Annotated in this window: 48 protein-coding genes (2 of these 48 cut by a window edge); 20 read left to right on the top strand and 28 right to left on the bottom strand. The window is 71.4% G+C overall.

Features of this window, described 5'->3' with window-relative positions:
• A protein-coding gene (glgA, locus tag ABNF97_RS16690; protein WP_349339061.1) for a glycogen synthase crosses the window boundary here: on the bottom strand, window positions 1-653 show its 5' portion. 574 nt of this gene lie to the left of the window's left edge; the window shows 653 of its 1,227 coding nt (coding positions 1-653); its start codon is at window positions 651-653; its stop codon lies beyond the left edge, outside the window.
• Between the two features lie 33 nt (window positions 654-686).
• Window positions 687-1,406 carry a winged helix-turn-helix transcriptional regulator gene (locus ABNF97_RS16685; protein ID WP_130463767.1) on the bottom strand — a complete coding sequence of 240 codons (720 nt, stop codon included), beginning with the start codon at window positions 1,404-1,406 and terminating at the stop codon, window positions 687-689.
• 125 nt (window positions 1,407-1,531) lie between these two features.
• Here ABNF97_RS16685 and ABNF97_RS16680 point away from each other — a divergent pair, with 125 nt between their 5' ends.
• Window positions 1,532-2,152, top strand: coding sequence for a dihydrofolate reductase family protein (locus ABNF97_RS16680; RefSeq protein ID WP_130463766.1), 621 nt, complete (start codon window positions 1,532-1,534; stop codon window positions 2,150-2,152).
• A gap of 31 nt (window positions 2,153-2,183) precedes the next feature.
• Here ABNF97_RS16680 and ABNF97_RS16675 read toward each other — a convergent pair whose 3' ends face one another.
• Window positions 2,184-2,792 carry a LysE family transporter gene (locus tag ABNF97_RS16675; RefSeq protein WP_130466122.1) on the bottom strand — a complete coding sequence of 203 codons (609 nt, stop codon included), beginning with the start codon at window positions 2,790-2,792 and terminating at the stop codon, window positions 2,184-2,186.
• Window positions 2,793-2,896: 104 nt separating this feature from the next.
• Here ABNF97_RS16675 and ABNF97_RS16670 point away from each other — a divergent pair, with 104 nt between their 5' ends.
• From ABNF97_RS16670 to pgm, 3 genes are all read left to right on the top strand, one after another.
• Window positions 2,897-3,787, top strand: coding sequence for a LysR family transcriptional regulator ArgP (locus tag ABNF97_RS16670; RefSeq protein ID WP_349339060.1), 891 nt, complete (start codon window positions 2,897-2,899; stop codon window positions 3,785-3,787).
• A 116-nt stretch (window positions 3,788-3,903) separates the two neighbouring features.
• Window positions 3,904-5,136 carry a glucose-1-phosphate adenylyltransferase gene (gene glgC, locus ABNF97_RS16665; RefSeq protein WP_349339059.1) on the top strand — a complete coding sequence of 411 codons (1,233 nt, stop codon included), beginning with the start codon at window positions 3,904-3,906 and terminating at the stop codon, window positions 5,134-5,136.
• 81 nt (window positions 5,137-5,217) lie between these two features.
• Entirely contained in the window at window positions 5,218-6,864 is a 1,647-nt protein-coding gene (gene pgm, locus ABNF97_RS16660) for a phosphoglucomutase (alpha-D-glucose-1,6-bisphosphate-dependent) (protein WP_130463763.1), read from the top strand.
• Between the two features lie 81 nt (window positions 6,865-6,945).
• On the opposite strand, the gene ABNF97_RS16655 is transcribed toward pgm, so the two are convergent.
• The 10 genes from ABNF97_RS16655 to ABNF97_RS16610 all read right to left on the bottom strand — a co-directional run bounded on the left by ABNF97_RS16655 (window position 6,946) and on the right by ABNF97_RS16610 (window position 18,625).
• Window positions 6,946-7,407, bottom strand: a complete 462-nt coding sequence (locus tag ABNF97_RS16655; RefSeq protein ID WP_349339058.1) for a hypothetical protein — start codon at window positions 7,405-7,407, stop codon at window positions 6,946-6,948.
• Window positions 7,408-7,497: 90 nt separating this feature from the next.
• On the bottom strand, window positions 7,498-8,781 hold the full coding sequence (locus tag ABNF97_RS16650; protein ID WP_349339057.1) for a S8 family serine peptidase: 1,284 nt from the start codon (window positions 8,779-8,781) through the stop codon (window positions 7,498-7,500).
• A complete protein-coding gene (locus tag ABNF97_RS16645) occupies window positions 8,778-10,262 on the bottom strand; it encodes an MCP four helix bundle domain-containing protein (RefSeq protein WP_349339056.1) in 1,485 nt (494 codons plus the stop codon). Before ABNF97_RS16645 ends, ABNF97_RS16650 begins: the two co-directional genes overlap by 4 nt.
• Window positions 10,255-10,731, bottom strand: coding sequence for a hypothetical protein (locus tag ABNF97_RS16640; protein ID WP_349339055.1), 477 nt, complete (start codon window positions 10,729-10,731; stop codon window positions 10,255-10,257). Before ABNF97_RS16640 ends, ABNF97_RS16645 begins: the two co-directional genes overlap by 8 nt.
• A 109-nt stretch (window positions 10,732-10,840) precedes the next feature.
• Complete coding sequence (locus tag ABNF97_RS16635) at window positions 10,841-11,470, bottom strand: O-methyltransferase (protein ID WP_130463759.1); 630 nt, start codon at window positions 11,468-11,470, stop codon at window positions 10,841-10,843.
• A gap of 133 nt (window positions 11,471-11,603) precedes the next feature.
• Window positions 11,604-12,731: a DegT/DnrJ/EryC1/StrS family aminotransferase gene (locus ABNF97_RS16630; RefSeq protein ID WP_349339054.1), complete on the bottom strand. Its 1,128-nt coding sequence runs from the start codon at window positions 12,729-12,731 to the stop codon at window positions 11,604-11,606.
• Between the two features lie 87 nt (window positions 12,732-12,818).
• Window positions 12,819-13,883: a Gfo/Idh/MocA family oxidoreductase gene (locus ABNF97_RS16625; RefSeq protein ID WP_165436808.1), complete on the bottom strand. Its 1,065-nt coding sequence runs from the start codon at window positions 13,881-13,883 to the stop codon at window positions 12,819-12,821.
• Window positions 13,884-14,056: 173 nt separating this feature from the next.
• The gene (locus tag ABNF97_RS16620) at window positions 14,057-15,958 is read right to left on the bottom strand and encodes a polysaccharide biosynthesis protein (protein ID WP_130463756.1); all 1,902 of its coding nucleotides are present in this window, start codon (window positions 15,956-15,958) and stop codon (window positions 14,057-14,059) included.
• Between the two features lie 170 nt (window positions 15,959-16,128).
• Window positions 16,129-17,424 carry a hypothetical protein gene (locus tag ABNF97_RS16615; protein WP_349339053.1) on the bottom strand — a complete coding sequence of 432 codons (1,296 nt, stop codon included), beginning with the start codon at window positions 17,422-17,424 and terminating at the stop codon, window positions 16,129-16,131.
• 118 nt (window positions 17,425-17,542) lie between these two features.
• Window positions 17,543-18,625, bottom strand: coding sequence for a glycosyltransferase (locus ABNF97_RS16610; protein ID WP_130463754.1), 1,083 nt, complete (start codon window positions 18,623-18,625; stop codon window positions 17,543-17,545).
• Window positions 18,626-18,844: 219 nt separating this feature from the next.
• On the opposite strand from ABNF97_RS16610, the gene ABNF97_RS16605 reads away from it, so the two are divergent.
• Together ABNF97_RS16605 and ABNF97_RS16600 are read left to right on the top strand one after the other, a co-directional pair.
• The gene (locus tag ABNF97_RS16605) at window positions 18,845-20,251 is read left to right on the top strand and encodes an O-antigen polysaccharide polymerase Wzy (protein ID WP_130463753.1); all 1,407 of its coding nucleotides are present in this window, start codon (window positions 18,845-18,847) and stop codon (window positions 20,249-20,251) included.
• 86 nt (window positions 20,252-20,337) lie between these two features.
• Window positions 20,338-21,771 carry an oligosaccharide repeat unit polymerase gene (locus ABNF97_RS16600; RefSeq protein ID WP_130463752.1) on the top strand — a complete coding sequence of 478 codons (1,434 nt, stop codon included), beginning with the start codon at window positions 20,338-20,340 and terminating at the stop codon, window positions 21,769-21,771.
• 75 nt (window positions 21,772-21,846) lie between these two features.
• Here the strand turns inward: ABNF97_RS16600 and ABNF97_RS16595 are convergent, their stop codons facing one another.
• Entirely contained in the window at window positions 21,847-23,064 is a 1,218-nt protein-coding gene (locus tag ABNF97_RS16595; RefSeq protein ID WP_130463751.1) for a glycosyltransferase, read from the bottom strand.
• A 24-nt stretch (window positions 23,065-23,088) separates the two neighbouring features.
• Window positions 23,089-24,078 carry an NAD-dependent epimerase/dehydratase family protein gene (locus tag ABNF97_RS16590; protein ID WP_349339052.1) on the bottom strand — a complete coding sequence of 330 codons (990 nt, stop codon included), beginning with the start codon at window positions 24,076-24,078 and terminating at the stop codon, window positions 23,089-23,091.
• A 269-nt stretch (window positions 24,079-24,347) separates the two neighbouring features.
• Here ABNF97_RS16590 and ABNF97_RS16585 point away from each other — a divergent pair, with 269 nt between their 5' ends.
• From ABNF97_RS16585 to ABNF97_RS16565, 5 genes are all read left to right on the top strand, one after another.
• A complete protein-coding gene (locus tag ABNF97_RS16585) occupies window positions 24,348-25,388 on the top strand; it encodes a polysaccharide biosynthesis protein (protein ID WP_349339051.1) in 1,041 nt (346 codons plus the stop codon).
• On the top strand, window positions 25,385-26,515 hold the full coding sequence (locus ABNF97_RS16580) for a polysaccharide biosynthesis C-terminal domain-containing protein (protein ID WP_130463750.1): 1,131 nt from the start codon (window positions 25,385-25,387) through the stop codon (window positions 26,513-26,515). The genes ABNF97_RS16585 and ABNF97_RS16580 overlap by 4 nt, the downstream gene beginning before the upstream one ends.
• The gene (locus tag ABNF97_RS16575) at window positions 26,512-27,750 is read left to right on the top strand and encodes a glycosyltransferase family 4 protein (protein ID WP_349339050.1); all 1,239 of its coding nucleotides are present in this window, start codon (window positions 26,512-26,514) and stop codon (window positions 27,748-27,750) included. The genes ABNF97_RS16580 and ABNF97_RS16575 overlap by 4 nt, the downstream gene beginning before the upstream one ends.
• The gene (gene wecB / locus ABNF97_RS16570; protein WP_130463748.1) at window positions 27,747-28,871 is read left to right on the top strand and encodes a non-hydrolyzing UDP-N-acetylglucosamine 2-epimerase; all 1,125 of its coding nucleotides are present in this window, start codon (window positions 27,747-27,749) and stop codon (window positions 28,869-28,871) included. Before ABNF97_RS16575 ends, wecB begins: the two co-directional genes overlap by 4 nt.
• A 106-nt stretch (window positions 28,872-28,977) precedes the next feature.
• Window positions 28,978-29,718: a sugar transferase gene (locus tag ABNF97_RS16565; protein ID WP_349339049.1), complete on the top strand. Its 741-nt coding sequence runs from the start codon at window positions 28,978-28,980 to the stop codon at window positions 29,716-29,718.
• A 120-nt stretch (window positions 29,719-29,838) separates the two neighbouring features.
• Here the strand turns inward: ABNF97_RS16565 and ABNF97_RS16560 are convergent, their stop codons facing one another.
• On the bottom strand, window positions 29,839-32,244 hold the full coding sequence (locus ABNF97_RS16560; RefSeq protein WP_349339048.1) for a Tex family protein: 2,406 nt from the start codon (window positions 32,242-32,244) through the stop codon (window positions 29,839-29,841).
• A gap of 238 nt (window positions 32,245-32,482) precedes the next feature.
• Between ABNF97_RS16560 and ABNF97_RS16555 the strand changes: the two genes are divergently transcribed.
• The gene (locus tag ABNF97_RS16555; protein WP_349339047.1) at window positions 32,483-34,468 is read left to right on the top strand and encodes a primary-amine oxidase; all 1,986 of its coding nucleotides are present in this window, start codon (window positions 32,483-32,485) and stop codon (window positions 34,466-34,468) included.
• 174 nt (window positions 34,469-34,642) lie between these two features.
• On the opposite strand, the gene ABNF97_RS16550 is transcribed toward ABNF97_RS16555, so the two are convergent.
• Window positions 34,643-35,302 (bottom strand): GPP34 family phosphoprotein, encoded by a 660-nt coding sequence (locus ABNF97_RS16550; protein ID WP_165436807.1) that lies wholly within the window; start codon window positions 35,300-35,302, stop codon window positions 34,643-34,645.
• A 221-nt stretch (window positions 35,303-35,523) separates the two neighbouring features.
• On the opposite strand from ABNF97_RS16550, the gene ABNF97_RS16545 reads away from it, so the two are divergent.
• A complete protein-coding gene (locus ABNF97_RS16545) occupies window positions 35,524-37,008 on the top strand; it encodes an APC family permease (RefSeq protein WP_349339046.1) in 1,485 nt (494 codons plus the stop codon).
• Between the two features lie 52 nt (window positions 37,009-37,060).
• Here ABNF97_RS16545 and ABNF97_RS16540 read toward each other — a convergent pair whose 3' ends face one another.
• From ABNF97_RS16540 to ABNF97_RS16520, 5 genes are all read right to left on the bottom strand, one after another.
• Complete coding sequence (locus ABNF97_RS16540; RefSeq protein ID WP_130463742.1) at window positions 37,061-38,209, bottom strand: MBL fold metallo-hydrolase; 1,149 nt, start codon at window positions 38,207-38,209, stop codon at window positions 37,061-37,063.
• A gap of 128 nt (window positions 38,210-38,337) precedes the next feature.
• Complete coding sequence (locus tag ABNF97_RS16535; RefSeq protein ID WP_349339045.1) at window positions 38,338-39,354, bottom strand: serine hydrolase; 1,017 nt, start codon at window positions 39,352-39,354, stop codon at window positions 38,338-38,340.
• Window positions 39,355-39,719: 365 nt separating this feature from the next.
• Window positions 39,720-40,481, bottom strand: a complete 762-nt coding sequence (locus ABNF97_RS16530; RefSeq protein ID WP_130463740.1) for a succinate dehydrogenase/fumarate reductase iron-sulfur subunit — start codon at window positions 40,479-40,481, stop codon at window positions 39,720-39,722.
• On the bottom strand, window positions 40,478-42,415 hold the full coding sequence (locus tag ABNF97_RS16525) for a fumarate reductase/succinate dehydrogenase flavoprotein subunit (RefSeq protein ID WP_130466118.1): 1,938 nt from the start codon (window positions 42,413-42,415) through the stop codon (window positions 40,478-40,480). Before ABNF97_RS16525 ends, ABNF97_RS16530 begins: the two co-directional genes overlap by 4 nt.
• Window positions 42,416-42,456: 41 nt before the next feature.
• Window positions 42,457-43,188: a succinate dehydrogenase cytochrome b subunit gene (locus ABNF97_RS16520; protein ID WP_130463739.1), complete on the bottom strand. Its 732-nt coding sequence runs from the start codon at window positions 43,186-43,188 to the stop codon at window positions 42,457-42,459.
• A gap of 29 nt (window positions 43,189-43,217) precedes the next feature.
• Here ABNF97_RS16520 and ABNF97_RS16515 point away from each other — a divergent pair, with 29 nt between their 5' ends.
• Window positions 43,218-44,153, top strand: coding sequence for a LysR substrate-binding domain-containing protein (locus ABNF97_RS16515; protein WP_130463738.1), 936 nt, complete (start codon window positions 43,218-43,220; stop codon window positions 44,151-44,153).
• A gap of 31 nt (window positions 44,154-44,184) precedes the next feature.
• Here the strand turns inward: ABNF97_RS16515 and ABNF97_RS16510 are convergent, their stop codons facing one another.
• The 6 genes from ABNF97_RS16510 to ABNF97_RS16485 form a co-directional block, all read right to left on the bottom strand.
• Complete coding sequence (locus ABNF97_RS16510) at window positions 44,185-45,096, bottom strand: hypothetical protein (protein WP_349339043.1); 912 nt, start codon at window positions 45,094-45,096, stop codon at window positions 44,185-44,187.
• Window positions 45,093-45,608: a SigE family RNA polymerase sigma factor gene (locus ABNF97_RS16505; RefSeq protein ID WP_349339042.1), complete on the bottom strand. Its 516-nt coding sequence runs from the start codon at window positions 45,606-45,608 to the stop codon at window positions 45,093-45,095. Before ABNF97_RS16505 ends, ABNF97_RS16510 begins: the two co-directional genes overlap by 4 nt.
• A gap of 72 nt (window positions 45,609-45,680) precedes the next feature.
• Complete coding sequence (locus tag ABNF97_RS16500) at window positions 45,681-45,887, bottom strand: hypothetical protein (protein WP_349339041.1); 207 nt, start codon at window positions 45,885-45,887, stop codon at window positions 45,681-45,683.
• Between the two features lie 33 nt (window positions 45,888-45,920).
• Window positions 45,921-46,472: a DUF1707 domain-containing protein gene (locus ABNF97_RS16495; RefSeq protein ID WP_130463737.1), complete on the bottom strand. Its 552-nt coding sequence runs from the start codon at window positions 46,470-46,472 to the stop codon at window positions 45,921-45,923.
• A 145-nt stretch (window positions 46,473-46,617) separates the two neighbouring features.
• Window positions 46,618-49,590 (bottom strand): discoidin domain-containing protein, encoded by a 2,973-nt coding sequence (locus ABNF97_RS16490; RefSeq protein WP_349339040.1) that lies wholly within the window; start codon window positions 49,588-49,590, stop codon window positions 46,618-46,620.
• A 36-nt stretch (window positions 49,591-49,626) separates the two neighbouring features.
• Complete coding sequence (locus ABNF97_RS16485; RefSeq protein WP_130463735.1) at window positions 49,627-50,373, bottom strand: FCD domain-containing protein; 747 nt, start codon at window positions 50,371-50,373, stop codon at window positions 49,627-49,629.
• 232 nt (window positions 50,374-50,605) lie between these two features.
• On the opposite strand from ABNF97_RS16485, the gene ABNF97_RS16480 reads away from it, so the two are divergent.
• From ABNF97_RS16480 to ABNF97_RS16455, 6 genes are all read left to right on the top strand, one after another.
• On the top strand, window positions 50,606-51,943 hold the full coding sequence (locus tag ABNF97_RS16480) for an extracellular solute-binding protein (RefSeq protein WP_130463734.1): 1,338 nt from the start codon (window positions 50,606-50,608) through the stop codon (window positions 51,941-51,943).
• 86 nt (window positions 51,944-52,029) lie between these two features.
• Window positions 52,030-52,926: an ABC transporter permease subunit gene (locus ABNF97_RS16475; RefSeq protein WP_130463733.1), complete on the top strand. Its 897-nt coding sequence runs from the start codon at window positions 52,030-52,032 to the stop codon at window positions 52,924-52,926.
• Entirely contained in the window at window positions 52,923-53,843 is a 921-nt protein-coding gene (locus ABNF97_RS16470) for an ABC transporter permease subunit (RefSeq protein WP_130463732.1), read from the top strand. Before ABNF97_RS16475 ends, ABNF97_RS16470 begins: the two co-directional genes overlap by 4 nt.
• Entirely contained in the window at window positions 53,840-55,912 is a 2,073-nt protein-coding gene (locus tag ABNF97_RS16465; protein WP_207230573.1) for a glycoside hydrolase family 2 TIM barrel-domain containing protein, read from the top strand. Before ABNF97_RS16470 ends, ABNF97_RS16465 begins: the two co-directional genes overlap by 4 nt.
• Window positions 55,913-55,966: 54 nt before the next feature.
• Window positions 55,967-57,343 (top strand): cellulase-like family protein, encoded by a 1,377-nt coding sequence (locus ABNF97_RS16460; RefSeq protein ID WP_349339039.1) that lies wholly within the window; start codon window positions 55,967-55,969, stop codon window positions 57,341-57,343.
• 106 nt (window positions 57,344-57,449) lie between these two features.
• Window positions 57,450-57,671 carry the 5' portion of an SGNH/GDSL hydrolase family protein gene (locus tag ABNF97_RS16455; RefSeq protein ID WP_349339038.1) on the top strand. The gene runs 1,059 nt beyond the window's last position, so the window shows 222 of its 1,281 coding nt (coding positions 1-222); it begins with the start codon at window positions 57,450-57,452; its stop codon lies off the right edge, out of view.

Here is a 57,671-nt window from a genome sequence, read left to right as displayed (position 1 = left end):
ACGTAGGTCACGCTGGGCCGCTCGGGGTCGACACCGAGCCGCTCCAGCACCTCCGTGCCGGAGTCGGGGGAGTACTGGTGGGTGTCGATACCGTTGTGCACCACCCGGACCCGGTCAGGAGAGACGGCCGGATAGGCGGCCAGCAAGTCCCGCATCATCCCGGCGGAGACCGCGATCACCGCGTCGGCGGCCTCCAGCGCGGTCCGCTCGCACCAGGAGGAGAGCGCGTAACCGCCGCCGAGCTGCTCGGCCTTCCACGGTCGCAACGGCTCCAGACTGTGCACGGTCACCACGTGCGGCACCCCGTGGAGCAGCTTGGCGACGTGCCCGGCGAGGTTGGCGTACCAGGTGTGGCTGTGCAGCACGTCGGCGCCGGCGGTACCGGCCGCCATTGCCAGGTCCACCCCCATGGTCCGCAGTGCGGCGTTCGCGTGGGCCAGTTCGGTGGGTTCCGGGTACGCGGTGACACCAGGCTCGGCGTACGGGGGCTGACGCGGTGCGCCGAAGCAGTGCACCCGGGTGTCGGCGCGGGAACTCAGCTCGCGGGCGAGGTATTCGACGTGCACCCCCGCCCCGCCGTACACCTCCGGGGGATACTCCCGGGTCAGCAGGTCCACCCGGAGCCGCCGGTTGCCAGGCAGAGTTTCGGTCACAGCCGGCACCCTAGTGCAGCCCACTCGGGGCTATCACCCCTCGGCGAGATGATCACCGGGGGTGGTCGGGCCGGCGCGGTCACCGTTCGTGGCGGGATCCGCGTAGGGGACTCGGAACACCGCGACAAACTCGGCGAGCAGCTTGTCGTCGCCATGCAGCGCCACCGCCCCGGCATCCACCGCTGCGTCGGGCTCGAGCTCTCCGGCGAGCAGGTCCCGAAAGTTCGGGCCGGCGACGAGGACCAGATCCGGGTCGGGGCATTCACCCGGCTCGACCGTGATCGAGGCATTGCGCACGGTAACGTGTGCAATGGCCGTGCCGGACCGCACGACGTAGACGACCTTCCGGATCGTGGACGGAATCCCGCCGGGGTTTGCGGCGGCCCGTAGTGCGGCCACCAGGGAGGCGTCCGTGACGACCTCGCCGTCACGCGGCTTGCGCATCGTGGCGGCGCCCCAGCGGCCCAGCTCGTCGAGGGCGGGGGCCAGTTGCCGGGCTCGCGGGGTCGCCCGGTAAACGACCGAACGAGGCTGCCCGGCCTGCAGCTCTCGGGTCACCAGGCCGTCGCCCTCGAGTTCTCTCAGCCGGGTCGAGAGCAGGTTGGTCGGTATGCCGGGTAGTCCGGTCACCAGGTCGGAGAAGCGACGTGGCCCCACCAGCAGATCCCGCAGGATCAGAAGCGTCCAGCGTTGCCCGAGCACTTCCGCGGCGCGTGCCAGACCGCAGAACTGGCCGTACTCCCGACTGCGCATGCCGCAACGCTACCCCGGTTGACTTTACTTTTGCAAGCGTGCTTTAGTTTGTGAAGTAAGCTGGTCGGCCCGCTGGGCCTCTCGACCCGGGTGGGTCCGACCTCGGCCCAAGGAGGGAACTCTCGATGCAGGAACTGTTGGTGGACTTCATCGTCTCGCTGGACGGCTACGGAACTGCGGAAGGCTGGCCCGGGTGGTGGGGGCTGGAGGGGCCCGAGTATCTCGGCTGGCTCGACCAGCAGCCCGAAGGCGAGTACACCGTCTTGATGGGAGCGAACACCTACCGGCTGATGTCCGGGATGTCCGCCGAGGCCGCCGCGGCGGAGGCGGACCGGCCGGGCCAGCCGAGCGACGAGGAGGCCAGCCTGACCGGGCTGGCCGCCCTGCCCAAGGTGGTCTTCTCGTCGACCTTGCAGGCACCCCTGTCGTGGCCGAACACCGAGCTGGTGAGCGGGGATGCGGTCGAGGCGGTGGCCGCGATGAAGCGGGACGGCGCCAGCCCGATGCGCACCATCGGCAGCATCAGCCTGTGCCGGTCGCTCCTCACGGCGGGGCTGGTGGACCGGTTCCGGTTGGTCGTCTTCCCGGTGATCACCGGGAAGACCGGCCGCGACCGCATTCTCGACGGTTATCCCGACGTCGCCCTCGACCTGGTGGCCAGCCGGACGTTCGACGGCAGGCTCCAGTTGCTCGAGTATGTCCCGACCGTGCTCTCCGGCCCGCCGAGCGCGCGACCCGACCGCTGACCGTGCCGGGGGTTCCGGCGCGGGCGCCGGCTCAACCGGCCACGACCAGCGCGACGCCGATGGTGAGCATCGTGGCCGCGATCAGCGCGTCGAGGATCCGCCAGGCGACCGGGCGGGCGAGGGCGCGGCCGAGCAGTCGGGCGCCGTAACCGAGCGCGGCGAACCAGGCGGTACTGGCGAGCGTGGCTCCGGCGCCGAACGACCACCGGCCGGCCGGACCGTGGGTGTTGGCGATCGAGCCGAGCAGCAGCACGGTGTCCAGGTAGACGTGCGGATTGAGCCAGGTCAGCGCCAGCATTGTGAGTAGGGCCGTGCGCGGCGTCGAGGCGCCGGCACCGTTGCCGGGCTGGAGGCTCTGGGTGCGGAAGACCCGACGGGCGGCGAGCAGGCCGTAGCCGACCAGGAAGGCGGCACCGGCCCAGCGGGTCACGGTCAGTGCTGCCGGTGCGCGTTCGACCACCGCCCCGATCCCGGTGATGCCGGCCAGGATGAGTACCGCGTCCGAGACGGCGCAGATCGCCACGATCGGCAGTACGTGCTCGGCGCGTACGCCCTGGCGGAGCACGTACGCGTTCTGGGCGCCGATCGCCACGATCAGGGAGAGGCCGACACCGAACCCGGTGGCGAGTACCGGCAGCACCCCGGTCGGGGTGGCGGTGGAGGAGAGGATCACGGACCGACCCTAGGCAGGTCCGCCGGACCACTCCAGCTAATCTTTCTTATGATTCATTAGCCTTGCTTAGCATGGACCTCCAGTTCGAGCAGCTCCGCACCTTCGTCACAGTGGTCGACCACGGCTCCTTCGAGGCGGCGGCCCGGCGGTTGCACATCACCCCCTCGGCGGTCAGCCAGCGGATGAAGGCGCTGGAGAGCGCCGTCGGTCGGGTGCTGGTCGAGCGCGGCAAGCCGGCCCGGCCCACCCGCTCCGGGCAGGTCGTGCTCCGGCTGGCCCGCCAGGTCGAGCTGCTCGCCACGGACACCCTCCGGGAGTTGGGGCAGGACCCGGCCGAACCGGCGGAGTTCAGCCGGATTCCGATCGTGGTCAACGGCGACTCGCTGAACACCTGGGTGCTCCCGGCGATGGCGGCGGCCGCCCGCGAGCGGATCTGCGTTGACGTCTACCGCGAGGACCAGGACCACTCCGTCGAACTGCTCCGCCAGGGTACGGCGATGGCGGCGATCACCTCGCAGTCCCGGCCGGTGCAGGGCTGTGCGGTACGCCCGCTCGGCCGGATGCGCTACCACCCGATGGCCAGTCCCGAATTCGTCCGGACCTGGCTGCCGGACGGTCCGACGCCGGAGGCGCTGGCCCGCGCCCCGATGCTGGTCTTCGACCGCCGCGACGACCTCCAGGAGCGCTACCTGAGGCAGCGGTCCCGCCGAGTCTGGAACCCGCCCCGCCACTACGTCCCGTCCTCCGGGGACTTCCCGGAGGCGATCCGGCTCGGGCTCGGCTGGGGGATGCTGCCGCCGCAGCAGAGCGACCGCTATCCGGCTGGCAGCCTGGTGCCGATCGACCCGGCGGCGGTGGTCGAGGTCCCGCTCTACTGGCAGCAGTGGCGACTCGACTCCCGACTCCTCGGCGTACTGGCCGACCGGGTCGCCGAGGCGGCCGCCGAGGCACTCGGCCGGTAGCGGCCCGCAGGAAGGCCGGAACCACGGAGCCGGTCGGATCGGGCAGTTGAAGATCTTGGCGGAACGAAGCAGACGAGCCCCGTGCGGTGGGCTGCCGGCTCCGTTACGGTCGGGACATGTCAGCCAAGGTGCTCGCGATCGTCCTGGCCGGGGGAGAGGGCAAGCGCCTGATGCCCCTGACCGCCGACCGGGCGAAACCTGCCGTCCCGTTCGGCGGCATGTACCGCATGATCGATTTTGTGCTGTCCAACCTGGCCAATGGCGGGTTCCTGAAGATCGTCGTGCTGACCCAGTACAAGTCGCACTCGCTGGACCGGCACGTCACCAAGACCTGGCGGATGTCGAACCTGCTCGGCAACTACGTGACACCGGTGCCGGCCCAGCAGCGGCGCGGACCATGGTGGTTCGCCGGTTCCGCGGACGCGATCTACCAGAGCTTCAACCTGATCAACGACGAGCAGCCGGACTACGTCATCGTGTTCGGCGCCGACCACATCTACCGGATGGACCCCCGGCAGATGCTGGAGCAGCACATCTCCTCCGGTGCCGGGGTGACGGTCGCCGGCATCCGCCAGCCGCTCGCCGCCGCCGACCAGTTCGGCGTGATCGAGGTCGGCGCGGACGGCCGGCGGATCCAGGCGTTCCGCGAGAAGCCGACCGACGCGAGGGGCCTGCCGGACGCCCCCGACGAGGTCTATGCGTCGATGGGCAACTACGTCTTCACCACCGGGGTCCTCTGTGAGGCGGTGGAGACCGACGCGGCCGACCGGGCCAGCAAGCACGACATGGGCGGCAGCATCATCCCGATGCTGGTCGAGCGGGGCGAGGCGAACGTCTACGACTTCCGGGACAACGAGGTGCCGGGCAGCACCGACCGGGACCGGGCGTACTGGCGGGACGTGGGGACACTGGACTCGTTCTACGAGGCGCACATGGATCTGATCGCCGTACACCCGGTCTTCAACCTTTACAACTACGAGTGGCCGATCTACACCGACCACCCGCCGTGGCCGCCCGCCAAGTTCGTGCACGGCCTGGAGGAGCGGGTCGGTCGGGCGGTGGACTCGATGATCTCCCCGGGCGTGGTGATCTCCGGCGCGCTGGTGGAGAACTCGGTCGTCTCGCCGAATGTCCGGGTGCACTCCTGGGCCCACGTGGAAGGCTCGGTGGTGATGGAGGGAGTGGAGATCGGCCGGCACGCCGTCGTCCGCAACGCCATCCTCGACAAGAACGTGGTGGTGCCGGAGGGCGCGGAACTCGGCGTCGACCTGGACCGCGACCGTGAGCGGTACACGGTCTCCGACCGTGGGATCGTGGTCGTCGGCAAGGGAGAACGCGTCGAGCCCTGACCCGTCGGCCAGCGCACGGGCGGAGCCGACGGGTTCCGCCCGCCCGTGCCCGTGCCCGTGCCCGTGCCAGAAGGAGGTCACATGTCGGTCCACGCCCGCGCCGGCCAGCCTGCCGAGCCCGAGGACCTGGTGGACGTGCCCCGGCTCGTCACCGCGTACTACGCCGAGCAGCCGGACCCGGCCGACCCGGCGCAGCAGGTCGCGTTCGGCACCTCGGGGCACCGTGGTTCGAGCCTGCGGGCCGCGTTCAACGAGCGGCACATCCTGGCGATCACCCAGGCGACCTGTGAATACCGGCGGGACCGGGGTGTCGACGGGCCGCTCTTCCTGGCCCGCGACACGCACGCGCTCTCCGAGCCGGCCCTGGTCAGCGCGCTGGAGGTGCTGGCAGCCAACGAGGTGACGGTGCTGGTCGACAGCCGGGACGGCTACACCCCGACCCCGGCACTGTCGCACGCCGTGCTCCGGCACAACACCGGGCGCTCCAGCGGACTCGCCGACGGGATCGTGATCACCCCGTCGCACAACCCGCCGTCGGACGGTGGGTTCAAGTACAACCCGACGCACGGCGGCCCGGCCGACACCGACGCGACCAGGTGGATCCAGGACCGGGCGAACGCGCTGCTGGCCGAGGGAGTGCGCGGGGTCAGACGGATCCCGTACGCCCGGGCGCGGGCCGCCGACACCACCGGGCGGTACGACTTCCTCGCCGAGTACGTCGACGACCTGCCCTCGGCGCTCGACCTCGCGGCGGTACGGGCCGCCGGGGTGCGGATCGGCGCGGACCCACTCGGTGGGGCCAGCGTGGCCTACTGGGGCGAGATCGCCGACCGGCACGGCCTGGACCTGACCGTGGTGAACCCGCTGGTGGACCCGACCTGGCGGTTCATGACCCTGGACTGGGACGGCAAGATCCGAATGGACTGCTCGTCCCCGCACGCGATGGCCTCGCTGATCGCCCGGCGCGCCGACTACCAGGTCGCCACCGGTAACGACGCCGACGCCGACCGGCACGGCATCGTCACCCCGGACGGCGGCCTGATGAACCCGAACCACTACCTGACGGTGGCCATCTCCTACCTGTTCGGCAACCGGCCCGACTGGCCCGCCGACGCCGCGGTCGGCAAGACCCTGGTCTCCTCGTCCATGATCGACCGGGTCGCCGCCGACCTGGGCAGGAAACTGCTGGAGGTCCCGGTCGGCTTCAAGTGGTTCGTGCCGGGGCTGCTGGACGGCTCGGTCGGGTTCGGCGGCGAGGAGAGTGCGGGAGCCTCGTTCCTGGCCCGCGACGGCCGGACCTGGACCACCGACAAGGACGGCATCCTGCTCTGCCTGCTGGCCGCCGAGATCATCGCGGTGACCGGGCGGACGCCGAGCGAACACTACGCCGACCTGGTGTCCCGGTTCGGCGAGCCGGCCTACGCCCGGATCGACGCGCCGGCCGACCGGGACCAGAAGGCCGTGCTCGGGCGACTCTCCCCGGACCAGGTCACCGCCACCGAACTGGCCGGGGAGCCGATCACCGCCACCCTGACCGAGGCACCGGGCAACGGCGCGGCGATCGGCGGGCTGAAGGTCGTCACCCAGTCCGGCTGGTTCGCCGCCCGCCCGTCCGGTACGGAGGACGTCTACAAGATCTACGCGGAGTCCTTCCGGGGGCCGGAGCACCTCGGCCGGCTCCAGGAGGAGGCGGAGACGCTGATCAGCGAGGTGCTGAAGGCCGGCTGACCTGGATGGTCGCGCCCGGAGGGCGCTGCCGGGCCTGCCTCGGCGCTGCCGGACCGGGCAGGGGTGTTCCGTCGGCCGGGGTCAGCCCGGCTCCGGCGGTGCCCCGGTCCCGGGCCAGCCGTCACCGGCGTCGAGCCGTTTGCGCAACAGCGCCGCCAGCGGCATCGACTGCCCGTCCGGCCCGCCCTCACCGAGGATCAGCTTCGGCGGCTGCGGCCGGGGCGTCGCACCGGTGAACCGGGCGCGTACGCTGGCCGGCATCATCAGCAGGTAGTAGTTTCCGGCGTCGTCGACCGCGTGGATCCGGGCCAGGTCCAGGTACCAGCCGGTGAGGCCGGTGCGATATCGGGTACGGCCGTTGTAGGCGAGCGCGGTCAGCCTGGCCTGCCGCAGCCCGCGCTTCCGGGCCTGCGCGACGAACGCCGCGACGAGCCGCCGGGCCTCCTCGTGCTCCGTCTCCCGACGTCGCCGGTCGGCCAGTGCCCGGGCGGTGATCGCCTGCCGTCGCTGCTCCGCCCAGTCGCCGGCCCCGTCCTGTCGCATCTGCAGGACGGTACGCCCACCCCGGTCGGCGGCGCCGGCCGAGCCCCGGCCAGCCCGTCGCCCGAGGGTGGCCCCGCCGCTGCCGACCGGCTATCCGCCGTGCGGCGGCCCGCCGGGAATCCCCGGTGGGCGCGACTGCCCAGGCGGGCGATAGCCGCCCGGATATCCACCCGACGGCGGATAGGGATCCGGCGTCCCGCCGTGGGTCCGGGGACGGCGCCGGGCGCGCACCAGCAACCAGCCGAGTACGCCGGCACCGGCCAGGACCACCAGCAGGCATAGCCCGCCGATGGCGTACGCGGCGGGGCTGAGCCGGAGTCCGGTCGGGCCGTCGCCCGGCGGGGGTGCGGCCACGGCCGGTGACGTCCCGTCGGCAGTGGCCGTCGGTCCGGTGCCGGGGCTGGGCTGCGCACCGGCCGGCTCGACCTCGGCGGTCAGCGCGTCGACGAGGTCGAGCACTCCGTGGCCGTACTCGGGATCCCGTCCGGGAGCGCCCCGATCGGTGGCGGTCGCGGTGAGCCGGTGCACCACCTCGGCCGCGGAGAGGTCCGGATATCTCGCCCGGACCAGTGCGGCGGCCCCGGCGGCGATCGCCGTGGAATTGCTCGTCCCGTTGCTCGACTGGTAGGCCCCGGTCCGGCTGGTGGAGGCGATGTCCACCCCGGGTGCGACCAGGCCGACCGCGTCACCGGTGACGCTGATCGGGGCAAGCTTCCCGTCCCGCCCGGTGGCGCCGACGGCGAGTACTCCAGGGAACGCGGCCGGATAGCCGATGAAGGCGTCGTCCGGCCGGTTTCCGGCGGCGGCCACCAGCACGACGTCGGCGGCGAGGGCTTCCTGGACCGCCTGTCTCAGATCGTCGCCAGCGCCCCCGGAGAGCGACAGCGACACCACCCCGACCTTGCGCTGGACCGCCTCCCGGATGGCCCGGGGCAGGTCGGCGCCGGCACCGTACTTCGTACGCATAGCGCGGACTGGCAGGACCTTGGCCTTGGGGGCTATTCCGAGCACGCCGTCGGCCTGGCCCGGACCGCGCCCGTGCCCGGCGATCAGGCCTGCCATCGCCGTACCGTGCCCGTCGGTGTCCTGTCGGCCGTCGGTGTCCGCGCCGGTCACGTCTACCCCGGGCAGCACGTTGCCAATCAGGTCTCGGTGGTCACCGCGTACCCCGGTGTCGAGCACCGCCACCACCACCCCGGCACCCTCGGTGATCCGGTGCGCCTGTGCGACGTCGAGGGCCTTCAGGTGCCACTGCCGGTCCCGGGCGGCGTCCGCCGCTGCCGGCGGGGCGCCGACCAGTGTCACGAGCAGACCGCAGATGGCTGCCGCGCCAAGGCGCGGCAGCCGTGCGTGGAACCGGGCGCCTCGGCTCACCGGTCCTTCCCGAGCGTCGGGGCACCGGGCTCGTGCCGGCTGACCTCCCGGTTCGGCTCGATCTCCGGGGTGACGCCCTGCTCCACCTCCCACGGGTTGTCGGGATCCCAGTGCCGCTGCTCGGGTTCGTCCCGGTCGCCACGGCCGCGGGCGCCGCCGGTCGCGCCGGGCACGCTGGTCCCGCCGCCCGTGGCGGGCCGGCGGGTGCCCGCCTTCGCTCCCGCCGCGCCGGCCCCGAGCCCACCGGTCGGGCCCGGCCGCGCACCGCCGGCCACTCCGGGCCGAGCACCCTGCGGCCCGATGACGCCGCCGACGGGATTCACTCCCCGCGGTATGCCCGCGGGGCGGGCTGCGCCGCCGGGTACCCCGGCGCCACCGCCGGGGCGGGCACCGATCACCCCGCCGGGTGGTACGCCGGCCGGCCCGGAACCGAGGGGACCGATCTTGCCCGACCCGCCGGGGCCACTGCCGCGCGGTCCGCCACCGAGACCGGGACCCAGGCCCGGCCCCCTGCCGGGCGGCACACCGATGGTCGGCGGTGCGACCGGTGGAACCGGCGGCGGCGCACCGACCGGTGGTCCGGGCGGAACCGGAGCCACGGGTGGCGGCGGGGCGGTGATCGGCGGCGGCGCGATACCGGTCAGGCTCGGACCGTCGTCCACCGGGGCGGGCAGGGTGACCAGTTCCGGCGGCAGTTCGCCGTCCGGGGTCAACGGTGGAGCTCCGTCGACGAAGCCGGGGCGGGAAGGCTCCGGGGGCCGGCGGCGCGCGGGTGGGGGGACGATGGGCGGTCGCACCATCGAGTCCGCGTCGTCGTCATCGAACTGCCGGGCATCGTCACCCCGCGATACGGGCGGCGGAACGTACTCCGGTGGCGGTTGGATCCGGCCGCCGCCGTCCCGCGCCGCGCCGTCCAGCTCCGACTGCACCGCGCGGGCCCGGGCGACCAGCGCCGCCTGCTGGGCGTCGCTGACCGGCGGGTCGGTGAGCACCTTCATCGCGCCCTCGCCGAGGAAGTCCCCGGCCTTTTGGCCCAGGGCGGTCAGCCCGAAGCGCGACGCGGCGGCTCCGCCCGCCGTCCCGCCGATGTCGCCAGCCAGTTCCACCTGCCGCTGGTAGTCGGCCAGCTTCCGTTCGTTCTCCAGGTATTCCCGGTAGATCGGCTCCAGCTTGGTCCGCGCCTGTTCGATGGCGTCCGCCACGTGCCCGATGTGCGTGGCGTTGCTCTGGGCCGCAGTCGACGTCTGCCGGCTCGCCTCGATCAGCCGGTCCAGTTCGGCCATGTACGCCGCCGAGGCCGCGTTCTGCTCCGGCGGCCACAGCGTGGCGAGCTGGTTACGGCAGTTCTGCAACCTGGCGGCGTGTCCGGTCAGCATGCTGGACGCCCGCTCCCAGGCCGCTACCTGCTCCCGGCTCGGCTGGAGCCTCTGCCGCGCCGCCTCGACCAGTTGCCACAGGTGCGGGATGTACGCCTCAGCCATTGCCGTCGCCTCCCGTCCCCGGGGTGGGTCCGGTCGGGTTCCCGCCCGGCCCCGGCCGGGTCTGCTCGGTCGGCGGCAGGACCTCGTGCACGTCGCCCACCGTTGCCTGGGCGAACGCGTCGGAGCCACGGTAGTTGGCGGCGATCTGCTCCGCCGCCCGTGCCACCGCCTGGGTTCCCTTGTCCAGGTTGACCAGTGCCGCCAGGCTCTTGCGGATGCACTCGTCGTAGCGGTCCTGCAGGTGCAGCCAGTCGTCACCCTCCAGCCGGTCGCCGATGGTGGCGCCCTGTTGCATGGCGTCGTGCACCGGCGGGACCTGGGTGCGGTAGCCCTCTTTGAGTTCCTCGCGCATTGCCGCCGCAACGCTCGCCAGACCGTCGATCTCGACGTTGATCTGGCCGATGACGGCGGCGGCTGCCGCCCCGATCGCGCGGGCCGCCGCGCCGACCGGCGGACCAACCAGGCTCATCGTTATCCCTCCCCGTGGATGGCCGGGTGACGTGGTTGCGGCTCATTGTAGTCGAGGCGCGACGGGGAGGACGTTGTCAAATCGGGCGACGACGCCCGACCACACCGGGCTAGGGCTTCACGAAGATGGCGGTGTCCGCCACGTCGTCCGTCGTCCAGATGGTGCGCCACCCGCGGATGCTCCGGTGCACAGTGGTCCAGACCCGGCCGTCGGGTCCGGCTCCGTGCGGGCGGGAGGCGGGCGCGTGCGAGTCGCAGGGGAGATACCGATTCACGTTGTCGATGATCAGCAGTCCGCCCGAGGCGAGCTTCGACAACGCGAACCATGCGCAGTGGTCCCGGTACCTGCCGTCCACGAGGACGAAGTCGAGACAGCCGTCGGGGAGTTCGAGCAGCACCCGGGCGTACTCGCTCTGATCGCCGAGTTCCGGCGGCACGTCGAGCGGGGCGAACCGGTAGTCGACGTTGGTCAGCGAGTGCTTCTTGAGTTCGAGTGAGACCTTGTCGTGCCACGCCGCGTCGTGTTCCACGCTGATCAGATGGCTGACCCGGCGGGCGAACCAGACCGTACTCGAACCTGAGCCGAACTCCAGGCCATGGTCGGTCGGGACGAGCATCCTGTCCAGGGTCTCGACGGCCCGGGGCGTGAGCCAGGGAATGCCCGGGTGGGTCCGCCGGTAGAACTCGCTGCGGGCGCGACCGACCACGTAGCGCGGTGTCCAGTGCCGGATCGTGCGCACCGCCCCTCCTAGCTGTCCTGGCTGACTTCTCCGACGCCCCGGCGGACGTGACCGACCGTCGGGACGTATGGCTCAACGAGCGGACGGCGGGTTGGTCTCGCCCGACGGGCAGCGGTGTGCCGCACCGGCCGGGTCAGCCGGCGGTCTCGAAGTAGCGGCGGACCTCGGCCGCCACGGTCTCCAGGTGCTCGTCGGGAAGTTCGGGGTAGATCGGCAGCGAGAGGCACTCCCGGGCCCACGCCTCGGTCGCCGGCAGGTCGCCGGGTCGGTGACCGAGCGAGGCGTACGCGGGCTGCAGGTGCAACGGGATCGGGTAGTGCACCCCGGCGCCGATGCCCGCGTCCCGAAGGTGCGCCAGCAACCCGTCACGGTGCCGGGTGCGGAGTACGAAGAGGTGGTAGACGCTGCGCCGGTTCGCCGGCTCCGCCGGCAGGACCAGGTCACCCACCCCGGACAGCCGGGACCGGTACCCGGCCGCGAGGTCGCGCCGCCGCTGGTTGTCCTCCCGCAGCGTGCGCAGCTTCGCCCCGAGTACGGCTGCCTGGAGCGTGTCCAGACGTGCCGCGTAGCCGACGGTGAGGTGCTCGTACTTGCTGACGCGGCCGTGGTCGGAGAGGCGTCGGATCGTGTCGGCGAGGGTCGGATCCGAGGTGGTGACCGCTCCGGCGTCGCCGAACGCCCCCAGGTTCTTGCCGGGATAGAAGGAGAAGCAGCCGATCCGGCCGTACGCCCCGGCGCGGACCACCGATCCGTCGTCGTGTACGAACTCGGCCCCGTGAGCCTGGGCGGCGTCCTCGATCAACGGCACCCCGGCGTCCCGGGCGAGCGCACCGATCGCATCGAGGTCGACGGGGAGCCCGTACAGGTGGACGGGGACGACGGCCCGCACCCGGTCGATGACCGCCTTGAGCCCGTCGGGATCCATGCTGCCGGTCGCGGGGTCGACGTCCACGAAGCGTGGCCGGGCGCCGAGCCAGGTCACCGGCTCCGCCGTGGCGACGAAGGTGTGCGCCGGCACCGCCACCTCGTCACCGGGTCCGACGCCGAGCGCGGCGAGGCTCAGATGGATCGCCGCGGTGCCGGAGGAGACGCCGACGGCGTGCCGGGTGCCGCAGAACTCGGCGAACGCCGCCTCGAACTCACCGACCTCCCGTCCGAGGATGAACCGGGTCTCTGCCAGCACGGTCCGGACGGCCGGCTCGATCGCGTGCCGGTGCCGGTCGTACGAGGCGGCCAGGTCGACCAGGGGAATTCGAGACATGCGGGCTCCTGTTCGGTACGGATGGCGGGCCGCTACCCGCGCCGGCCGGCGAGAGTGCCGGGGCGGATGGCGCGGCGGTGACCGGGCTCAGGGGATGGCGGGGGTCAGGTCGGGTTGCGGGTACCCAAACCGGGGCGGGGCGATCGGCGGTACCTCGATCGGCGGCACGGAGACGGTGGCGCCACCGGCCCGGAGCGAGGCGTCGGCCGCCTCCAGCACCGCCACGACCCGGGCCCCGTTCCAGCCGTCGGTGCGGGGCCGGGTGCCGGTGCGGACACAGTCGAGGAAGTGGGCGAGTTCCCGGGCGAGCGGCTCGGTTGTGGAGAGCTCCGGCACGTGGGTCGCCTCGTCACGGAGCCGGTACCGCCGTACCCCGTGCCGGTCCGGCTCCAGCGGCTCCGCGCCCTTGTCGAAGACGGTGAGCCGGGCCCCGGGCAGCAGGTCGTCGTAGACCAGCATCCGGCGGGTACCGACCACGGTCGTGCGGCGGGTCTTGGCCGGGTCCAGCCAGCTCACATGCATGTGTGCGACGACGTCTCCGGGATAGCCGACGGTGACGAAGACGACGTCCTCGACGCCGTCGTGCAGGTACCGGCCGCCCTGGGCGGCGACCCAGCGCGGTTCGGTACCCAGCAGGTAGTTGGCGATGGAGACGTCGTGCGGGCCGATCGACCAGAAGCTGTGCAGGTCGCTCTGGATGCGTCCCAGGTTGAGCCGCTGCGAGTGCAGGTGCAGGGGCTCGCCGATCTCGCCGGACCGGATGTACTCGCGCATCCGCTCCACCGCCGGGACGTACTCGAAGGTGTGTCCGACCATCAGGACGAGCCCGTTCCGGTCGGCGGTCTCGGCCAGCGTGACCGCGTCGGCGACCGACATCGCCAGCGGCTTCTCGACGAAGACGTGTTTGCCCGCGTCGAGGACCCGCCGGGTCAGTGCGGCGTGGCTGGGTGCCGGGGTGGCGATGAGGATGCCGGCCACCTCGTCGTCGTCCAGTGCCTCGTCCAGATCGTCGGTGGTCCGGACCCGCGGATAGAGTTCCGCGGCGGCGAGCCGCCGCTCCGGGACCGGGTCGACGAGATAGCGCCAGCGGGGACCTGCCAGCTTGTCGAGATTGCGGGCGATATTAGTGCCCCAGTAACCAAATCCGACCAATCCAATGCTTTTAGCCACAATCAGGTACTCCCGGAATCGGGGGTCAAGGCTGTCGTGCGCGTCGTCGTCGGCGCTGGACCCTGAAGTGTCAGCACCCCGATATGCGGTAATTCACCTGAATTTTTGTCCGGTGCTCTGCGACTCGCCAGCGATTTGTCTGTTTCCCGACCGTCTCACGGTGAGGGGAACGTCGAGGTCCATTGACCGGGGGTGGTCGGCACCTCCGGCGCGCCGATCCGGGTGCCCTGGTCCGGCTGGGCGGAGAGCCGGGCGAGGTGTTCGATCACCTTGTCCGGGTCGGCGTGCGGGTCGAGCGCGGTCACCTCGGCCGGGTGCAGCGCCGGTACCGGGACGTGGGAGATCAGCGGGTGCAGCGGCCGCACGTCGACCTCGCCCGAGCCGAACAGGTCCTCGTGCAGCTTCTCGCCGGGGCGCAGACCGGTGTAGATGATCTGGGGCGGCTTCGGCGTCTGGGCGGCGAGCTGCCGGGCGACGTCGTCGATGCGGACCGGCCTGCCCATGTCGAGTACGAGGGCCTCACCGTCGCGGCCGATCGCCGTGGCCTGGAGCACCAGGTGCACCGCCTCCTGCACGGTCATGAGATAGCGGGTCACGTCCGGATGGGTGACGGTGATCGGCAGTCCCGCCTCGATCTGCGCCCGGAACGCGGTGACCACGGATCCACGGCTGCCCAGAACATTGCCGAAGCGGACGCTGAGGAATGTCCCGGCGGAGTTCTGCGCGGCGTACGCGGTCAGCCGTTCGGTGATCCGCTTGGAGTAACCGAGAACGCTTATCGGGTTGGCGGCCTTGTCGGTCGAGATGTTGACGAACCTGGCCACTCCCCGACACGCCTCCAGGACTGCGAGCGTGCCCCACACGTTGGTCTGGACGGCCTCTCCGGGGTGCTGTTGCAGCAGGGGCAGGTGCTTCAGCGCGGCCGCGTGGAACACGATGTCCGGGCGGCGCTCGGTCATGATGCGGGTGATTCGGGCGGCGTCGCGCAGGTCGGCGAGGATCAACTCGGAGCTGTCCAGCAGGGCGCGGCCGGAGATCGACATCTGCAGACTGTGCAGTGCGGACTCGTCCCGGTCGAGCATGATCAGCTCGGCGGGATCGGCCTGGGCGATCTGTCGGCACAGCTCCGAGCCGATAGAGCCGCCGGCGCCGGTCACGAGGATGCGCCGGCCGGTGAGACCGGTGTCGGCGCTCTGTAGGTTCGCGACCACGTGCCTGCGGCCGAGCAGGTCGTTGATGTCCACGTCCCGTACGTCGGTCACGCTGATCTGCCGGTCGACCAGCTCACGTACCGGCGGAAGGACCTTGAAGGCGGCGCCGGCGGCCAGGGTGGCGGCCCGGACCTCCCGGATCAGCTCGGCGTCCGCGTTGGCGACCGAGAAGATGACGGTGCTGGCGCCGGACTCCCTGAGGGCGACGGCGATCTCGCGGCGCCCGCCACGCACCCGGACGCCGTCCAGGCGCAGGTGCTGCTTGTCAGGGTCGTCGTCGAGCAGCCCGACCGGCAGGTACCGGCTGCGCGGGTCGCTGACCATGGCGCGTAGCAGCGCCTGACCGGCCGAACCGAGCCCGAACAGCAGGACCGGGGTGGCCGAGGGAATGGTGGGGCGCAGCGACCGGTCGCGGTGGTAGCGGTAGGCCATCCGGAGGGACAACATGCCGAGCAGGGCCACGGTGCCGCCGACCGGCGGCACGCTGGCGGGGATCGGCCGCTCCGTCAGGAGCAGCAGGCCGGTCAGGAGCAGCGCGGCGGTGCCCATGGCGGTGTACGCCAGCACCCGGACCTCCGGCAGGCTACCCAGCGGATACCGTCCCCAGTAGCGGCGGCAGAGCCATGACGCCACGACATGCAGGATGCCGGCGATCAGTCCGACGGCGCAGACCCGGACGAGAGCGCCCGCGGTGAGGGCCAGTTCGTAACGCGCCCACGCGGCCACGGTGAATCCGGCGATCCACGCGGCCGTGTCACTGGCGATCAGCGCGACCGTCCGACGCCATGCCTGCCGTCGCACCGGGGGTGTGAGAACGGGGCGCGGAGTCTCTGCGGTGAGCGACATGTACTGGCTCCCTCATGCGGGTCTGGGCCGACGCGACCGGCCGATGCGGCACCTTCTGGCGGCTCCTACATATTTAGTGCTTGATTGACCCGAACACCCGATGTTTCATGTTTTTCCGAGAGCAAACTATTCACACCAGTTCTGGCGGTATTAGGAATACGATTTCTGATTCACCTTCTGGCCTCCTCCGGGTGCTCCCGGAGACCCTCGCCGGTGGTCGGGGAACCGGACCCGCCCGGCCGCCGGCGATCCTGGATCAGGCGGCCGGTTGCTCCCGACCTGACCCGCCGCACGTACCCGTACGCCGCCAGGCCGGCGAGGATGCCGAGGGTCACCGCCGCAGCTCCCAGGTGGGTACGAGCGGCGGACAGCGCGTCGAAGCCCGGAAACTGTCCAGCCAGGAGAAGAGCCGTGAGGACGGCGAGGAGTAGGGACAGCCGGGTGGCCGCACGGTAGTCGCCGTCGCCGATGCGGTTGAGGTTCATCGCGGACACGATCGTCAGGAAGGGCAGCGAGAGGGCGAGGAGTCGCAGCCAGGTGGCTGCCTCCGGGCTGGGCAGGGCGAGTACTTCCGTGGTGATCCACGGGGCCGCGATCATCACCGTGACGGCGGCGACGATGGACGCGGCCACGACCATCACCTCGCCGTCCCGGCTCGTCCCGCTGGTCGGTCCCAGGTTGTGGCGGCGGCGGGTCCGGATCGCCATCGGCACCCGCAGGCCGTCGTGGAACACCGCGGAGAGCGCCTGGATGCCGCCGACGATGGCGCCGAACTCGCCGACCACCTGTGGCGGGGCCGCCAGCGACAGCACGGTGCTCGGGCCGCGCCAGGTGAAGACGTTCGTGATGCCGACGACGAACAGTTGCCGGTTCATCAGAAACGCCCGTGCGGCCAGCCGGGCGGAGAGCGTGTGCCACATCGCTGGTCGCCGGAGGGAGCCCCGACACAGCAGTGTCTCGACGATGACGAACTGCGCGACCGACATCACGGCGAGTGCGATCGTGAGCGGCGTACCGGTGAGGACGAGCGCGAGCGCGACGATCTTCCCCCCACAGACCGCCACAGCCCCCAGGACGAACCGCAACTGCCGGACCAGATCGGCGGACTGCAGCTCGAAGAGACTGTTGCCGATCAACGCCACGCCTGCCGCGGCCAGGGAGACCGGACTGTAGCCGCGGCCGGTGTAGGCGATCGTGACCAGCGCGGTGGCGGCGATGAGGCTCGGCACGGCGATGAGCAGACGTTGGCTGCGGACCGCCTGCCGCTCCGACTCGTCACCCGTGGCGTAGAGGAGCGACGAACCTCCCGCCGTCGCGATCGCGACCCAGGCGAGGATCGCGGTCATCAGGGTGTACGCGGCGATCTCCGCGGTCTCACCCTGGCGCGCGCTGACCGCCAGCATCACCGCGTTCAGCCCTCCGTTGATGATGCTGGAGGACGAGGCGATGATGGTGTTGCGGCGCACGCCCGCGGGCTTCCTCCGATCCGTCCCCGGCGGGGCGCCGCCGGGTGCGGAGCTTTCGGATCGGGTGGAGTGCGCGGGCACCGGGGGCTGCGGGGTCTGAGGCATCCCGGCGAGTTGGTCAGGATTTCTCAAGGGTCGGCATCGGCTGCCGGAGCGGCGCGAGGTCGCGCAGTCGCTCCGCCATGGAGTCGGCGATGTTGACCGGGGCCAGCCGGGGGGCCCGGTGCGGCCCCATCGCGAACTCTGCCAGCATCGCCTCGGCGAGACTCGCCGGGTCGCCGGGGCGGCACCGTCGGCCCGTCGCGTCGGTGCACAGATCGTCGGCGGCGCCGACCACGTCGGAGACGATGATCCTGGTGCCGAAGCCGAGCGCCTCGTTCACCACCCAGCCCCACTGTTCGTAGGTCGACGGCAGCACGAAGACATCGGCTGCGGCGTACACCGAACCGACCTTGTGCTGCGGCATCGATCCGAGGAAGTGGCAGTCGTCGTGCCGCTGCGCGTAGCGGCGGATCTCCGGTTCCAACGGGCCCTGCCCGGTGATCACCAGGGCGGTGGCACCGGTCGGCGTCCGGGTGCGAACCGTGTCGTACGCCGTCAACAGGTCGTCCAGACCCTTGACCGGATCGAGCCGCCCGACGAAGGCGAAGACGAACCGTCCCTGCAACCCCAGCCGTTCCCGCAGGGCCGGTGCGTCCGCCGCGCCGTCGGGCAGCCGAGGCAGGGAGTACGGGATCAGATGGTGTCGGTGCAGGCCGAACGACTTCCAGTAGGCGGCGTTAGCCGAGCCGATCGTCCACACCTCCGGCTGCCCGAGCAACGTACGCAGGTACCAGCGCTTGGCGAGCCGCCGGGCGGGCGACCGGGGCAGTTCGAGATGCACGTTCGCGGCGGCGCGCAGCACCAGGGGGAGTCGGCGGAGTCGGGCCAGGAGGATCGCCATGATCCTCGCGGTACCGCGATAGCCGAACACGCACACCACCCGCAGCCCGGGCGCCAACAGCATCCGGCTCAGGGCGAGCCAGGCGCGCGGGTTGTCGAGGACCTCGCATTGGTGTTCGATGGCGACGTCGCCCCAGCCCCGCGTCTTGTCCGGACCGAAGAGATAGAAGACTCGAACGTCCTCGGACAATGTGCGGTGCAGTCGGTTGAGGGTCGGGGTGTGGTGCGGCGTCGGGCATTCCAGGATATAGATGATCATCTCGTCTTTGGCCTTTCCTGGCTTGTGCACGACCGTCGACCGGCGGTGCCAGGAGCGTGTCGTGTCGTCCCGTCGGCACCGGAGTTAACTTCCGGATAGGCCAAAGGTCACGGGAATCCGTGAATTGCGTGCGGGAAACGTTTTTTGCCGAAGTTTTCTCAACGTTTTTCCGGGCCGGGCCGCGGTACCGCTCGGCGGACAACTTTGTCGACGCGGCCGGTGGCTGTCCATTTTGTGTTTATTGTGGCGGTCGTGCAGGGCTCATTCCAGATCATGGTATTCGCGGCGGCCGTGGCGGTGGCCGCCCTCGGTGCCGTCGTGGGCTGTCGGCGCTCCCGCCTGGCGGGCCACGTGGACCCGTTTCACCCCCTCCTCTTCCCCTCGATCTATGTGGCCGTGGCATGCCTTGCCCCACCGCTGTGGCTCTCGCTCTCGGATATCGACCTCGGCTACCTCGAGTCGTCGCTCATCGCCCCGGAATCGCCGCAACTCATGGCGCTGGCGGTGCTCGGCTTCACGCTCGGCGCCGCGATCCCGTTCGCCCGCCGGGTCGCGCTCGCCGACGACGCGATCGACCCCCGGCTCCTGGAGCGGGCGGGAATGGTCATCATCCTCGTGCCGCTGGGGTTCGCCGCCCACAACTACCTCAACAAGGCCGTGCTCACCCGCGGCATCGGGCAGGACACCGTCACCCTCATGGACAGCATCTCGGTGGTGAACGTGATCCTCGGGCTGACGGCGGTGATCCTGATCCTCGTGGCCCGCTTCCAGCAGGGCAAGAGCGTGCTGTCGGTCTCCGAGGGCAGCCTGGTGGCTGCCCTCGTGGCGTTGAGCGGGCTGAACGGCCAGCGACATTCGGCGCTCGCCATCCTGATAGCAGTTCTCGTCTTCATGACCAGGAGGCGGGGTGCCAGCATCCGGGCCGTCCTTGGACTCTCCGCGATCCTGATCTTCGCGTACGTCGTCGTGCTCTACCGGGTGACCGTCATCCTGGGCCCTCGCCCGGTGCCGGTCACCTCGGCGTTCGTGCAGGACCTCGGCTCGGTGACCTTCACGACGGGGATCACCGCGACCCTGATGAGTGGTGGTCCGTACCTCGACGGCGCCACCATCTTCGCTGGCCTGATCCGACAGTTGCCCGGCCCGGTGGCCAACTCGATCTTCGGGCCGCCCGTCGACACCGGTGCCTTCCAGTTCCGGCTCCGCTCCGGCCTCACCAGCGACAGCACCGGCTACGGGTTCAGCCTGCCGGCCGAGGGAGTCATCAACTTCGGCACGGTGGGCGCGTTCATCGTGCCGTTCGTGGCGGGTGTACTGATCGCATGGATCTATGCCAGGTTCTCGCCGCTCGGCGGTCGGTCGATCAACGTGCTGTACGCCGTGGTTGCCAGCACCCTGCCCTACGGCTTCCGGTCGGACACCCTCGGCGCCGTCAAAGGGGTGCTCTATCCGGGTGTCCTTCTCGGCTGCGCGTTCGCCGGGGCGGCGGCCGCGCAACGCGCCCGTCGTCGACGTCCGCCGGCGGTCCGGACGGCGCCGGGCCGGTACCGGAGCGAAACCGGGTTCGCCGATCGGCCGGGCACCTCCGGAGCGGAGGTCGTTACGTGTGCCGTCTCCCGGCGTTAAAACCGTGGCGGCCGGGAAACGCGAACGGACTGGTCCGGCTCGCCACCCGTGCTCGGGGACCAGTTCGGTGAGGTGGGAGGCCCAGGGTGGAGCGGGGTACGCGAACGCCCGGCGCCTTCGCGGGTGCGCTGATCCTCGCGTTGCTGCTCGGTGGCCTGTTCCCTGCCCTTCTCGCCAGCGGCGCCGGCGGAACACCCGCCGCGCTCGCGGTCTGCGTCCTCGTGCTGGTCGGCGCGCGGCTCGGCTGGCTGATCGGGATCGGCGAACGGCGGCTCATGGAGTTCAGCTTCTGGACGTTCACCTATGTCTTCCTCGGGCTCGCGGCCCTCGTCCAGTTCCAGACCGCCACGTTCTCCACCTCCACCCCCTGGTTCGACACCGCCTACAACGACGACGCCATGTGGGCGGTGCTGATCGGGTCGTCGGCCGCGATGCTCGGCATTCGGTTGGCGGCCAGGGGACCCACCGCCGACGCACCGGCGCGCACCCCCCTGGTCGACGAGCGGCGCATCCACCATCTGGCCGCGCTCGGCCTGCTCCTGAACCTGTACTACCTGATCCGGGTCGGCCCGGGCACCGTCCTACTGACCCGGGAGGAGCTGTGGGCCGCCCAGGTGGCCAGGTGGCCGGGTAACGGGCTGACCGCTTTCGTGGTGGCCGTCTTCACCCTGCCGCTGCTCGTCGTCTTCATCGGACTGCTCGGAGTCAACCGCCAGCGCACCGATCGGGGAGAACCCCCGCGATACGCACTATTGGCCGTCGTCGGCTGCGTCCTGCTGTTCTCCGTCAATCCGATCAGCAGCCCGCGCTACTACAGCGGCACGGTGATTCTCAGCATGGCGGCGGCACTGGGCGCGTACGCCACGCCGTGGCGCGTCCGAGCCTCCGCCTCCGCCTTCCTGGCCGGCCTCACGCTGCTGTTTCCGCTCGCCGACGCGTTCCGGCGGCAGGGTGGCGTGGAGACTCGCTTCGCCCCGTTGCAGGCGTTGACCTCGGGAGACTTCGACGCGGTCATCCAGATCAGCAATTCGGTCGACATCATCGCCAGGAACGGGATCGAATGGGGATGGCAGTTGCTCGGCGTCCCCCTGTTCTGGGTGCCCCGGGACAGGTGGTCGGAGAAGCCGGCGGCCACCGGCAGTTACATCGCCGAGCAGATGGGATACCCCTTCACCAACATCTCCTCCCCGCTGATCGCGGAGTTTCTGATCAACGGTGGCTGGCCGCTACTGATCGTCGGGATGTTCGGCTTCGGCTGGTGGGTACGCCGCCGCGACGACCGCATGGTCCAGATCGGCCTGCTCGGCGGAAAGCCGTCCGGGATGGACTGGATTCTGCCGTTCTATCTGATCATCCTCCTGCGTGGATCGCTGCTCTCCGCCGCTCTCCAGTTCTCCGTCCTCTGGGCGGCGTCCTGGTTCATCCGGGGTCGGCGGTCCGCCGGGTCCGAGGGTGCCGCCGTGCCGGGCCGCACCGGTGCGCACGGCGGGTCCATCCTGACCCATCAGACCAGCGGGTAGGCGAGGCCCCGGGAGCGCCGGTGGCGCCGGGGGGAGGAGTCAACCCGGCGCCGCCGTTGTCGCGCGGATCGTCGTTCAGCCGACGGCGACCGGGCCGGGAACGCCAGCCCGATGTGCCCGCTCGGTCGCGGCCCGTACCTCGGCGTAGTAGGTGGCGCGGCGCCGGCCTGTCACCTCGCCGGAGTAGTCGCGGGCCCGGGCGAGGTTCCGCGCCGAGGCATCCGCCAGCCGCTCGGGATCCGCGAGTAGGCGTCGGATCAGCGCGGCCAGCCCGGGCACGTCGCCCGGGGTCACGAGGTAGTCGGCGGGCAGCAGCTCGGGGATTCCGCCAACGGTCGAGCCGATCGCGGGGAGTCCGCGCGCCATCGCCTCGATCAGTGCTCTGGGTAGGCCCTCGGTGCGGGACGGGAGGACGAACAGGTCCGCGGCGTCGAGCTGGTCACGTACCGCCTCGCCGGCCGAGAGCGTTCCGGTGAACACCACCCGGTCCGCCACGCCGAGCCGGGCGGCGAGCTGCTGGAGACGGGGGAGGCACCGGCCGTCGCCGACGTGTACCAGCCGCACCGGAGGATCCGTCGTGGTGAGCCGGGCGAGCGCCTCGACGAGGGTGTCGATCCCCTTGTACATCTGCTCGAGACTGCCGACCGAGATGAGCGTGGCCGCCCCACGGGTCCGTTCGACGGTCCGGGGGCGGTCGACGTAGGCCGAGGCCGGGAAGTGTCCCTCCGGTATCGACGCGGCTGTCGCGGACATCCGGGTCGGATACCGCGCCTGCAGGTAGGCGTCGGTCACGTACGCCGCACCGATCGCCGCCGCGCACTGGTGGCGCAACTGCGCGGTGTACCTCCGGCGGAAGAGGGGGCGCAGCGGATGACGCAGCACCCCGGGGGCGAACACGTCGTACGGGTCGGCGATGACCTCGAGGGCGTACGGCAGGCCGTGCCGGTCACGTTCCGCCGCCAGCAGGGAGCCGATGGGTGACGGTACCCGCAGGAGTACCGCGTCCGCCGGAGCTGCCGCCGCCCGTACCGCCCGCCGGATCCGGGTCAGCCGGCGCAGGTACTGGCGTGGACCGAGGTAGTACGGCACGGGCCAGAGTTCGACGGCCGGTCCGTCGACCCGCTCCGCCCCGTCGGGTGCGGTTGCCACGTCCATGGCCCGGGCGACGATCCGCAGACTGTCGAACGCCGACAGGTAGCGGGTCCAGAGCTGGTACGTCAGGCCACCCTGGGTCCACACGGCCCCGTCCGGCGTGCGTAGGAAGCGGGTCTCGTCCGTCACGACAACTCGCATGGTCCATCCTGTCCGTCGATCCGGTCACCGTCGGGAACGTGGTAGCGGTAGTGCCGCCGTCTCCGATCCGGCGCACAACGCCTCGTCCGATCCGGCCCAGAGTGCGGTCATCGAGTCGGCGAGGCCGTGCCGCGGCGCCCAGTCGAGCGCCTTTCCGGCCCGGGAGATGTCGCCGCACATCCAGGCCACTCCCGAGGAGCGGGCGGCGGTCGGGGAGAGCTCGTCGGAGCGGAACTCGCCGGTGAACCCGGCGGCCCGGGCGAGCATCTCCACCGCGTCCCGGGTCCGTACCGCCAGACCGCTGGCCACGTTGTAGACCCGTTCGGCCGGGTCGACCGCCCGCAGGACGGCCTCGACGGCCTGCGCGACGTCGCGCACGTCGACGAAGTCCCGGTGCGTGTCGAGCAGGCCGAGCGCGATGTGGTCACGCCCGTTGTCGACGGCGTCGCGGAGCAGCCGGGCGGTCCTGCCGAGCACGTTGGTCACGGGCAGCCCGGGGCCGACCGGATTGAACACCCGCAGCACCACCCCGTCGACCCGACCCGCGGCCGCGGCGATCTCGACGAGCCGGGTCGCGGCGAACTGGCTCACGCCGTAGTCGCTGATCGGGTTGGCCGGGTCGGTTTCCCGGACGGCTTCTCCGGGCCGGACCGGGCCGTACTCGGCCGCCGAGCCGAGCCGGACCAGTCGGGCGTCCGGGGCACCGGCGGCGACCGCCTCGATGAGCTTCCCGGTGACCCCGGCGTTCGCGGCGACCATCTCGTGGCCGGCGCCGGAGACCCGGCCGGCGCAGTTGACCACCGCGCGTGGCCGGGTTCTCCGCAGCACCGCCGTCAGCGCCGGGACGTCGACGTCGACCAGATCGCACTCGGCTCGACTCGGGCAGACCAGTTCGGCGTCCGCCGCGAGCAGCGCGGCAACGTGCCGGCCGATGAAGCCGGACGCGCCGAAGAGCAGGACCCGGCTCACCGTCCGGTCCTCGCGGCGCTCGTCGTCCGGTCCTGGCGAGGACACCAGCGCCGGCGCCATCCGGTGCGACGGCGGCCGCCGCACCTGGCGGGCGGGCAGGCGGTGGCCAGCATGTGCGGCTCCTGAACGGATGCGGGGGTCGACAGCGGAGATACCGTACCCACATCTATCCGATCGGACCCCGTTATGTCCGGCGTTTAAAATTTTTCCATGATTTACCGCCTATGCGTGACTCGACGTAGCTCGGCTCGTTGACCGGGATGTCCTTCCGTCGTCCGAGCCGTCCGGGCGAGTAACGAGCAACAGGAGAACCAGTGACTGCACCCATGTCCGGACGCCGGATACTGATCACCGGCGGCACCGGCTCCTTCGGTCAGGCAATGGTCCGCCGGTTGCTCGAGGGCGATGTGAGCGAGGTCCGGGTACTCAGCCGCGACGAGGCCAAACAGGACGCCATGCGGCGGCTCCTCTGCGACGGTCGGGTCCGTTACCACGTCGGTGACGTGCGCGACCTGGACACCCTGGCCCGGGCCACCCGGGACGTGGACCACGTCTTCCACGCGGCTGCGCTCAAGCAGGTCCCATCCTGCGAGTTCTTCCCACTGGAGGCGGTCCGTACCAACGTGCTCGGCAGCGCCAACGTGATCGAGGCCGCCGAGCGCAACGGGGTGGGCTCGGTCGTCATGCTCGGCACGGACAAGGCCGTCTACCCGGTCAACGCGATGGGCATGACCAAGGCCCTGATGGAGAAGGTCGCCCAGGCACACGCCCGGAGCAGCCCGCGCAGCCGCACCACCGTCTCCAGCGTCCGGTACGGCAACGTGATGTTCTCCCGGGGCTCGGTCATCCCGCTCTTCATCGAACAGATCCGGGCCGGCCGGGCGCCCACGGTCACCAACCCGCTGATGACCCGGTTCCTGATGTCGCTGCCGGAGTCGGTGGAGCTGGTCGAGCACGCCTTCCTGCACGCCCGGCCGGGCGACGTGTTCATCCGCAAGGCCGCCGCCTGCACCGTCGGGGACCTCGCCATCGCGCTCTGCCAGCTCTTCGACGTCCCGGCCAAGCTCGACCTGATCGGGGTACGGCACGGCGAGAAGCTGGACGAGACGCTGGCCAGCCGCGAAGAGCTGAGCCGTGCCGAGGACTTCGGGGACTTTCTCCGGGTTCCGGTCGACGACCGTGACCTCAACTATGCGCGCTACGTCTCCGAGGGAGACCCGACCGCGCCCAGCGGCGTCGACTTCAACTCCGCCAACGCGACGCAGCTTTCCGTACCGCAGATCATGGAGCTGCTGCGCACCCTGCCGGAGGTGCGTGCGGAGCTCGCCGCGTGCGATCCCGCCCTCGCGTCATGAGGCTGGGCCTGACCGGGGCCGGCGGCTTCCTCGGCTGGCACGTGCGGGTGCTGGCCCAAGCCCTGGGCTGGCCGGACCCGGTGACGCTGAGCCGTGCCGATCTGGCCGACCCCGCGCTGGTCGCCGAGCGGCTCGCCGACGTCGACCGGGTACTGCACCTGGCCGGGGTGAACCGGGGCGACCCGGCGGACGTGGCCGCCGGCAACGTGGAGTTGGCCGCCGCGCTCCTGCGCGGCCTGCGGCGCTGTCCGTCGCCGCCGAAGACGGTGGTCTTCGCCAACTCGGTGCAGGCCGGTAACGGCACACCGTACGGCGACTCCAAGGCGGCGGCCGCCGCCACGCTGACCGGCGTGGCCGAGGCGGGCACCGCCCTGGTGGACGTACGGCTGCCGAACCTCTACGGCGAGCACGGTCGCCCGTTCTACAACTCGGTGCTGGCCACCTTCTGCCGGCTGCTCGCCGACGGCGGGGCGCCGGAGGTCCGCCAGGATCGCGACCTCGACCTGGTGCATGTGACGGATGCCGCCGCCCGGTTGGTCGACGCGCCGCCCGGCGGTTCCTGGGACGCCGCCATGCCGGCGCTGCGGATCGGGGTCCGGGAACTGGCCGACCTGCTCGCCGGCTACGCCGCCGGTTACCGGACCGGTGACATCCCGCCGCTACGCGACCGTCATGAGGTGCGGCTCTTCAACACCTACCGGTCACACTGCTTCCCGGCGCACTGTCCGATACCGCTGACCCGGCACGCCGACGCGCGCGGTGAGCTGGTCGAGGTGGTCCGGGCGTACGGCGGGGCGGGTCAGACGTTCTGCTCGACGAGCCGGCCGGGGGTGACCCGGGGCGAGCATTTCCACCTCGCCAAGGTGGAGCGCTTCGCGGTGCTGCGCGGCACGGCCGAGATCAACCTGCGGCGGGTGGGCCACGACGAGGTGCTCCGCTTTCCGGTCCGCGGCGACACCCCGGTCGTCGTCGACATGCCGACGATGTGGGTGCACAACATCGTCAACACCGGGTCCGACGAGCTGCTGACGCTCTTCTGGACCAACGAACCCTTCGACCCGTCCCGGCCGGACACCTATCCGGAACCCGTGGCGGCGCCGCGCGCACCGGCGGTGGTGGGTCGATGAGGATCGGGATCGTCTCGCAGTGGTACTCGCCAGAGCCGATCTTCATCGCCGACAACCTCGCCGCGGAACTGGTCGCGCGTGGCCACACCGTACGGGTGCTGACGGCCTTTCCCAACTATCCGCAGGGCCGGATCTATCCCGGTTTCCGGCAGCGCTGGGGGTACCGGAGCACGACCGGAGGGCTGACCCTGCACCGGGTGCCGATCTATCCGAGCCATGACAGCTCGGCGGCGCGTCGGGCGATGAACCTGCTCTCCTTCGCGGCGACGAGTTCGATCGCCGCGCTGCGCCACCTCGCCGACGTCGACGCGATCTACGCCTACAGCCCGCCGCCGACGACGTTCGCCGGGCCGGCGCTGCTGGGCAGGATCCGGCGGATTCCGACCGTCCTGCATGTCCAGGACATGTGGCCGGAGTCGGTGACCGCCTCGGCGCTGGCCCCCGGTGGCCGGGTCGGCCGCGCGATCGACAGTGGCCTCGCGGCGACGATGCGGCGCATCTACCGCGCCTCGGCCGGCATCGCCGTCATCGCGCCGTCCATGGCGGAGCTGGTGGTGGAGCGGGGCGCCGACCCGGGCCGGGTGCGGGTGGTTCTCAACTGGACCGACGAGCGGCTCTTCCGGCCGGAGACGCCGACGGACGCCGCCCGGGAGGCGCTCGGGCACCGCGGGCGGCGCACGATCATGTACGCCGGCAACCTGGGCCCGTTCCAGCGGGTCGGCACGGCGATCCGGGCCGCCGCGGCCGTCGCCGACCGGGTCGACCTGGTCTTCGTCGGCTCCGGCACCGAGGAGCCGCAGGCCCGCCGGCTCGCCGACGAGCTGGGTGCCGGAAACGTGCGTTTTCTCGGCCGGCAGCCACCGGATCGGATGGCCGAGCTGTACGCCGCGGCCGACTATCAGCTCATCACCCTGCGGGACCTGCCGGGGCTGCGTGGAACGGTCCCGTCGAAGTTGCAGGCCGCACTCGCCTGCGGGGTGCCGGTGATCGTCTCGGCCAACGGCGACGCCGCGCGGCTGGTCACCGCCGCCGGGGTGGGGCTGGCCTGCCCCGCCGAGGACTGGGCGGCGCTGGCCGACCGGTTCGCGATGGCGGCCGCCACCGGAGACGACGAGGTGGCGGCGATCGGGCGGCGGGCTCGCCAGGTCTACCTGGAGCGGATGTCGTTGCGGGTCGGGGTCGACCAGATCGAGGACATGTTGCTGAAGGCTGCCGCGACGGGAGGCTGTGGATGACCCGGGTGATGACGGTGGTCGGCACGCGTCCGGAGATCATCCGGCTGTCCCGGGTGATCGACCGGTTGGACCGGACCCTCGACCACGTGCTGGTGCACACCGGACAGAACTGGGATCCCGCGCTCTCCGAGGTCTTCTTCCGGGAGCTGCGGCTGCGTGAGCCGGATCGGTTCCTGCGGGTGGAAACGTCATCCCTGGGCCGGGTCCTCGGTGGGGTGCTGGTCGGTGTGGAGGCGGCGATCGCGCGGTCGCGGCCGGACGCACTGCTGGTGCTGGGCGACACGAACAGTTGCATCGCCGCCCTGATGGCGCGGCGGATGCGGGTGCCCGTCTACCACATGGAGGCCGGCAACCGGTGTTTCGACCTCAACGTGCCGGAGGAGACGAACCGCCGGCTGGTCGACCACGTCGCCGACTTCAACCTGGTCTACACCGAGCACGCCCGGCGCAACCTGCTCGCCGAAGGGCTGCATCCGCGCCGGATCCTGCACACCGGTTCACCGATGGGCGAGGTGCTGGAGCACTACCGACCGGATATCGAGCGCTCGACGATCCTGCACCAGCTGGAACTCGAGCCCGGCAACTACTTCGTGGTCAGCGCGCACCGGGAGGAGAACGTCGACGATCCGGACCGGCTCCGGCGGGTGCTGGACTGTCTCCGTGCGGTCCGGGACGCCTGGCGGCTGCCGGTGCTGGTCTCCACCCATCCGCGTACCCGTAAGCGGCTCGAGGCACTGGCGGAGGACGGCACCACGCTGGACGGGATCGCGTTCCACGAGCCTTTCGGGCTCTTCGACTACGTGCGGTTGCAGACCCGGGCCCGATGCACGCTCTCGGACAGCGGCACCGTCAGCGAGGAGGCGGCGATCCTCGGCTTCCCGGCGGTCACCCTGCGGGAGTCCATCGAGCGTCCTGAGGCGCTGGACTCCGGCGGGATCATCATGACCGGCCTCGACCCGGCGGGGGTCGTCGAGGCGGTCGCCGTCGCGGTCGACCAGGTCGCGGCCTCCGGTACCCCCTGCCCGGCCGACTACCAGGTCCGCGACACATCCCGCCGGGTTGTCGACTTCATCCTCTCCACCGTCCGGCGCCATCACGCCTGGGCCGGCATCCGGAACTGACGCGGCCCGGAGTGGCAGACCAATTCCTGTTCGTGGAGGAGAGTGCCCCTTTGACTGATAACGTCTTCTCCATCACCTAATACCCGATATGAGGTGGAGCTTTCCCGTGGTACGTTTTCGCGCCATCCCCCGAGCGACGACGACGTCCGGCAGGTCCGCGGACGCCCATGCCGGCTACGACCGGTTCAAGCGGGCCTTCGACCTGGTCGGTGCCGTCCTGGCGTTGATACTTGCGCTGCCGATCATGGCGGCGGTGGCCCTGGTCATCCTGCTGACCCTCGGCCGGCCGGTGCTGTTCCGGCATACCCGGCCGGGGCGCGACGGCGAGCTGTTCGACCTGATCAAGTTCCGGACCATGCACCATGTCGACCCGGCCCGGGGCCTGATCAGCGACGCCGACCGGCTCACCCGGGTCGGCCGCTGGCTGCGGGCCAGCAGCCTGGACGAGCTTCCGGGCTTCTGGAACGTCCTGCGCGGCGACCTGAGCCTGGTCGGGCCGCGCCCGCACCTCGTGCAGTACCTGGAGCGGTACACCCCGGAGCAGGCGCGACGACACGAGGTGCGCCCCGGGATCACCGGCCTGGCCCAGGTACGCGGGCGCAACCTGCTGAGCTGGGAGGAGAAGTTCCACTACGACGTCTGGTACGTCGATCACCGCTCCCTCGCGCTGGACCTGCGGATCCTCGCCGAAACGGTACGGGTGGTCCTGCGCCGGGAGGGCATCGCCGCCCCCGGCAGTGTCACCTGGCACGAGTTCCTCGGCACCACCACGGCGGTGCCGGTCAACGCCGGTGGGGCGCCGGCCGGCCCGGCTGCTGACCCGATCAGGTCGGGCCGAGGCTGCTGACCCGATCAGGTCGGGCCGAGGCTGCGGACCGGTCTGGTCGGGCCGAGGCTGCGGACCGGTCTGGTCGGGCCGAGGCTGCGGACCGGTCTGGTCGGGGCGGCGGAGGCGTGACGCCGCAGGTCACCGACCTGGAGTACCGAGTCCCTTGTCCAGCCCGGCCCGGCGCAGCGCGTCGGCCAGCGCACCACCGCCGAACCCGCCGCCCGGCCCGCCGCCGGACCGGTTCCCGCCGCCGGACCGGCCACCACCGCCACCCGAACCACCGGGCCCCTGGCGCTGCTGGCCGGCGCGGTCGCCACCCCGATCCCGGCCCGGGCGGGGCTCCGCCTCGTCCTCCAGCCGCAGGGTGAGCGAGATCCGCTTTCGGGGTACGTCCACGTCCAGCACCTTCACCCGGACCACGTCGCCGGACTTGACCACGTCGCGCGGGTCCTTGACGAAGGTCCGGGACATCGCCGAGACGTGCACCAGCCCGTCCTGGTGCACCCCGACGTCCACGAACGCGCCGAACGCGGCGACGTTGGTGACCACACCCTCCAGCAGCATGCCGGGCTTCAGGTCGCTGATCTTCTCCACCCCGTCGGCAAAGGTCGCGGTCCGGAACGCCGGCCGTGGGTCCCGGCCCGGCTTCTCCAGCTCCTTCAGGATGTCGGTCACGGTCGGCAGCCCGAAGGTGTCGTCGACGTACTCGTTCGGCCGGAGCTTGCGCAGCACGGCGGTCCTGCCGATCAGCGCGGAGAGGTCCCCGCCGGTGCTGGCCAGGATCCGCCGGACCACCGGGTACGCCTCCGGGTGCACGCTGGAGGCGTCCAGCGGGTCGTCGCCGCCGGGGATGCGCAGGAAGCCGGCGCACTGCTCGAACGCCTTCGGGCCGAGCCGGGGCACCTTCCTGAGCGCCTGCCGGGTCCGGAACGGACCGTTCGCGTCGCGGTGCAGCACGATGTTCTCGGCCAGCCCGGCGCCGATCCCGGAGACCCGGGTCAACAGCGGCGCGGAGGCGGTGTTGACGTCCACTCCGACGCCGTTCACACAGTCCTCCACCACCGCGTCCAGCGAGCGGGAGAGCTTCACCTCGGAGAGATCGTGCTGGTACTGCCCGACGCCGATCGACCGTGGGTCGATCTTGACCAGTTCGGCCAGCGGGTCCTGGAGCCGGCGGGCGATCGAGACCGCGCCGCGTAGCGAGACGTCGAGGCCGGGCAACTCCTGGGCGGCGTACTCCGAAGCGGAGTAGACCGAGGCGCCGGCCTCGGAGACCACGACCTTGGTGAGGTTCAGGTCGGCGTACCGCTTGATCAGGTCGGCGGCCAGCCTGTCGGTCTCCCGGGAGGCGGTGCCGTTGCCGATCGCCACCAGCTCCACCCGGTGCGCCCGGGCCAGTCGGGCCAGCGTCTCGATCGAGGCGTCCCACTGCCGGCGCGGCTCGTGCGGATAGATCGTGTCGGTCGCCACCACCTTGCCGGTCGCGTCGACCACCGCCACCTTCACCCCGGTACGCAGCCCCGGGTCCAGCCCCATCGTCGGGCGGGTACCGGCCGGCGCGGCGAGCAGCAGGTCGCGCAGGTTGGTGGCGAAGACCCGGACCGCCTCGTCCTCGGCCGCCTGCCAGAGCCGCATCCGCAGGTCGGCGCCGAGGTGGATCAGGATCCGGGTACGCCACGCCCAGCGCACCGTGTCGGCGAGCCAGCGGTCCGCCGGCCGCCCCCGGTCGACGACGCCGAACCGGGCGGCGATCTCCTGCTCGTAGCGGCTCGGCCCGACCGGGGCGTCGTCCGGCGCGGGCGCCTCCTCCGGGTCCATGGTCAGGTCGAGCACGCCCTCCTTCTCGCCCCGGAACACCGCCAGGATCCGGTGCGAGGGCAGCCTGGTGTACGGCTCGGCGAAGTCGAAGTAGTCGGCGAACTTGGCACCGGCCTCCTGCTGGCCGTCGCGTACCCGGGAGACCAGCCGGCCCCGCGACCACATCTTCTCCCGCAGCGAGCCGATCAGGTCGGCGTCCTCGGCGAACCGCTCCACCAGGATGGCCCGGGCACCGTCCAGCGCCCCGGTCGGGTCGGCCACCCCGGCGTCCGGGTTGACGAAACCGGTTGCCACCGTCCGCGGGTCCTGGCTCGGATCGGCCAGCAGCGTGTCGGCCAGCGGCTCCAGCCCGGCCTCCCGGGCAATCTGTGCCTTGGTCCGCCGCTTCGGCTTGTACGGCAGGTAGATGTCCTCCAGCCGGGCCTTCGAGTCGGCCGCCATGATCTGCGCTTCCAGCGCCTCGTCCAGCTTGCCCTGACCGCGGATCGACTCCAGCACCGCCGACCGGCGCTCCTCCAGCTCCCGCAGGTAGCGCAGCCGCTCCTCCAGGGTGCGCAGCTGGGTGTCGTCGAGCGACTCGGTGGCCTCCTTGCGGTAACGCGCGATGAACGGCACGGTCGACCCGCCGTCGAGCAGGTCCACCGCGGCCCGTACCTGCCGCTCGTGTACGCCGAGTTCCTCGGCGATCCGCTGGTGCACGGAGCGCGGCTGCGCAGAGGTTGTCACGTCCTGTTCCGCCTTCTCACTCGGTTCCGCCCGTACCCGGCACCGACAGCGGCGCAGGGTTCTGGGTGCCGGAAAGCATTGTGCCGCACCCGGCGGCGGTCGCCGTCGCAGGCGGCGGCGATGCGCGGGCCGCGGCGGTGTACGGGCGGCACAACTTTACGCGCCGTCGGCTATGGACAACTGAGAGTGATTCGGGTTAGGTCGGCTCGGAACGGTTCGCGAATCTACGAGGGACGATATGACTCTTCTCGCCGACGACCAGTCCGCCGGCTCCGGGATGGGCGTCACCGACGGGCATCCGCTGGCCCGGCTCACCGCCGAGGAGATCCGGGCCGCCCGGGCCCTGCTGGACCGGACCGGACTGCTCGGCCCGACCACCCGGTTCGCCCTGCTGGCCCTGGAGGAGCCGGCCAAGGACGTGGTGCTGGCGTACCGGCCGGGCGACCCGGTGGACCGCCGGGTCCGGGCGGTACTGCTCGACGTCGCCACCGGCGCCGCCCGGACCGTGCTGGCATCGGTCACCACCGGCGTCGTCGACTCGGTACGCGAGCACGACGCGGCCCGGGACGGCCAGCCGCCGATCATGTTGGAGGAGTTCGTCGCGGTCGACGAGATCGTCAAGGCCGACCCCGGCTGGCGGGCGGCGATGGAGCGTCGGGGCATCACCGAGCTGGACCTGGTCCGGCCCTGCCCGCTCTCGGCCGGCGACTTCGACCTGCCGGGGGAGCGGGGCCGGCGGCTCCTGCGGGTGCTCTCCTTCCTGGCCAACCGGCCGGAGGACCACTGCTGGGCGCACCCGATCGACGGGGTGGTGGCGTACGTCGACCTGATCGAGCGCCGGGTGGTTGAGCTGATCGACCACGAGCTGCTGCCGGTACCGGCCGAGGAAGGCAACTTCGACGACCCGGCGTACGTCGGGCCGGCCCGGACCAGCCTGAAGCCGATCGAGATCACCCAGCCGGAGGGGCCGAGCTTCTCGGTCGACGGTGACGTGGTGCGCTGGGAGAACTGGAGTTTCCGGGTCGGCTTCGACCCTCGGGAGGGGCTGGTGCTGCACCAGCTCGGCTTCACCGACGGTGGCCGGGAGCGTCCGGTGCTCTACCGGGCCTCGATCGCCGAGATGGTGGTCCCGTACGCCGACCCAGGCCCGGTACGGTTCTGGCAGAACTACTTCGACGCCGGGGAGTACCTGCTCGGCACGCAGGTGAACTCGCTCGTGCTGGGCTGCGACTGTCTCGGCGAGATCTACTACTTCGACGCCGTACTCGCCGACGGGGCCGGCGAGCCGCGCGAGGTGCGCAACGCGATCTGCCTGCACGAGGAGGACCACGGGGTGCTGTGGAAGCACTCCGACCTGTTCACCGAGTCCGCCGAGACGCGCCGGCAGCGCCGCCTGGTCATCTCCTCCTTCGTCACCGTCGGCAACTACGATTACGGCTTCTACTGGTACCTCTATCTCGACGGCACCATCGGGCTGGAGGTGAAGGCGACCGGTGTGCTCTTCACCTCCGCCTACCGGCAGGGCAGCCGGTACGCGACCGAGGTGGCGCCGGGGCTCGGTGCGCCGTACCACCAGCACCTGTTCAGCGCCCGGCTCGACGTGACGGTCGACGGGACCCGCAACGCAGTCGACGAACTCGACGTACGGGCGCTGCCGGTCGGCCCGGAGAACCCGTACGGCAACGCCTTCACCCGGGTGGCGACCCGGCTGTCGACGGAGTCCGCCGGCGTCCGGGACGCCGACGCCTCGGTCGGCCGGACCTGGCGGATCTCCAACCCGGAACGGCTGGGTCGGCTCGGCCGGCCGGTCGGCTACCAGCTCCGTCCCGAGGGCCAGTCGGTGCTGTTGGCCGCCCCCGAGTCCTCGGTGGCCCGTCGGGCCACCTTCGCCACCCGCTCGCTCTGGATCACCCGGTACGACCCGGCGCAGCGTTACCCGGCCGGTGATCTGGTCAACCAGCATCCGGGTCGGGCCGGGCTGCCGGAGTACGTCGCGGCCGACCGGCCGATCGACGGCGAGGACATCGTGTTGTGGCACACCTTCGGCACCACCCACTTTCCCCGCCCGGAGGAGTGGCCGGTGATGCCGGTGGACCGGTGCGGCTTCACGCTGCGGCCGGACGGCTTCTTCGACCGCAACCCCACCCTCGACGTGCCGGCGAGCACGGCGGCACACTGTGCCGCGCCGGGCGACGGGGCAGCCGCCACCTGCCACGACGGCTGAGCGCCGGGCGGGTCCGACGCCGCCACGCCGAGCGTCGCTGCGCGGCGGACGTCAACGCTGCGCGGCGGGCGTCGGCGGTGCTCGGCGACTGCGGCGGACGTCAACGCTGCGGCGGCGGCGTCGCGGTGCTCGGCGAGGCGGCGGGCGTCGCGGTGCTCGGTGACGCGGCGGGCGTCAGCGGCGCACGGCGAGCGCGGTGGCGGCGACGGCCGCGTCGACCGCGTTGAGCAGGTCGCCGAGTTCCGCCGGGAGCAGCCGTCGGCCGGCGGCGATCCGGTCGGCCAGCACCGACCGGTTGGTCGGGATCAGCGCCCGGAGCAGCCCGCCGGCCCGGACCAGTCCGGCCAGCGTCGCGGTGCGGGCGTCCAGTGGCTGGTCGGAGCGCTCCAGGATGGCGTTGAGCCGGACCCGGGGCCGGGCGACCCGGTTCGGGTCCAGCCCGGGAAACCGGACCGCCGTGCGAAGGTTCAACCCCCGGGCGGTGATCCGGCGGACCGCGCCCGCGCTGACCAGCCGGTCACCGACGTGGTCCCGGACCCGGGGGGAGAGGAACTCCAGCCAGGAGCGTGCCTGGTGGCCGTCACCCCGACGTACCATCTCGGCCAGCACCCGATCGGTCACCGGCTCCCGCCAGGCCCGGTCGTCGGCGACGTAGACGGCGGACCGGATCAGGGTGATCCGCCCGTCGAAGAGCAGTTCGGCGAGGAGCGCGCCGGAGAGGGCGGCGTCCACCAGGACCGCCGCGGCGAGGGGCTTGCCGCTGTAGTCATCGTGTGCGATGAGGAACAACTCGTCGGCCAGCCGCTCGCTGGGTGGGTCCGGGTAATTGGTCATCGGTCTTCCTCGGCCGGCCGGCTGCCGTGCCGGGTCGGTCACTGCGCAGTGTCGATGCTGGACGGTACGGCATGCGCACTGTCCGTTCAACCCACCCTGGCCCTGCGTGTCTGGATACTGTGGTCCTTCGATCCCTTGTCGCGGGGCGTGATCGCCCATACCCTCTCCGGTGTCGTTCGAAAGCCCCTCTTCTCGCCACCCCACACCAGAGAGACCGACACATGTCATCGAGTTCTCCCCTGGAGACCGGCCTGCGCCGGGGACGCCTGGGCACCGTGCATCTCGTCTTCTTCACCGTCGCGGCATCGGCCCCACTGACCGTGCTCGGCGGTGGCATCACGACGATGTACGCCGTCAGCGGCAACGTCGGCGCCGCGCTGTCCTATCTGCTGCTCGCCGCCATCCTGGGCGTGTTCGCGGTCGGATACGCCGCGATGAGCCGATTCGTCAGCAACGCCGGCGCGTTCTACTCGTACATCGCGAACGGGCTGGGGCGGGCGGGCGGCGTTTCCGGCTCGTTCATCGCACTCGCCTCCTACAACGCCATCCAGATCGGACTGTACGGGCTCTTCGGCGCCATCCTCGACGACTTCATGACGACCAAGTTCGGCATCGAGCAGCAGTGGTGGGTCTGGGCACTGGTCGGGCTGGCCGTGGTCGGAGTGCTCGGGGTACTCCAGGTCGACCTCAACGCGACCGTGCTGGCGGTGCTGCTCCTGCTGGAATGCCTCGCGGTTGTCATCTTCGACGCCGTCTCGCTCGGCAACCCGGCCGGCGGCAGCGTCAGCCTGGCCGGGCTCGACCCCGGCAACCTCTTCGCGGCGGGGCTCGGCGCGGTGTTCGCGTTGGGGATCGCGAGCTTCACCGGCTTCGAGTCCGGGGCGATCTACAGCGAGGAGGTCCGGGACCCGCGCCGCACCGTGGCCCGGGCCACCTACGTCGCGGTGGCCTTCACCGGCGCCTTCTACGCGCTCTCCGCCTGGGCGCTGACCGTGGTCACCGGTCCGGAGAACGCGCAGGCAGCCTCGGTCGAAGCCGGCCCGGGGGTGGTCTTCGGCACCCTGGCCGAGCACGCCGGCAGCACGGTGGCGGACGTGGCCAACCTGCTCTTCATCACGTCGGTGCTGGCCGCGCTCCTCTCGTTCCACAACGGGGTCGCCCGCTATCTCTTCGCGCTGGGCCGGGAGCGGGTCCTGCCGTCCTTCCTCAGCCAGACCGGGATCCGCACCGGGGCGCCGGTGGCCGGCTCGCTGACCCAGACCGTGCTCGCCCTCGGCGTGGTGCTGGTCTTCGTGCTCGCCGACCGGGATCCGGTGGTCGATCTCTTCACCTGGCTCAGCGGTGTCTCGGCGGTCGGGGTGGTGCTGCTGATGACCCTCACCTCCGCCTCGGTGGTGGGCTTCTTCCGGCGCCGTCCGGAGGAGGGGGTGGGCGTCTGGCAGCGGCTGGTGGCCCCGGGCTCGGCGACCGTGCTGCTCCTCGCCGTCCTGCTGGTGCTGCTGGTGAACTTCGACGCGCTGCTCGCGCCGGGCAACCCGGATTACCTGGCCTGGTTGCTGCCCGGGGTCACCCTGGTCGCCGCGCTGGTCGGGCTCGGCTGGGGGTTGCTGCTCCGGCGCAACCGGCCGGCCGTGTACGAGGCCGTCGGCCGGGGCGTGGTCGATCCGCCGCCCGTCGAGGATCCGGAACTCACCCTGACCCGCTGACCGGCGCCCCTGCGCGAAGCCGTCGACGGACCGGCCGAGGTCCGTGGACGGGTCAGCCGAGCGGCCGCCACCAGCCGTCCACCGGGGGCGGGTGGTCCACCACCACCCGCTCACCGGGGCGTGGCACCGCCAGGCGTACGCCTCGGGCCTCGGCCTCGCGCCACAGCCGGTCGACCGGTTCGGACCAGGCGTGCGGGGCGAGGTTGAAGGTGCCCCAGTGCAGCGGGACGAAGAGCCCGCCGCGCAGGTCCAGGTGCGCGGCGACCGCCTCCTCCGGAAACATGTGGATGTTCGGCCAGGCGGTGGCATAGGCGCCGATCTGGATGAGGGCGAGGTCGAACGGACCATGTTCGACGCCGATCTCGGCGTAGCCGTCGAAATAGCCGGAGTCGCCGGAGCAGAAGACCCGCCGGCGCGGGCCGGCGACCACCCACGAACCCCAGAGGGTACGGTTCCGGCTGAGCCCGCGTCCGGAGAAGTGCCGGGCCGGGGTGGCGATCACGTCCAGCCCGGCGACCGAGGTCCGCTCGCCCCAGTCCAGCTCCACGATCCGTTCCTCCGGCACACCCCAGCGCTCCAGGTGGGCGCCGACGCCGAGCGGCACCAGGAACGGCGCGGACTGGGCGTCCCGCAGGGCGCGTACGGTGGGCATGTCCAGGTGGTCGTAGTGGTCGTGCGAGACGAGTACGGCGTCCAGCCGGGGAAGCCGGTCCAGCGGCACCGGCACCGGGTGCAGCCGGCGCGGGCCGATCCGGGCCGACGGCGAACATCGGTCGCTCCAAACCGGGTCGAGCAGCACCCGCCGTCCCTCGATCTCGATCAGCGCCGAGGCGTGGCCGTACCAGAGCACGCTGAGTTCGCCCGGCGGGGCCGAGTCCGGCTCGACGGTCTCCGGCACCAGCACCGGTACCCGGCCGGTCGGGCGCCGGGGCTGGTTGCCGAGGAGCAGTTCCCGCAGGACCGCGGCTCCGGTGCCGGGCAGCGCGACCCGAGTGCTGACCGGGTTGCGGAACGCGCCGGCCCGGAAGTGCGGGGAGCGGCGTACCCGCTCCTCCCGGGCGCCGCACGGGGCCCGGCCGAGCGCGGCGGGCACGTCGCGGACCGCCCAGGCGGCCACGCCGAGCGCGGCCACCGCGAGCGACCACCGGAGGAGCCGGCGACGGCGGTCCGCGACGTCGCTGCGTCCTGCCGGTCCCCGCATCTGCCGCCGCCCCTTCGTCTCCACGAGCGAGGGTACGCCGGCCGGCACCTGCTCCGGACGGAGTCCGGCGGCGCCGGTCGGCGGTTACCCCTCTCCCGCCGGGCCGGACCCCGGCGGGCGCGCGGGCGTCAGCCGCCGTTGGTCGGTCGGTACGTCCTGGGCCGGCGGGCCGGCACGGAGAGGTTGTTCAGCCCGTCGACCGCGGTGACGAAGGCCGGGCCCATCGCCGCCCGGGCCTGCACCGCCGGGTGCGTCGAGCCGAAGTTGTCCGGGTCGGCCTGCCCGTCGGCGAAGAGCACGTAGGTCAGCACCGGCGCGCCGGCCGGGTCGAAGATCAGCCCTGCCTCGTGTCGGGCGTTGCCGAACCAGCCCGCCTTGGTGGCGATCCGGGCCCGGTCGGCCGAGGACATGTTCCGGCGGATGCCGTCGGTGAACGCGATCGGCGCGCGGAGCTGGTTGAGCAGGAAGCTGGTCGAGGTGGCGGAGAGCAGCGTGCCCCGGACCAGCGCCTGGAGCAGGTCGTGGGTCTCCCGGGCGGTGCTGGTGCCGAGGAAGAACCGGTTCGGGTTGGCGACCGGCTCCACCTGGGTCTTCGGGAAGCCCTTGGCGACCAGGATCTGGTTGAGCTCGGCGGCCGGGCAGACCAGGCCGCAGAGCCGGACGGCGGTGTCGTCGGAGACCGTCAGCAGTGCGGCGAGGACGTGTCCCAGGGTGACCGAGCTGGGGTAGGCGCCGTCCAGGCTGAAGATGCCGTCGCCACCGGCCACCACGATCGCCGAGGTGACCTCGACCCGCTGGTCCAGGGTGAGTAGTCCCCGGTCGACCTTGTCCAGCACCGCCGTGGCCACCGCGATCTTGTTGACGCTGTACGCCTCGACGACGGTGTCCGGGTTCTCCCGTACCGCCGGCAGCGGGGTCGGGCCGGTCCCGCTGGCCACGCTCAGGTACGCGTACCAGTTGCCGCCGGCCCGGGTCTTCTCCCGCCGGTAGATCGCGGCGACCTGATCGGCCCGGGCCCGGTCGGGGCTTTCGATTCCCCGGCCGCTGTTCGGGGCGGCCATAGCCGGAGTGGCCGTGCCGAGCACGACGCCGGCGGTGGCGGCGGTGCCGATGCCCAGTGCGGTCCTGCGATTCACCCTGCTCACTACGTGGTCTCCCATCGGAGGGCTGCTGTTGTCGCCGGCTGGCCGCCCGGCCAGATGCCCGAGCGAGGGCGGTTGCCGGATTTGCGGTCTGCCGCCCGGTAACAATAGGCGAATCCGGCCCGGCCCGCGGTGCCCGTCGAGCCGGGCGTGGAAGGGGGGTGCCGTCCGTGCGCAGCCGGGCGTGGAAGGGGGGTGCCGTCCGTGCGCAGCCGGGCGTGGAAGGGGGGTGCCGTCCGTGCGCAGCCGGGCGTGGAAGGGGGGTGCCGTCCGTGCACAGCCGGGCGTGGAAGGGGGGTGCCGTCCGTGCCCAGCCGGGCCTGGAAGGGTGCCGTCCGCGCCGGGGTGCCAGGGTGCCGTCCGGCGGGTCAGGTACCGGGTGCGCCGTCCCGTTCCCGGGTGGCCTTCAGGTAGTCGCGGTTGAGCCGGCCGATGCTGGTCAGCGGAATCCCCTTCGGACAGACGGCCGTGCACTCCCCGATGTTGGTGCAGCCGCCGAAGCCGGCCTCGTCGTGTGCGTCGACCATGCCGACGACCCGGGTGGCGCGTTCCGGCTGGCCCTGCGGCAGCAGGCTCAGGTGGCTCACCTTGGCGGCGGTGAAGAGCATCGCCGAGCCGTTCGGGCAGGCCGCGACGCAGGCGCCGCAGCCGATGCAGGCGGCCGACTCGAAGGCGGCGTCCGCGTCGGACTTGCGGACCAGCTGGGCGTGCGCCTCCGGGGCGGCACCGGTCGGCGCGGTGATGTATCCGCCGGACGCGATGATCCGGTCGAACGCGCTCCGGTCCACCATGAGGTCCTTGAGCACCGGGAATGCCCTGGCCCGCCATGGCTCGATGTCGATGGTCTGGCCGTCAGAGAAGTGTCGCATGTGGAGCTGGCAGGCGGTGGTCGCCCGCTCCGGTCCGTGTGCCACCCCGTTGATCACCATGCCGCAGGCGCCGCAGATGCCCTCCCGGCAGTCGTGGTCGAAGGCGACCGGGTCCTCGCCGTCGAGGGTCAGCCGCTCGTTGAGTACGTCAAGCATCTCCAGGAACGACATGTCGGGGGAGACGTCCGGAACCTGGTAGCTGACCATCCGACCCTTGTCGTCCGGTCCCTTCTGCCGCCAGATCCGCAGGGTCAGGTTCACTTGTAACTCCGTTGGGTGGGATGGACGTACTCGAAACGCAGGTCTTCCCTGTGCAGCACCGGCGGGCGGTCGCCACCGGTGAACTCCCAGGCGGCCACGTAGGCGAAGTTGTCGTCGTCGCGTTGCGCCTCGCCCTCCGGGGTCTGGCTCTCGGCTCGGAAGTGCCCGCCCGCCGACTCGGTACGGTGCAGCGCGTCGATGCACATCAGCTCGGCCAGCTCGAAGAAGTCGGCGACCCGGCCGGCCCTCTCCAGCGCCTGGTTGAGCCCCTCGCCGTCGCCGGGCACCCGCACCCGCTGCCAGAACTGCTCGCGCAGGCTCCGGATCTCGGCGAGCGCCTTGCGCAGCCCGGCGTCGCTGCGCTCCATCCCGCAGTGGTCCCACATGATCTGGCCCAGCTCCCGGTGGAACGAGTCGACGGTCCGGTCGCCCCGGCAGGCGAGCAGCCGGCCCAGCCGGTCGGTGACGTCGTCCCGGGCCGCCACCACCTCGGGGTGGTCGTCGGTCAGCGGCGCGAACGGCCCGGCCGCGAGGTAGTCGGCGATGGTGCTGGGCAGCACGAAGTAGCCATCGGCCAGGCCCTGCATCAGCGCGGAGGCGCCGAGCCGGTTGGCGCCGTGGTCGGAGAAGTTCGCCTCGCCGATCACGAAGAGGCCGGGAATGGTCGACTGGAGGTCGTAGTCGACCCAGAGCCCGCCCATCGTGTAGTGCACGGCCGGATAGATCCGCATCGGCACCTCGTACGGGTCCTCGCCGGTGATCCGCTGGTACATCTCGAAGAGGTTGCCGTACCGGTCGGCGATGGCGGACCGGCCGAGCCGGTCGATCGCGTCGGCGAAGTCGAGATAGACGCCGAGTCCGGTCTGCCCGACGCCCCGACCGGAGTCGCAGACGTTCTTGGCCGCCCGGGAGGCGATGTCCCGGGGGACGAGGTTGCCGAAGGACGGGTACATCCGCTCCAGGAAGTAGTCCCGCTCGTCCTCCGGGATCTGCCGGGGCGGCCGGTCGTCGCCGGCCGCCTTCGGCACCCAGACCCGTCCGTCGTTGCGCAGCGACTCGCTCATCAGGGTCAGCTTCGACTGGTGGTCGCCGGAGACCGGGATACAGGTGGGGTGGATCTGCGTGTAGCAGGGGTTGGCGAAGAGCGCGCCCTTGCGGTGCGCCCGCCAGGTGGCGGTGACGTTGCAGCCCTTGGCGTTGGTGGAGAGGTAGAAGACGTTGCCGTAGCCGCCGGAGGCGAGTACCACGGCGTCGGCGAAGTCGCAGGTGATCTCGCCGGTGACCAGGTCTCGAACCACGATGCCCCGGGCCCGGCCGTCGACCACGATCAGTTCCAGCATCTCGTGCCGGCTGTGCATCTCGACCCGACCGAGCCCGATCTGCCGCTCCAGCGCCTGGTACGCCCCGAGCAGCAGTTGCTGGCCCGTCTGGCCCCGGGCATAGAAGGTGCGCTGCACCTGGGCGCCGCCGAACGAGCGGGTGTCGAGCAGGCCGCCGTACTCCCGGGCGAACGGTACGCCCTGGGCCACCGCCTGGTCGATGATCTCCACCGAGACCTCGGCGAGCCGGCGTACGTTCGACTCGCGGGAGCGGAAGTCGCCGCCCTTGACGGTGTCGTAGAAGAGCCGCTGGATCGAGTCGCCGTCGTTGCGGTAGTTCTTGGCGGCGTTGATCCCGCCCTGGGCGGCGATCGAGTGCGCCCGGCGCGGGCTGTCCTGGTAACAGTAGGACCTCACCTGGTAGCCCTGCTCGCCCAGCGTCGCGGCGGCCGAGCCGCCGGCCAGCCCGGTGCCGACGACGATCACGGTGAGCTTGCGCCGGTTGGCCGGGTTGACCAGCTTGGCGGCGAACCGGCGGCGCTGCCAGCGGGTCTCGATCGGCCCGTCCGGAGCCTTGGTGTCGGCGATCGGCTCGCCGATGGTGAACAGGTCCAGCCCGTTGGTGGAGTCCATAGTCAACTTGGTGGAGTCCATAGTCAACGCACCAATCCCGCGATCACCGCGAAGGGGACGACCAGGTAACCGGCGCAGAGCGCGACGGCGAAACCGAGCGAGATCGCCCGGGCCCGGGCCTCGCCCCGGGGGGTCTGCTGACCGAGGCTCCGGAACGCGCTGAACATCCCGTGCCGCAGGTGGAAGCCGAGGGTGACGATCGCGACGGTGTAGAGGAGGGTGACGTACCAGCGTTCCGGCGCGAAGTCGGCGGCCACGTTCGCGTACGGCCGGCGCGGGTCGCCGACCGGGTTCAGGTCACCGGTGGTCAGGTCCAGCAGGTGGTAGACGACGAAGAGCGCGATGATCACTCCGCCCCAGCGCATCGTCCGGGCCGCGTAGCTGCCCTGCACCCTGGGGCGGTGCGCGTACCGGACGGGTCGGGCCGCCCGGGCCCGCCGGGCCAGCACGGTGGCCGACCAGATGTGCGCGACCAGGGCGAGGCCGAGCACGGCGCGTTGGATCCACAGGTACCAGGTGTCCGGCAGCACGGGGGCGCCGATGGTACGCAGCCAGTGCGCGTAGTGGTCGAACGACTCCGCACCAACGAAGATCTTGAGGTTGCCGAGCATGTGCGCGATGAGGAAGAGCACCAGCAGGATGCCCGTCACCGCCATCACGGCCTTGAGGCCGATGCTGGACCGGATCGGCGAACGGGTCGATACAGCTGTCACCACAGAAACGCTAGGAGACCTCTGACTAGTCGTCCAATGCATCAAAGCCGCAGTGTCGATAGCTGTAGGCTATCGGCGTGCAGCTCCACCAGTTGAGGTACTTCGTGGCGGTGGCGGAAACCCGGCATTTCACTCATGCCGCCGATAACGTCGGTATCACCCAGCCGTCCCTGAGTAAGCAGATTCACGCCCTGGAGTCGGATCTCGGCGCACCCCTCTTCGAACGGCTACCCGGCAACGTCGCCCTGACCGCCGCCGGAGAGGTGCTGCTGCCGCTCGCCAAGCGGATCCTGGCCGACGTCGACACCGCCCGCCGCGAGGTCCAGGAACTCGTCGGGGTCCGCCGTGGCCGGGTACGCCTCGGCGCCACCCCCAGCCTGGCCACCTCGCTCGCCCCGGCGGTGCTGCGCCGGTTCCGGGACGCCCATCCCGGCGTTGACCTGCGGGTGGAGGAGAGCGGGTCGCAGGATCTCGTCCGCGACCTGCTCCGGGGCGAGTTGGACCTGGCGCTGATCATCCTGCCGGCGACCGGTGCCGACCCGGCGCTGATCGCCGAGCCGATCCTCCGGGACAACCTGGTGGTCGCCTCGCTCAATCCGCTGCCGATGATCGACTCGGCCGGCACCATGCACCTCACCGACCTGCGCCACCAGCCACTGGTGATGTTCCGGCAGGGCTACGACCTACGGGACGCCACCCTGCGGGCCTGCCGGGAGGCGGGTTTCGAGCCGAGACTCGCGGTCGACGGCGGCGAGATGGACGCGGTGCTCAGCTTCGTGGAGGCCGGACTCGGCGTGGCCCTGGTCCCGGGCATCGTGGTCGCCCGCCGGCCGAGGCTGTGGGTCACCCCGCTGGCCCCACCCGGAATGCACCGGACGATCGCGTTGGCCCGGCGCCGGGAGCCGGAACCCACGCACGCGGCGCGGGCCTTCCGGCGGATCCTCCTGCAACACATCGGTACGGCAGCCGAGAACTCGACGCTGCCGGCGGGGGTCACGCCGTACTGAGCGACGACGGGCTCCGAACCCGGCGGTCCGGTCAGCTGACGCCGATGCGGCCCAGCACCTCGCGGAACATCGGCAACGACACGCTCTCACCCTCCGCCGGTACGACCGTCAACACGTACTCGACGCCGGTGGCCGCCCAGTGCAGGACGAACCGGTCCGGGCCGGTCCGGTAGACCCCGCCCGGGTTGCCGGCCACCTCGACCCGGTCGATCGGGTCACCGTCTGGCGCGCCACGCATGCCGTGCTCGGGCCGGTGTCCCCGGATGATGATGTCCGGCCCGCCCACGCGGCCGTACGACAGTACCCAGTAGCCGGGTACGGTCCGGACCTCCGCGATCGGTGCCGCGAACGAGCCCGGTGTCTCGGCCCAGCCGTCCGGACCGCCGGGCACCACCGGCAGGTCCGCCTCCCGGTACACCGGGCGGCTGCTGCCGTCGTACCCGTCCAGGAAGGCGCGCTCGGCGAGTGACCCCGGTAGGGCGACCCGGAGCGGCGTCAGGTTCTCGGAAGTGGCGCAGCCGGCGCCCGTGGGGGAGCGATCCGAGACCGTCACCGTGACCGCCGTGGTGCCGGCCGTGACGGTGGCCTCGGGCAGCCAGACCCCCTGGCAGGGCGGGGCGTCGAGCGGGCGCGAGACGAAGACCGTGATCTCGGTGCCGGCCCGGTTCATCCGGGCCATCCACCAGTTGAGCCGGTCGTGCGCGACGGCGGTCGGCTCACCCGCCGGACCGCCGTTGTGCCGGCCTTCGTCGAGCGCGCCGGAATACCACACTGCCGGACCGGTCAGCAGGAGCAGCGTGAGGCCGGCGGCCGCGAAGACGGTACGCCGGGTACGCCGACGTCGCACCCGGGAGCGTAGCTCCGCCAGTGGCGGCCGGCGCAGTTCCTCCGGTATCCCCGGGATGGCCTGGTCGAGCAGATGCGCGAGCCGTTCGTCACTCATCGGGTCGCCTCCTCGGTCAGCAGGGCCCGCAACGTGGGGTCGGCGCGGAGCGTGGCGAGCGCCCGGGCCGTGTAGGACTTGACCGTGCCCCGGCTGATTCCGAGCGCCTGGGCCGTCGCCGCCTCGGTCAGGTCGGCGTGGTAGCGCAGCATGAGCACGGCCCGCTGCTGGTGCGGCAGTCCGCGCAGCGCGGCGCGGACCACGTCCCGGATGTCGGCATCGGCGTGCGGGTCCGCGTCGGACCGGTCGGGAACCTGCTCCGTCGGCACCTCGTCCCGCCACCGGCGCCGCCACCAGTTCAGCCAGGTGGTGGCCAGCACCGTCCGCAGGTAGGCGTCCGGGACACCGGCGCGAACCCTGGGCCATCTGCCGTAGACCCGGGTGAGCACGGTCTGGAGCAGATCCTCGGCGCGGTGCCAGTCACCGGTCAGCAACCACGCCGAGCGCAGCAGCCGGGGCCACGCCACCGCCACGTACGCCTCGAAGTCGGAAACCGTCTCTGTCTCGTCCACACCACCCTCCCACCGGTCAACAGGGCGGGAGACGGGGATGGTTGCCACGGCCGACGGAGATGTCCGACCGAGTCAGCCGGCGGGCGTCAGCGCGCTGGTGCCGGCGTTGCCGTACCACCCGGCGTCAGCGTTGCCCGTCGTCGGAGTCGAGGAGCAGTGCGTAGTTCGCCATCGAGCGTTGGTAGCGGGGCAGGTGCGGGCACGGAAGTCGTCGTCCCGGTCCGCGTAGTCGTCGATCGATGCCCACGCCTCGGCGATCCGCCGCTCCCGGTCCCGCATCCGTGCAGCGTCACAGAGCCGCCGTAGGCCGCGCTACCAGCTCCAGCGCCAGAAGCGGCGCTCGTAGCGCACGACCAGACTACCGGCGGCGGTGCTGCCGGTGACGACGATGTGCGGGGCGGTCGAACCGGGTTCGGGCGTGGACGGCACCTTGGTCGTCGCCGTGCCGGCGCTCGTGTTGACCCCGTCGATGTTGGCGGTCGCGCCCGGGGGCAGCACGATGCTCGTCGAGCCGGCCTGGGTGGCGAGCTTGATCTCGACCACCCGGTGGCTGATCACGGCGTGCCGCAGGTCGAGCTTGACCGTGCCGGCCATGCTGCGCACCACCAGCCGGCGGGGTACGGCCCACCGGCCGGAACGTTTGATCTCCCCGGCGTGGCTGCTCAGCTCGACGACCTCGTCGGGGGCGACGGCCGGGGCCGCGGCCGGCAGGTCGGCGACGAAGGGCTGCACCTCGCCGTCGGTACGGGCGCGCAGCACGCCGTCGACGCGCTCCTCGAACTCGGGCAGGGTCAGCCGGCCCTCCGCGACAGCGGCGCTCAACCGGGCGACGACGGCCTCACGCTCGGCGTCTGATATCCGCACCTCCCGCCTCGACGGGACCACGTCACCATTCACCCCACCAACACTACGGCCTGGGGCACAGAAGCCCGGCCGTGGGATATCCGGGGCACCCTGCTCCGGATGTCTGATCGGCCCCCGTGACCCGGGTCGCCCGGGATGGGAGGTGTCAACCGGTGTGCGCGATGTTGATCTCTGCGGCCGACACGTGGCCGCTGACGCCGGCCTGCGCGGTCAACCTGACGTACCGCGTCCGGGTCGCTTCCCACCCGGCGACCTTCGTGGTGTCGTCACCCGCCCAGGTGCCCTCGGCGACGGTGGTGAAGGCGGAGCCGTCGGTGCTCAGCGCGATCTCGTACTCGGTGACGATGCCGTTGGCATTGCCGTCCTGCCGCGGCTGGTATACCAGGGCGAGGGTGTCGTAGTCCGCGCCGAGGTCGAGCGTGACCGACTGCGGCGGCGGGGTGTAGGGGCTCCACGACTCGTGCCACATCGTCGCGCAGTTTCCGTCGATCGCCCTCCCCGCCTCGTATCCCGGTTGTTGGCTGGTCGCCGTCGCGGTCATCGCTGACTGCGGTACGAGGTGCGGGAAGCTCGGCCCAGGATCGGTCGGCGGCTCTCCCGCGCCCAGCCGCGGCAACCGCGTCCTCGACACGTTGACCTCGGCTGCCATCGCCGCCGCCGGGCAGCCGTTCACATCGACCGCCGCCAGTCGTACGTACCTGGCGCGAACCGGGGTCGGCAGCGGTGCCGTCTTCGTGGCCAGGGTGTCCGCCCAGTACCCGTGCACCGCATCGGTGAACTTCCGCCCGTCCTTGCTGGTCGAGACGGTGTAGTGGGTGATCCCACCGGCCGTCGCGGTGACCGCCGGGGTGTACGCGAGGCCGGCGACGGTGGTGACCCGCCCGAGATCGAGCGTGAGCGCCTGCGGCAGCGGCTCGATCGGCGCGAAGCTCGACCGCCAGGTCGACCACAGGTGGTCGTCGATCGCGTGCCGGGCGGGGTAGTGGTGTCCGAAGTCGTTCGCCGTGTGTTCGCTGGTCGCCGTCGCGCTCATCGCCGAGTGCGGGTAGAACGCCGGCCGCGGCCCGGTCGGCACCACCCGCAGGTTGTCGAACTGCGCGCGCTGCCAGCCGCCCACCCGCAGTCCCACCTGCCCGGTGGTGTGGTCGGCATCCTGGACCGTGGCCAGGACGCGTCCGTCGAGGAGCGCGGTGACACGCTCGCCCTTGAACCGCAGGCCGAGCCGGTGCCACCGGCCGGTCCCGAGCGCGGGTACCTGACCGGTCGCCAGCGTCCGGTCCCGGCTCCGCACGTCCTGGGTGAACAGCGACCAGTCGCCGCTGTCGGCGACCCGGAGGTGGTAGCCGGCGGCATTGTGCTGCTGGCTGTCGACCCGGCCGAGCAGCTCGACGTGCCCGGCCTGGTCGAGCAGGGCGTCGACGCTGACCTCGTAGTCGCCCCACCAGCGTGGGTCGCCGACCATGGTCGTCGGTGGCATGTTCGTGTTGTGCCAGCTGAGTGGTGGGTGGGTGACCTGCTGTTCGTAGCAGGTGCCGTCCCGGCCACCGACACACGGAACGGCTTCGAAGGCGCCGTGGACGTCGGCGAAGTACCGCGCGAGGCCGAGCCCGCGCCGCGCCACGTCGGCGTCGCCCGCGCCACCCCGCCGGACACCTTCGAAGTCTTCGGCGTACGGCACGGCGAGCTGGCTTCCCGGGTCCGCATCCGCCGCGGCCGACCCCTTGGCCTGACCGGTGGTCGTCGAGACCGTGTAGAGACGGCCCGGCTCGACGACGAGGTCGTACGACCCGTCGACCGGTTCGACGCTGCCCTGCCGGATGAAGTCGTCGGCGGTGGACGCGGTGGTCAGGTCGGTGACCCAGACGGACACCGCCGTGCTGGCCAGCCCGCCCGACACCTCGAACCGCAGCCTCTCCGGGCCGGAGGAGTCGAGCGTCTCGATCACCGCGGTGTAGTCGTCGCCGCCCGACGCCCGCAGGGCCACGTGGCTCGCGCCCGCGCCGCTGTAGCCGGCGGCGTCGTCGAGGTACCGCCAGCCCGGTTCGGTGAACTGCGCGGTGTGCGCGTCGACCCAGATGCTCGGCCCGACCTCGTAGGACCCCGACCACGGCCGCTCCGCCAGCATCAGGCCGGTACCGCCGATCGGGAAGTTGTCGTACCAGGCCGAGACCAGTGCCCAGTTGAGGTTTCCGGTGATCCGCGCGTCGATGTAGTGCCGGTTCATGGCCCGGGCCAGTGGCTGCGCACCCACGTCGTAGTCCTGGGTGCTGTTCTCGCTGTCCCACAGGGGCTTTCCCGTGGCCAGCGCGGACTCGCTCGCGTAGCACCTCTGCTGCTGGGTCCGCCACACGCACACGTCATGCTCACCGAGGATGTCGATCGCCTCGTCGAGTTCGGCGTCGGCGGCGATCTGCGGTGCCGCGAACCAGTAGTCGGGCGGGCTGTGGTTGTCCGTCGCGACGATCTGTACGTCGCCGAAGCCGGCCGCGTCGAGTGCCCTTCCGAGCTCGACGTACACGTCGCGGTTGAAGCCGCTCTCGTTGGCCGCGCCGAGGTAGTCGATGTGGAAGCCGTTCTGCCGGGCGCACTGGAGCCATGTCACGAGGTACTCCACCCGGTCCCCGGACCAGTAGCCGCCGTCGAACCAGCCCGGTGCTCCCCACGGCAGGCCGTAGAACCTGATGTCGGCGTTGCGTTCGCGCGCCTCGGACATCAGCCACCACTCGTAGCCGCGGGCACAGTCGACCTGGTCGGGGGTCCGCATGTGGCTGGGTTCCGCGCCCACCGTGGCGTCGACGTCGCCGCCGATTTCGACCTTGAGGATGTCGAGGGCGGCACCGTAGTTCGGCCGGAAGAGATAGTCGAGGATCTCGTCCCGCTCCCGCACGGGGTAGTCGAGCAGCAGCCGGGACGACCCGCCGGCACTGACCCCGCCGACACCGTCGAACGTCCGGCCGGTGTCCGCGCCGTCGATCCTGATGGTGTGCGTGGCAATGTCGGCCGCCGCTTCGGCCGGCGCCGGCGCTACCGCCGGAAGCACCCCCAGAGTGAGCGAGAGCGCGCCGGCCAGCAGCCGGTATCCGTCGTTGTTTCCTGACCTGGACCGAATCAGGTTCACCAGTGTCTCCCTATCGGATCGGTTCCGTTCGGCGGCTCACTGTGGCTCTCGGGATGGTGCAACGGGGCCGGCGGCCCGGGCCCGCTCGATGTCGAGCAGGCTCTTGGCGAGCAGCGCGGTGGCGGCGCTGCCCGCACCCTCGGCGTCGCGGGCGCGGATCGCCGCCAGCACCGCGGCGTGGGCGGGGGTGGGGTCGTCGTCCTGTACGGCGCCGTGCACCATCCGGTCCCGGGCGGCCAGCCCGGTCTCCAGCACCACCTCCATGCTGACCAGCAACTCGTTGTGGGTGGCGGCGAGCAGGGCGCGGTGGAACGCGAGATCGGCCTCGACCGCGTCGCCGTCGCCGCGCGCCGCCGCCGCCATCAGCTCCAGTGCCCGCTCCATCGCGGCGATGTCGGCGTCGGTACGGCGCAACGCGGCCAGCCGGGCACTGGCCGGTTCGAGGATGCCGCGCACCTCCGCGAGGTCGTCGAGGAACTGGCTGTCCGGCAGGCCCTCGAACCGCCAGCGCACCACGTCCGGGTCGAGCAGCCGCCACTGGCTGCGAGGCTGTATGAACGTGCCGCGTTTGGGGCGGGCGTCGACGAGCCCCTTGGCCTTGAGCACGCGGAGCGCCTCGCGCAGCACCGTACGGCTCACGTCCAGTTCGACTTCGATGCCCGGCACGTCCAGTGTCTCGCCTTCGGCCAGATCGCCGGTGAGGATGCGCCGGCCGAGTCGCTCCACCACCTCGCCGTGCAGGCCGCGGCCCTGGTACGCGCCGGTGGTCCTTCTTCCGATCATTCCCGCCCCGTTCCTACCCGGACCTGCGACCTCGGCCCGGCAGTCGGCCCGGCCGCGTCCACGATAAATGAAAGCATTTTTTATGACTAGATCTTGACATGAGTATGTCGATACATGAGGCTCGTGCCAAGCAGTCCAGGGCGTCCGGCAGCACCGAGCCGTCCGGCTCAGCGGCGTGCCGAGCCCGCAACGTCCACCGCCACCGGTGGTGGACCGCGAGTGAGGAGACAGGATGAGGCGAACCCGCGCTCTCTGCAGGGGCCGGATCGCGCTGCTGTTCGGGCTGGTGCTCGCCATGGTCGTCGCCGGCTGCGGGTCGGACTCGGCGGACACCGCCGGTGAGGGAGCCCGCAAGCCGGGCGAGAAGATCACCATGACCTTCTGGTCCTGGGTGCCCGGGGTGGACAAGGCCGTCGACCTGTGGAACTCCAAGAACCCCGAGGTCCAGGTCAAGCTGGAGAAGATCCCGGCGGGCAGCTCGGGCGGCTACGCGAAGATGTACTCCGCGCTGGAGGCCGGCACCGGTGCGCCGGACCTGGCCCAGGTGGAGTACCAGGAGATCCCCGGCTTCCTCCTGGAGGATGGCCTGGTTGACCTGACGAAGTACGGCGCCAAGGACGATGCCGGCAAGTTCGTCGAATGGCAGTGGCAGCAGACCGTCTTCAACGGCGGTGTCTACGCCATCCCGCAGGCCTCCGGCCCGATGGGGTTCTTCTACCGGCAGGACCTGTTCAGCCGGTGGGGAATCCAGCCGCCGAAGACCTGGAACGAGTTCCGGCAGGCGGCCCAGACCATCCGCGCGAAGGACCCCAAGGCGTACATCTCGACGTTCCCGCCGGGCAACTCCGCCTGGTTCACCTCGCTGGCCTGGCAGGCCGGCGCCAAGTGGTTCGGCGTCGAGGGCGACACCTGGATCGTCAACATCAACAGTCCGGAGACCCGCAAGGTCGCCGAGTACTGGGACGCCATGGTCCGGGACAAGCTGGTCAAGACCGATCCCGACTTCCAGAACGGCTGGTACAAGGACCTACAGGAGGGCGCCATCGTCGGCTGGGTGAGTGCCCAGTGGGGTGACGCCATCCTCGCCGGCAACGCGCCGCAGACCGCCGGGAAGTGGCGGGTCGCGCCGATGCCGCAGTGGGACGGCGCGGAGTTCGCCTCCGCCAACTGGGGCGGCTCGTCGACCGCGGTTCTCAAGGGAGCGAAGTACCCCAAGGAGGCGAAGGACTTCGCCGTCTGGTTGAACACCGACCCGGCAAGCATCGACCTGCTCATCCAGGGCGGCTACGGCTGGCCGGCGGCGAAGGACGCGCTGTCCGGCTCGGCGCTGGACAAGCCGTACGACTTCTTCGGCGGGCAGAAGATCAACGACGTCTTCGCCGAGGCGGACAAGGCCATCGACCAGGACTGGTCCTGGACCCCCACCACCGCGGCGACCTACGAGCACCTCAACGACGGCTTCCAGAAGGCGATCGCCGGCCAGGGCACCTTCGTCGACGCCGTCGAGGCGGCGCAGGCCAAGACCGTGGCCGACCTGAAGGCGAAGGGCCTCAAGGTCAAGGCCGGCTGACCGGAGGGCCGGCGCCCGTCCCACTCCGGGCGGGCGCCGGCACCGGCCGCACCCGACGTGTCCAATCACCACCCGGGGGAAACCGCATGCGTACACGCCGATCAGACCGGACCGCCGCGGCCGGGTTCCTGGCCCCCTTCGTCCTGCTGTTCGCCGCCTTCTTCGTCCTGCCGATCGGCTACGCGATCTACCAGAGCCTGCTGAGGGTGGAACGGAGCGGGCCGCTCGGGCTCGGCGGATCCCACACGGTCTTCGCCGGCCTCTCGAACTACCGTGCCGCGCTCACCGACAGCACGTTCCTGGACAGCATCGCCCGGGTGCTGCTGTTCGCCGCGGTACAGGTGCCGGTGATGATCGCCCTGGCCACCGCGTTGGCGCTGCTGCTCGACGCGGCCGCCGCCCGCGGCGTGCGCTTCTTCCGCACGGCCTACTTCCTGCCGTACGGGGTGCCGGGCGTCATCGCCTCGATCCTCTGGGGATTTCTCTACGTCCCCGGCGTCAGCCCGATCGTCGACCTGCTCGACTCCGCCGGCCTGACCGTGAACCTGCTCGACTCCGGCAGCGTGCTCTGGGCCATCGCCAACATCGTGACCTGGGAGTTCGCTGGCTACAACATGCTGGTCATCGTCGCACAGCTCAAGGCGATCAACAGCGAGCTGTACGAGGCGGCCCAGATCGACGGCGCCAACGCCTGGCAGGTGATCCGCTACGTGAAGCTGCCCCTCGTCCGGCCGGCGATCGTGCTCACCACCGTCTTCACCATCATCGGCACCCTCCAGCTGTTCGCCGAGCCGCTGGTGCTGCGCCCGGTCTCCACCGCGATCAACACGTCCTACACGCCGAACCTGGCCGCGTACACCCAGGCGTTCGCCAACAACAACTACAGCCTCGCCTCGGCGCAGGCGGTCATCCTGGCGGTGGCCGCGTGCGTGCTGTCGTTCGGCTTCCTCCGCCTTGTCGGACGCAAGGGGGACGACCGGTGACCACCCTTGTCGAACCGCACGTGCAGCGACCCGCCGGCTCGCCGGACCCGGCCGGCGCGGCGCGCCGGCACCGTCGCGGGCCGGCGCTGCGCTGGCGGATCGTCGTCGTCGGCCTGCTCACGGTCTTCGCGACGTACTTCCTGCTGCCGGTCTACTGGCTCGTCGTCGCCTCGACGAAGTCCACGGATCAGCTCTTCGGCTCCTTCGGACTGTGGTTCTCCGAGCCGCGGCTGCTCGACAACCTCCGCAACGTGCTGACCTATGACGACGGGATCTACCTGCGTTGGGTCGTCAACAGCGTCCTCTACGCCGGGGTGGGCAGCGTGGTCGCGACCCTCATCGCCGCCATGGCGGGCTACGCACTGGCGAAGTACCGCTTCCGGGGCCGGGAGGCGCTGTTCAACGTCATCCTCGCCGGTGTGCTGATCCCGGGTACCGCGCTCGCCCTCCCGCTCTACCTGATGGTCAGCAAGGTCGGTCTCGCGAACACCTACTGGGCCGTGCTCCTGCCGTCGGTGGTCAGCCCGTTCGGCGTCTACCTCTGCCGGATCTACGCCGCGACCGCCGTCCCCGACTCCCTGCTGGAGTCGGCGCGCATCGACGGGGCCAGCGAGCGACGCATCTTCGCGACCCTCGCGCTGCGCCTCATGACCCCGGCGCTGGTGACGGTCTTCCTGTTCCAGTTCGTCGGCATCTGGAACAACTACTTCCTACCGCTGGTGATGCTCTCCGACCCGAGCCTGTATCCCATCACCCTCGGCCTCACCTCCTGGCAGTCCTTCGCCGGACGGCAGCCCGACCTCCACCAACTGACCGTCGGGGGTGCACTCCTGTCGGTGCTGCCGCTGATGGTCGCCATCGTCGTACTCCAGCGGTTCTGGCGGGGCGGGCTGACCGAGGGAAGCGTCAAGGCATGACCGTTCGAAACCACCTGGAGAACCTGATGAACCCACCGTTGCGGGCCAGCCGCCGTACCGTGTTGACGGCCGCCTCGCTCACCGCCGTGACCGCCGGGTTGCCCGGCACCGCCGCCGCTGCCGCCGCCGTCAGCAGTGCCGCGCCCACCCCCTCGCTGCCGCCGCACGGTGACCGGGAACCCGCCGGCACCCGGATCGAGCGGATCGACGGGACCGGTGTGGTGTTCCAGTACGGCCATGTCGTTCCGGCCTTCGACGGCTGGGACCGGCGCGAGCCGACCCGGGGCTACCGTGTCCTGGACGGACGGTGGCGCTTCCGGTTCGACCCCGAGGACGAGGGACTCCGGGCCGGCTGGGAGCGGCCCGACGTCGACCCCGCGGGTTGGGACGCGATCGGGGTCCCCTCGTCGTGGGACCTGCACGACACCCCGGACTTCGGCGGCTACGACGGCACACACTTCGGCGAGGGAACCGCGTTCCAGGACGGCTACGCCTGGTACCGCAGCACGGTGACGATCCCGGGCAGCTGGCGGGGGCAGCGGGTGCGGCTCAACTTCCTGGCGGTGAACTACCGGGCCGACGTCTGGGTGAACGGTAGGTTCGTCGGCGCGCACGAGGGCGGCCACACACCGTTCGCCCTGCCGGTCGGCGAGGTGGTCAAGCCCGGGCAGCGGGCGGTCATCGTGGTACGGGTGCACCGCCGTGCCTCGTACACCGACTACCGGGCCGGGACCGGCCCGGTCACCGACCCGCTCGCGGTGCCGTGGAAGCCGGTCGACTACTGGCCGTACGCCGGCATCACCCGCTCGGTGTGGCTGGAGGCCGTGCCCGAGGTGAGCATCCCGAAGGTGCTCGTGTCGGCCCGGGACGGCCGGTTCGAGGCCCGGGTCGTGGTGGAGAACCGCAGCGGTCGAGCGTTCACCGGCCACGTCGTCGTGTCGCCCGGCCGGGGCCTGCGGGCCGGCGAGTCAGCGGTGCCGGTGACGGTCCCCGCCGGCCGCGTCGCGGTGGCCCGGGTCCAGATCGCGGTGCCGGACGCGCCGGCCTGGAGCCCGGCCGATCCGAACCTGTTGACCGCGACGGCCCAACTGCGGGCGACCGGGCCGCGGGGTGGCGACGGCCGGCGGCTCGACCAGCTGCGGACGGAGTACGGTCTGCGCTCGGTGGACACCACGGGGTCGACGCTGCGGGTCAACGGTGCGCCGGTGTTCCTCAAGGCGATGAACTGGCACGAGGAGACGGCCGCGAGTGGTCGGTCGATGACCCGCAGGGAGTACGACCACGAGCTCGGCCTCGCCCGCGACGCCGGCGCGAACATGCTCCGCAACACGGTCTACAACCGGCACCCGTACGTCTACCGGTGGGCCGACCGGCACGGCGTCTTCGTGATGGACGACATCGACAACATGTGGATCAACACCGACCAGGAGCGGGTGCAGACCACCAGCTACGGGCTGTCCCGGGCGCTCGCGACGGTGATGGCCTGGAACCAGCACAACAGCCCCTCGGTGATCCTCTGGTGCCTGCAGAACGAGTCGGAGATCGACGCAGACGGCGGCGCCGTCTACCGGGCCTGGCTCCAGGACATGAAGGACGCCGTCAAGGCGGTGGACCTGCAGGACCGTCCGGTCACCTGGGCGTCGAGCACGACATTCGATCCGGCGTTCGACATCGCGGACGTCATCGGCTTCAACGAGTACTTCGGCTACTTCTACGGCCAGGACTCCGATCTCGGCCCGGCCATCGACGACGTGCACACCCGGCACCCGGACAAGCCGATCCTGATCACCGAGAACGGCACCTGGTCGTTCCTCGGCCACCACGGCCCCGTCGACGAGCAGGGCACCGAGGAGTGGCAGGAGGCCAGCTTCCGCGCGCACTGGGCACAGGTGTCGGCCCGCGCCGACTACGTCGCCGGGTACACGTACTGGGTGCTCAAGGACTACAAGCAACGGTGCGGCTACAACCAGGAGTACAACGGCATCTCCGTGATGGGAATGGTCGGCTTCGACTCCCGCACGCGCCGGCTGGTGTACGACGCGTTCAAGGACGCACGTTCACCGCGCTGAGCCCCGTTCACCGCGCTGAGCCCCCGACTCCCGTTTTCGAAAGGCTCCTGATCCGTGACGATCGTCCATCCCACCGGAGTTCCGGCGCACCTGCCGCCGCGGCTCACCATCACGCTCTGGGACTTCAGCTGGTACACCCAGGCCACCGCCGGGGAACCGTTCCACCACCTCGACGCGGCGTTCACCGAGGCCGTCGAGCGCGGCTACAACACGGTACGGATCTGCGCCATGCCGTACCTGCTCTTCGGAGACCACGACCTCGACACCTCGGCGCTGCGGTTCACGTCCATGGGAGGTGAGGTCGGCCGCCGCACCCGCTGGTACGACGTGGCCGGTGGGGCCGTCCTGGACGGGCGGCGACGCCTGCTCGACCTCTTCGAGGCCGCCCGGCGGCACGACTGCTACGTGATCCTCTCCTCCTGGGAGTACCAGCAGAGTCCGGCCTTCCTGACGGGGCGGGAGTGGTACGACACGCTCATCTCGATTCCGCCGTCGGAGCGGCACGTCACCATCGCCCGGGCGATGGCCGACCTCGTGGGGTTCGTCAAGGACGCCGGTCTGGCCGACCGGATCGCCTACGCCGAGCTGCACAACGAGGTCGACCTGAGCCGGCTGACCCAGATCGGCGGCGGCGATGCGGATCCCTACTGGCCGCAGCGACAGGCCGTCGCCGACGGCGTCGCGGTCATGCGGGAACGGCACCCGGACGTGCTCGCGACAACCTGCTACGGGATCACGCCATACCTCGACATGGCAGCGGTGCCCGACAACGGGCAGGTCGCCCACTTCCACGTCTACGTCTACGGGGTCCTCGCCGCGCTGGAGAAGTGGGCGGGGGTCCGGGTCCTGCCGCCGGAGTTCCCCAGCCCGCGGCTACGGGCGCTGCTCCGCGAGGACGCGCCGCCCTTCGAGGACTACGCCACGCAGGTCGAGTCGTGGCGGCTGGCGGCCACCGGCGTCTCGGCGAGCATGTTCTACAGCTACGACTGGGTCGACACCGCGAAGTGGGACCGCTGGTTGTACGAGAACTACGGTGACCACCGGGTCGCGATGACGCAGGCGCTCGACGACCGACTCTCGGTCATCGCGCGATGGGCCGACCGGCACCGGGTACCGGCCGTCATCGGCGAGGGATGGGTCGGCTACACGCCGCTGCTCGCGGAGTTCGAGGACGGGCCGGTCGGCCAGGGCCTGGCCGAGCACGCGCTGCGGCGCTGCCAGGAGTACGGCTTCTGGGGGGTCGTGCTGGGGTCCAACTCGGCACCGCACCACCCCGGCTGGCGCAACGTGGAGTGGCAGCGGCGGTGGACCGGCCGGTTCCGGGCCGATCGGGGAACGGACCGGCCCGCCCGCCCCGGCGCGGGGCAAGTGGCGGCGTCACCGGTCGGCACGCCTGCGAACGTATCGGGCACGACGAATGGAGAGGTCTGAGATGAGCCATCGCACCCGTCCTTGGCCAGCCGACGAACACCCCGACCGCACGGGACGCGGCCCGGTCGTGCGGCGGCTGATCGGCCGGAGACCGGGCGCCCGGCGCGTGGCCGTCGCGGTAGCGGCAGCGGTGGTGGCGTCGCTGCTGCCGGTCAACGCACCGGCGGCCGGGGCGACCACCCCGGCGGCCGGGGCGACCATCCCGGTCGCCGCGACCCACGGGCGGTCCTGGGTCGGTACCTGGGAGACCACCGCACAGGCGCCGATGGGACCGACCTGGCAGGGGCCGAACTGGTCACAGGAGGGATTCGACGACCACTCGCTGCGC

Source organism: Plantactinospora sp. B6F1, from assembly GCF_040120695.1.
GTDB lineage: Bacteria > Actinomycetota > Actinomycetes > Mycobacteriales > Micromonosporaceae > Plantactinospora.
Note: the sequence above shows the minus strand (reverse complement) of the source record. Positions and strands in the feature narration are given on the sequence as shown.

Excerpts from the sequence above, each read along its gene's own strand:
- ABNF97_RS16685 (WP_130463767.1), bottom strand. The coding sequence starts at position 1,406 with ATGCGCAGTCGGGAGTACGGCCAGTTCTGCGGTCTGGCACGCGCCGCG.
- ABNF97_RS16680 (WP_130463766.1), top strand. The coding sequence starts at position 1,532 with ATGCAGGAACTGTTGGTGGACTTCATCGTCTCGCTGGACGGCTACGGA.
- ABNF97_RS16670 (WP_349339060.1), top strand. The coding sequence starts at position 2,897 with ATGGACCTCCAGTTCGAGCAGCTCCGCACCTTCGTCACAGTGGTCGAC.
- glgC (WP_349339059.1), top strand. The coding sequence starts at position 3,904 with ATGTCAGCCAAGGTGCTCGCGATCGTCCTGGCCGGGGGAGAGGGCAAG.
- pgm (WP_130463763.1), top strand. The coding sequence starts at position 5,218 with ATGTCGGTCCACGCCCGCGCCGGCCAGCCTGCCGAGCCCGAGGACCTG.
- ABNF97_RS16655 (WP_349339058.1), bottom strand. The coding sequence starts at position 7,407 with ATGCGACAGGACGGGGCCGGCGACTGGGCGGAGCAGCGACGGCAGGCG.
- ABNF97_RS16645 (WP_349339056.1), bottom strand. The coding sequence starts at position 10,262 with ATGGCTGAGGCGTACATCCCGCACCTGTGGCAACTGGTCGAGGCGGCG.
- ABNF97_RS16640 (WP_349339055.1), bottom strand. The coding sequence starts at position 10,731 with ATGAGCCTGGTTGGTCCGCCGGTCGGCGCGGCGGCCCGCGCGATCGGG.
- ABNF97_RS16630 (WP_349339054.1), bottom strand. The coding sequence starts at position 12,731 with ATGTCTCGAATTCCCCTGGTCGACCTGGCCGCCTCGTACGACCGGCAC.
- ABNF97_RS16620 (WP_130463756.1), bottom strand. The coding sequence starts at position 15,958 with ATGTCGCTCACCGCAGAGACTCCGCGCCCCGTTCTCACACCCCCGGTG.
- ABNF97_RS16610 (WP_130463754.1), bottom strand. The coding sequence starts at position 18,625 with ATGATCATCTATATCCTGGAATGCCCGACGCCGCACCACACCCCGACC.
- ABNF97_RS16595 (WP_130463751.1), bottom strand. The coding sequence starts at position 23,064 with ATGCGAGTTGTCGTGACGGACGAGACCCGCTTCCTACGCACGCCGGAC.
- ABNF97_RS16580 (WP_130463750.1), top strand. The coding sequence starts at position 25,385 with ATGAGGCTGGGCCTGACCGGGGCCGGCGGCTTCCTCGGCTGGCACGTG.
- ABNF97_RS16575 (WP_349339050.1), top strand. The coding sequence starts at position 26,512 with ATGAGGATCGGGATCGTCTCGCAGTGGTACTCGCCAGAGCCGATCTTC.
- wecB (WP_130463748.1), top strand. The coding sequence starts at position 27,747 with ATGACCCGGGTGATGACGGTGGTCGGCACGCGTCCGGAGATCATCCGG.
- ABNF97_RS16555 (WP_349339047.1), top strand. The coding sequence starts at position 32,483 with ATGACTCTTCTCGCCGACGACCAGTCCGCCGGCTCCGGGATGGGCGTC.
- ABNF97_RS16550 (WP_165436807.1), bottom strand. The coding sequence starts at position 35,302 with ATGACCAATTACCCGGACCCACCCAGCGAGCGGCTGGCCGACGAGTTG.
- ABNF97_RS16545 (WP_349339046.1), top strand. The coding sequence starts at position 35,524 with ATGTCATCGAGTTCTCCCCTGGAGACCGGCCTGCGCCGGGGACGCCTG.
- ABNF97_RS16540 (WP_130463742.1), bottom strand. The coding sequence starts at position 38,209 with ATGCGGGGACCGGCAGGACGCAGCGACGTCGCGGACCGCCGTCGCCGG.
- ABNF97_RS16520 (WP_130463739.1), bottom strand. The coding sequence starts at position 43,188 with ATGCATTGGACGACTAGTCAGAGGTCTCCTAGCGTTTCTGTGGTGACA.
- ABNF97_RS16510 (WP_349339043.1), bottom strand. The coding sequence starts at position 45,096 with ATGAGTGACGAACGGCTCGCGCATCTGCTCGACCAGGCCATCCCGGGG.
- ABNF97_RS16500 (WP_349339041.1), bottom strand. The coding sequence starts at position 45,887 with ATGCGGGACCGGGAGCGGCGGATCGCCGAGGCGTGGGCATCGATCGAC.
- ABNF97_RS16485 (WP_130463735.1), bottom strand. The coding sequence starts at position 50,373 with ATGATCGGAAGAAGGACCACCGGCGCGTACCAGGGCCGCGGCCTGCAC.
- ABNF97_RS16480 (WP_130463734.1), top strand. The coding sequence starts at position 50,606 with ATGAGGCGAACCCGCGCTCTCTGCAGGGGCCGGATCGCGCTGCTGTTC.
- ABNF97_RS16475 (WP_130463733.1), top strand. The coding sequence starts at position 52,030 with ATGCGTACACGCCGATCAGACCGGACCGCCGCGGCCGGGTTCCTGGCC.
- ABNF97_RS16465 (WP_207230573.1), top strand. The coding sequence starts at position 53,840 with ATGACCGTTCGAAACCACCTGGAGAACCTGATGAACCCACCGTTGCGG.